60 protein-coding genes, 1 tRNA gene and 1 pseudogene (1 of these 62 running past the window's edge) are annotated in these 53,618 nt (G+C 72.5%); 27 read left to right on the top strand and 35 right to left on the bottom strand.

All coding sequences use genetic code 11. The features are described from left to right. The 4 genes from Q8W71_RS18135 to Q8W71_RS18120 all read left to right on the top strand — a co-directional run. Positions 1-302: the 3' end of an SPL family radical SAM protein gene (locus tag Q8W71_RS18135; RefSeq protein WP_305526790.1), read on the top strand. Its footprint begins 817 nt before the window's first position; 302 of the gene's 1,119 nt are visible here — the last part of the coding sequence; the start codon falls outside the window, past its left edge; it ends in the stop codon at positions 300-302. Positions 303-328: 26 nt separating this feature from the next. Further along, a complete protein-coding gene (locus Q8W71_RS18130) occupies positions 329-847 on the top strand; it encodes a 2'-5' RNA ligase family protein (protein ID WP_305526789.1) in 519 nt (172 codons plus the stop codon). Further along, positions 847-1,614 carry a phosphatase PAP2 family protein gene (locus Q8W71_RS18125; protein ID WP_305526839.1) on the top strand — a complete coding sequence of 256 codons (768 nt, stop codon included), beginning with the start codon at positions 847-849 and terminating at the stop codon, positions 1,612-1,614. Before Q8W71_RS18130 ends, Q8W71_RS18125 begins: the two co-directional genes overlap by 1 nt. A 91-nt stretch (positions 1,615-1,705) precedes the next feature. Further along, positions 1,706-3,007 carry a Gfo/Idh/MocA family protein gene (locus Q8W71_RS18120; RefSeq protein ID WP_305526788.1) on the top strand — a complete coding sequence of 434 codons (1,302 nt, stop codon included), beginning with the start codon at positions 1,706-1,708 and terminating at the stop codon, positions 3,005-3,007. Positions 3,008-3,030: 23 nt separating this feature from the next. Here Q8W71_RS18120 and Q8W71_RS18115 read toward each other — a convergent pair whose 3' ends face one another. The 4 genes from Q8W71_RS18115 to Q8W71_RS18100 all read right to left on the bottom strand — a co-directional run bounded on the left by Q8W71_RS18115 (position 3,031) and on the right by Q8W71_RS18100 (position 6,763). Next, positions 3,031-3,933, bottom strand: a complete 903-nt coding sequence (locus Q8W71_RS18115; RefSeq protein ID WP_305526787.1) for an alpha/beta hydrolase — start codon at positions 3,931-3,933, stop codon at positions 3,031-3,033. Between the two features lie 85 nt (positions 3,934-4,018). Continuing rightward, positions 4,019-4,966, bottom strand: a complete 948-nt coding sequence (locus Q8W71_RS18110; RefSeq protein WP_370875457.1) for a transglycosylase SLT domain-containing protein — start codon at positions 4,964-4,966, stop codon at positions 4,019-4,021. A 141-nt stretch (positions 4,967-5,107) separates the two neighbouring features. Beyond that, positions 5,108-6,406: a WcbI family polysaccharide biosynthesis putative acetyltransferase gene (locus tag Q8W71_RS18105; RefSeq protein ID WP_305526786.1), complete on the bottom strand. Its 1,299-nt coding sequence runs from the start codon at positions 6,404-6,406 to the stop codon at positions 5,108-5,110. Positions 6,407-6,538: 132 nt separating this feature from the next. Continuing rightward, entirely contained in the window at positions 6,539-6,763 is a 225-nt protein-coding gene (locus Q8W71_RS18100) for a hypothetical protein (RefSeq protein ID WP_305526785.1), read from the bottom strand. A gap of 221 nt (positions 6,764-6,984) precedes the next feature. On the opposite strand from Q8W71_RS18100, the gene Q8W71_RS18095 reads away from it, so the two are divergent. The 5 genes from Q8W71_RS18095 to Q8W71_RS18075 all read left to right on the top strand — a co-directional run bounded on the left by Q8W71_RS18095 (position 6,985) and on the right by Q8W71_RS18075 (position 10,492). Then, complete coding sequence (locus Q8W71_RS18095; protein ID WP_305526784.1) at positions 6,985-7,968, top strand: glutathione S-transferase family protein; 984 nt, start codon at positions 6,985-6,987, stop codon at positions 7,966-7,968. A gap of 49 nt (positions 7,969-8,017) precedes the next feature. Then, positions 8,018-8,491: a hypothetical protein gene (locus tag Q8W71_RS18090; RefSeq protein ID WP_305526783.1), complete on the top strand. Its 474-nt coding sequence runs from the start codon at positions 8,018-8,020 to the stop codon at positions 8,489-8,491. 157 nt (positions 8,492-8,648) lie between these two features. Beyond that, positions 8,649-9,560 (top strand): thioredoxin, encoded by a 912-nt coding sequence (trxA, locus tag Q8W71_RS18085; protein ID WP_305526782.1) that lies wholly within the window; start codon positions 8,649-8,651, stop codon positions 9,558-9,560. Positions 9,561-9,608: 48 nt separating this feature from the next. Continuing rightward, positions 9,609-10,274, top strand: coding sequence for an LON peptidase substrate-binding domain-containing protein (locus tag Q8W71_RS18080; RefSeq protein ID WP_305526781.1), 666 nt, complete (start codon positions 9,609-9,611; stop codon positions 10,272-10,274). 11 nt (positions 10,275-10,285) lie between these two features. Continuing rightward, on the top strand, positions 10,286-10,492 hold the full coding sequence (locus Q8W71_RS18075; protein WP_012317840.1) for a Trm112 family protein: 207 nt from the start codon (positions 10,286-10,288) through the stop codon (positions 10,490-10,492). Between the two features lie 17 nt (positions 10,493-10,509). Here Q8W71_RS18075 and Q8W71_RS18070 read toward each other — a convergent pair whose 3' ends face one another. Continuing rightward, on the bottom strand, positions 10,510-10,947 hold the full coding sequence (locus tag Q8W71_RS18070; RefSeq protein WP_305526780.1) for a type II toxin-antitoxin system VapC family toxin: 438 nt from the start codon (positions 10,945-10,947) through the stop codon (positions 10,510-10,512). Beyond that, the gene (locus Q8W71_RS18065; protein WP_305526779.1) at positions 10,944-11,198 is read right to left on the bottom strand and encodes a type II toxin-antitoxin system prevent-host-death family antitoxin; all 255 of its coding nucleotides are present in this window, start codon (positions 11,196-11,198) and stop codon (positions 10,944-10,946) included. The genes Q8W71_RS18070 and Q8W71_RS18065 overlap by 4 nt, the downstream gene beginning before the upstream one ends. Positions 11,199-11,528: 330 nt before the next feature. On the opposite strand from Q8W71_RS18065, the gene Q8W71_RS18060 reads away from it, so the two are divergent. Beyond that, entirely contained in the window at positions 11,529-11,918 is a 390-nt protein-coding gene (locus Q8W71_RS18060; RefSeq protein WP_305526778.1) for a hypothetical protein, read from the top strand. Between the two features lie 9 nt (positions 11,919-11,927). On the opposite strand, the gene Q8W71_RS18055 is transcribed toward Q8W71_RS18060, so the two are convergent. The 6 genes from Q8W71_RS18055 to Q8W71_RS18030 all read right to left on the bottom strand — a co-directional run bounded on the left by Q8W71_RS18055 (position 11,928) and on the right by Q8W71_RS18030 (position 18,045). Then, the gene (locus Q8W71_RS18055; protein WP_305526777.1) at positions 11,928-12,290 is read right to left on the bottom strand and encodes a SpoIIAA family protein; all 363 of its coding nucleotides are present in this window, start codon (positions 12,288-12,290) and stop codon (positions 11,928-11,930) included. A 62-nt stretch (positions 12,291-12,352) separates the two neighbouring features. After that, complete coding sequence (locus Q8W71_RS18050) at positions 12,353-14,524, bottom strand: primosomal protein N' (protein WP_305526776.1); 2,172 nt, start codon at positions 14,522-14,524, stop codon at positions 12,353-12,355. Positions 14,525-14,666: 142 nt separating this feature from the next. Further along, positions 14,667-15,833, bottom strand: a complete 1,167-nt coding sequence (locus Q8W71_RS18045; protein ID WP_370875453.1) for an MFS transporter — start codon at positions 15,831-15,833, stop codon at positions 14,667-14,669. A 99-nt stretch (positions 15,834-15,932) separates the two neighbouring features. Continuing rightward, the gene (locus Q8W71_RS18040; protein ID WP_305526774.1) at positions 15,933-16,190 is read right to left on the bottom strand and encodes a hypothetical protein; all 258 of its coding nucleotides are present in this window, start codon (positions 16,188-16,190) and stop codon (positions 15,933-15,935) included. Between the two features lie 166 nt (positions 16,191-16,356). Then, positions 16,357-17,628, bottom strand: coding sequence for an App1 family protein (locus Q8W71_RS18035; RefSeq protein WP_305526773.1), 1,272 nt, complete (start codon positions 17,626-17,628; stop codon positions 16,357-16,359). Positions 17,629-17,646: 18 nt separating this feature from the next. Continuing rightward, a complete protein-coding gene (locus Q8W71_RS18030) occupies positions 17,647-18,045 on the bottom strand; it encodes a DUF3775 domain-containing protein (RefSeq protein WP_305526772.1) in 399 nt (132 codons plus the stop codon). Between the two features lie 269 nt (positions 18,046-18,314). Between Q8W71_RS18030 and Q8W71_RS18025 the strand changes: the two genes are divergently transcribed. After that, positions 18,315-19,925 (top strand): hypothetical protein, encoded by a 1,611-nt coding sequence (locus Q8W71_RS18025; RefSeq protein ID WP_370875452.1) that lies wholly within the window; start codon positions 18,315-18,317, stop codon positions 19,923-19,925. A 60-nt stretch (positions 19,926-19,985) separates the two neighbouring features. Beyond that, positions 19,986-21,317, top strand: coding sequence for an HlyC/CorC family transporter (locus Q8W71_RS18020; RefSeq protein ID WP_305526771.1), 1,332 nt, complete (start codon positions 19,986-19,988; stop codon positions 21,315-21,317). A gap of 34 nt (positions 21,318-21,351) precedes the next feature. On the opposite strand, the gene Q8W71_RS18015 is transcribed toward Q8W71_RS18020, so the two are convergent. After that, on the bottom strand, positions 21,352-22,635 hold the full coding sequence (locus Q8W71_RS18015) for an MFS transporter (protein WP_305526770.1): 1,284 nt from the start codon (positions 22,633-22,635) through the stop codon (positions 21,352-21,354). 127 nt (positions 22,636-22,762) lie between these two features. Between Q8W71_RS18015 and Q8W71_RS18010 the strand changes: the two genes are divergently transcribed. After that, positions 22,763-23,026 (top strand): cupin domain-containing protein, encoded by a 264-nt coding sequence (locus tag Q8W71_RS18010; RefSeq protein ID WP_305526769.1) that lies wholly within the window; start codon positions 22,763-22,765, stop codon positions 23,024-23,026. 7 nt (positions 23,027-23,033) lie between these two features. Next, complete coding sequence (locus Q8W71_RS18005; protein WP_305526768.1) at positions 23,034-23,408, top strand: helix-turn-helix domain-containing protein; 375 nt, start codon at positions 23,034-23,036, stop codon at positions 23,406-23,408. Positions 23,409-23,453: 45 nt separating this feature from the next. Here the strand turns inward: Q8W71_RS18005 and Q8W71_RS18000 are convergent, their stop codons facing one another. Both Q8W71_RS18000 and Q8W71_RS17995 read right to left on the bottom strand, forming a co-directional pair. Further along, the gene (locus Q8W71_RS18000; RefSeq protein WP_305526767.1) at positions 23,454-23,933 is read right to left on the bottom strand and encodes a hypothetical protein; all 480 of its coding nucleotides are present in this window, start codon (positions 23,931-23,933) and stop codon (positions 23,454-23,456) included. 512 nt (positions 23,934-24,445) lie between these two features. Further along, entirely contained in the window at positions 24,446-25,834 is a 1,389-nt protein-coding gene (locus tag Q8W71_RS17995) for an aminotransferase (RefSeq protein WP_305526766.1), read from the bottom strand. Between the two features lie 120 nt (positions 25,835-25,954). On the opposite strand from Q8W71_RS17995, the gene Q8W71_RS17990 reads away from it, so the two are divergent. Then, complete coding sequence (locus Q8W71_RS17990; protein WP_305526765.1) at positions 25,955-26,491, top strand: hypothetical protein; 537 nt, start codon at positions 25,955-25,957, stop codon at positions 26,489-26,491. A gap of 95 nt (positions 26,492-26,586) precedes the next feature. Further along, on the top strand, positions 26,587-27,114 hold the full coding sequence (locus Q8W71_RS17985) for a glutathione peroxidase (RefSeq protein ID WP_305526764.1): 528 nt from the start codon (positions 26,587-26,589) through the stop codon (positions 27,112-27,114). A gap of 25 nt (positions 27,115-27,139) precedes the next feature. On the opposite strand, the gene Q8W71_RS17980 is transcribed toward Q8W71_RS17985, so the two are convergent. After that, complete coding sequence (locus Q8W71_RS17980; protein ID WP_305526763.1) at positions 27,140-27,469, bottom strand: hypothetical protein; 330 nt, start codon at positions 27,467-27,469, stop codon at positions 27,140-27,142. A gap of 141 nt (positions 27,470-27,610) precedes the next feature. Between Q8W71_RS17980 and Q8W71_RS17975 the strand changes: the two genes are divergently transcribed. Beyond that, complete coding sequence (locus Q8W71_RS17975; protein WP_305526762.1) at positions 27,611-27,763, top strand: hypothetical protein; 153 nt, start codon at positions 27,611-27,613, stop codon at positions 27,761-27,763. A 24-nt stretch (positions 27,764-27,787) separates the two neighbouring features. On the opposite strand, the gene Q8W71_RS17970 is transcribed toward Q8W71_RS17975, so the two are convergent. The 6 genes from Q8W71_RS17970 to Q8W71_RS17945 all read right to left on the bottom strand — a co-directional run bounded on the left by Q8W71_RS17970 (position 27,788) and on the right by Q8W71_RS17945 (position 34,389). Further along, positions 27,788-28,579, bottom strand: a complete 792-nt coding sequence (locus Q8W71_RS17970) for an ATP12 family chaperone protein (RefSeq protein WP_305526761.1) — start codon at positions 28,577-28,579, stop codon at positions 27,788-27,790. An 85-nt stretch (positions 28,580-28,664) separates the two neighbouring features. Continuing rightward, positions 28,665-29,339: an HAD-IA family hydrolase gene (locus tag Q8W71_RS17965; RefSeq protein ID WP_305526760.1), complete on the bottom strand. Its 675-nt coding sequence runs from the start codon at positions 29,337-29,339 to the stop codon at positions 28,665-28,667. 57 nt (positions 29,340-29,396) lie between these two features. Next, complete coding sequence (locus Q8W71_RS17960; RefSeq protein WP_305526759.1) at positions 29,397-29,771, bottom strand: hypothetical protein; 375 nt, start codon at positions 29,769-29,771, stop codon at positions 29,397-29,399. Positions 29,772-29,966: 195 nt separating this feature from the next. Further along, positions 29,967-31,298 carry an RluA family pseudouridine synthase gene (locus Q8W71_RS17955; RefSeq protein ID WP_305526758.1) on the bottom strand — a complete coding sequence of 444 codons (1,332 nt, stop codon included), beginning with the start codon at positions 31,296-31,298 and terminating at the stop codon, positions 29,967-29,969. 160 nt (positions 31,299-31,458) lie between these two features. Then, positions 31,459-32,025: a DUF1993 family protein gene (locus Q8W71_RS17950; protein ID WP_305526757.1), complete on the bottom strand. Its 567-nt coding sequence runs from the start codon at positions 32,023-32,025 to the stop codon at positions 31,459-31,461. A 222-nt stretch (positions 32,026-32,247) separates the two neighbouring features. After that, positions 32,248-34,389, bottom strand: a complete 2,142-nt coding sequence (locus tag Q8W71_RS17945) for a TonB-dependent receptor (protein ID WP_305526756.1) — start codon at positions 34,387-34,389, stop codon at positions 32,248-32,250. A 170-nt stretch (positions 34,390-34,559) separates the two neighbouring features. Here Q8W71_RS17945 and Q8W71_RS17940 point away from each other — a divergent pair, with 170 nt between their 5' ends. Continuing rightward, positions 34,560-35,780, top strand: coding sequence for a GTP-binding protein (locus Q8W71_RS17940; RefSeq protein WP_305526755.1), 1,221 nt, complete (start codon positions 34,560-34,562; stop codon positions 35,778-35,780). Between the two features lie 6 nt (positions 35,781-35,786). Here the strand turns inward: Q8W71_RS17940 and Q8W71_RS17935 are convergent, their stop codons facing one another. From Q8W71_RS17935 to Q8W71_RS17925, 3 genes are all read right to left on the bottom strand, one after another. After that, complete coding sequence (locus Q8W71_RS17935; RefSeq protein WP_305526754.1) at positions 35,787-36,410, bottom strand: MarR family winged helix-turn-helix transcriptional regulator; 624 nt, start codon at positions 36,408-36,410, stop codon at positions 35,787-35,789. 84 nt (positions 36,411-36,494) lie between these two features. Then, entirely contained in the window at positions 36,495-36,881 is a 387-nt protein-coding gene (locus tag Q8W71_RS17930) for a response regulator (protein ID WP_305526753.1), read from the bottom strand. A 126-nt stretch (positions 36,882-37,007) separates the two neighbouring features. Further along, positions 37,008-38,279: an adenosylmethionine--8-amino-7-oxononanoate transaminase gene (locus Q8W71_RS17925; protein ID WP_305526836.1), complete on the bottom strand. Its 1,272-nt coding sequence runs from the start codon at positions 38,277-38,279 to the stop codon at positions 37,008-37,010. A 93-nt stretch (positions 38,280-38,372) separates the two neighbouring features. On the opposite strand from Q8W71_RS17925, the gene Q8W71_RS17920 reads away from it, so the two are divergent. The 3 genes from Q8W71_RS17920 to Q8W71_RS17910 are packed head-to-tail and all read left to right on the top strand — an operon-like array spanning position 38,373 to position 40,943. Beyond that, positions 38,373-39,494, top strand: a complete 1,122-nt coding sequence (locus Q8W71_RS17920) for an aminotransferase class I/II-fold pyridoxal phosphate-dependent enzyme (RefSeq protein ID WP_305526752.1) — start codon at positions 38,373-38,375, stop codon at positions 39,492-39,494. A 53-nt stretch (positions 39,495-39,547) separates the two neighbouring features. Then, positions 39,548-40,057, top strand: a complete 510-nt coding sequence (locus tag Q8W71_RS17915; protein WP_305526751.1) for an OsmC family protein — start codon at positions 39,548-39,550, stop codon at positions 40,055-40,057. Between the two features lie 10 nt (positions 40,058-40,067). After that, a complete protein-coding gene (locus Q8W71_RS17910; protein ID WP_305526750.1) occupies positions 40,068-40,943 on the top strand; it encodes a class I SAM-dependent methyltransferase in 876 nt (291 codons plus the stop codon). A gap of 69 nt (positions 40,944-41,012) precedes the next feature. Here the strand turns inward: Q8W71_RS17910 and ubiB are convergent, their stop codons facing one another. The 3 genes from ubiB to leuB form a co-directional block, all read right to left on the bottom strand. Further along, positions 41,013-42,575, bottom strand: a complete 1,563-nt coding sequence (ubiB, locus tag Q8W71_RS17905; RefSeq protein WP_305526749.1) for a 2-polyprenylphenol 6-hydroxylase — start codon at positions 42,573-42,575, stop codon at positions 41,013-41,015. 28 nt (positions 42,576-42,603) lie between these two features. Then, complete coding sequence (gene ubiE, locus Q8W71_RS17900) at positions 42,604-43,380, bottom strand: bifunctional demethylmenaquinone methyltransferase/2-methoxy-6-polyprenyl-1,4-benzoquinol methylase UbiE (protein ID WP_305526748.1); 777 nt, start codon at positions 43,378-43,380, stop codon at positions 42,604-42,606. An 86-nt stretch (positions 43,381-43,466) separates the two neighbouring features. Continuing rightward, positions 43,467-44,576, bottom strand: coding sequence for a 3-isopropylmalate dehydrogenase (leuB, locus tag Q8W71_RS17895; RefSeq protein ID WP_305526747.1), 1,110 nt, complete (start codon positions 44,574-44,576; stop codon positions 43,467-43,469). Between the two features lie 419 nt (positions 44,577-44,995). Here leuB and Q8W71_RS17890 point away from each other — a divergent pair, with 419 nt between their 5' ends. Both Q8W71_RS17890 and Q8W71_RS17885 read left to right on the top strand, forming a co-directional pair. Further along, the gene (locus Q8W71_RS17890; RefSeq protein ID WP_305526746.1) at positions 44,996-46,573 is read left to right on the top strand and encodes a 2-isopropylmalate synthase; all 1,578 of its coding nucleotides are present in this window, start codon (positions 44,996-44,998) and stop codon (positions 46,571-46,573) included. Between the two features lie 100 nt (positions 46,574-46,673). Beyond that, a tRNA-Lys gene (locus tag Q8W71_RS17885) sits at positions 46,674-46,749 on the top strand. Positions 46,750-46,806: 57 nt separating this feature from the next. On the opposite strand, the gene Q8W71_RS17880 is transcribed toward Q8W71_RS17885, so the two are convergent. Then, entirely contained in the window at positions 46,807-47,979 is a 1,173-nt protein-coding gene (locus Q8W71_RS17880; protein WP_305526745.1) for a tyrosine-type recombinase/integrase, read from the bottom strand. 35 nt (positions 47,980-48,014) lie between these two features. Continuing rightward, positions 48,015-48,185 (bottom strand): hypothetical protein, encoded by a 171-nt coding sequence (locus Q8W71_RS17875; protein WP_305526744.1) that lies wholly within the window; start codon positions 48,183-48,185, stop codon positions 48,015-48,017. A gap of 83 nt (positions 48,186-48,268) precedes the next feature. Here Q8W71_RS17875 and Q8W71_RS17870 point away from each other — a divergent pair, with 83 nt between their 5' ends. Together Q8W71_RS17870 and Q8W71_RS17865 are read left to right on the top strand one after the other, a co-directional pair. Next, on the top strand, positions 48,269-48,643 hold the full coding sequence (locus Q8W71_RS17870; protein ID WP_305526743.1) for a hypothetical protein: 375 nt from the start codon (positions 48,269-48,271) through the stop codon (positions 48,641-48,643). 428 nt (positions 48,644-49,071) lie between these two features. Next, positions 49,072-49,665, top strand: coding sequence for a hypothetical protein (locus Q8W71_RS17865; protein ID WP_305526742.1), 594 nt, complete (start codon positions 49,072-49,074; stop codon positions 49,663-49,665). 26 nt (positions 49,666-49,691) lie between these two features. On the opposite strand, the gene Q8W71_RS17860 is transcribed toward Q8W71_RS17865, so the two are convergent. Next, positions 49,692-50,246, bottom strand: coding sequence for a hypothetical protein (locus Q8W71_RS17860; RefSeq protein WP_305526841.1), 555 nt, complete (start codon positions 50,244-50,246; stop codon positions 49,692-49,694). Between Q8W71_RS17860 and Q8W71_RS17855 the strand changes: the two genes are divergently transcribed. Beyond that, positions 50,167-50,958, top strand: a complete 792-nt coding sequence (locus tag Q8W71_RS17855) for a phage capsid family protein (protein ID WP_305526741.1) — start codon at positions 50,167-50,169, stop codon at positions 50,956-50,958. The two genes, Q8W71_RS17860 and Q8W71_RS17855, sit on opposite strands and share 80 nt — an antisense overlap. An 18-nt stretch (positions 50,959-50,976) precedes the next feature. On the opposite strand, the gene Q8W71_RS17850 is transcribed toward Q8W71_RS17855, so the two are convergent. The 4 genes and pseudogenes from Q8W71_RS17850 to Q8W71_RS32925 all read right to left on the bottom strand — a co-directional run. Further along, positions 50,977-51,375 carry a hypothetical protein gene (locus tag Q8W71_RS17850; protein ID WP_305526740.1) on the bottom strand — a complete coding sequence of 133 codons (399 nt, stop codon included), beginning with the start codon at positions 51,373-51,375 and terminating at the stop codon, positions 50,977-50,979. A 73-nt stretch (positions 51,376-51,448) separates the two neighbouring features. Then, positions 51,449-51,757, bottom strand: coding sequence for a hypothetical protein (locus tag Q8W71_RS17845; protein WP_305526739.1), 309 nt, complete (start codon positions 51,755-51,757; stop codon positions 51,449-51,451). 2 nt (positions 51,758-51,759) lie between these two features. After that, the gene (locus tag Q8W71_RS17840; RefSeq protein WP_305526738.1) at positions 51,760-52,209 is read right to left on the bottom strand and encodes a hypothetical protein; all 450 of its coding nucleotides are present in this window, start codon (positions 52,207-52,209) and stop codon (positions 51,760-51,762) included. 36 nt (positions 52,210-52,245) lie between these two features. Then, positions 52,246-52,356, bottom strand: a pseudogene (locus tag Q8W71_RS32925) (KilA-N domain-containing protein); the annotation flags it as partial. 111 nt (positions 52,357-52,467) lie between these two features. Here Q8W71_RS32925 and Q8W71_RS17835 point away from each other — a divergent pair. Beyond that, the coding region (locus tag Q8W71_RS17835) for an ISAs1 family transposase (protein WP_305525205.1) at positions 52,468-53,618 on the top strand (1,151 nt) is incomplete at its 3' end.

The following is a 53,618-nucleotide window of genomic DNA, read 5'->3' as shown; positions in this document are numbered from 1 at the left end:
GGGCGGCGGCCTATGACGGCCTGATCCGCGATGCGGCCGATGCGCTCACCGGCGTGCCGGATCTCGACCTGACCGCGGAGCTGATCACCCACCGCTTCACGCCGGGCTCGAAGACGGTGCTCCAGGGCTGGTATCCGGGCTCCGACCTGCCGCTCGACGAGGGCGTGCGCGCGCGCAAGCTCACCAAGTTCGGCTCGGTGAAGTTCGTGCTGCGCAAGCCGGTGATGGACGCGATGCGCGCCCACCTCACCGCGTCCATCGCCCGCGACCTGCCGGCGGCGCGCGTCCTGTACTGGACCTGAGCAGGCCGGACGCCATGTCGCCCCGGATGTCGGACCCCGCCCCCCTGATCCTGACGCTGGATTTCGATCCGGCGACCTTCGCGCGCTTCGACGGCGAGCGCCGCCGGCACTTCCCCGAGGCGCTGAACCGGATCCCGGCCCACGCCACCCTGTTCCATCACCTGCCGGGCGATCGGGAGCGGGCGGTGATCGAGACCGTGGCGACGCTCGCGCGCACCCTGTCCCCGCCGGAGGTCGCGGTGACCGGCCTGCGCTTCACCGGCCGCGGCGTCGCCTACGTCCTCGACTCGGAGGCGCTGACGGGATTCCGCGCGCGCCTCGCCCGAAGCTTCTCGGACCATCTCACCCCGCAGGACCGGCAGGGCTGGCGCCCGCACGTGACGGTGCAGAACAAGGTCGCGCCGGAGACCGCCCGGGCGCTGCACGCCGATCTCGAAGGCGCGTTCGCGCCGTTCCGCTTCACCGCGCCGGGCGTGCTGCTGTGGCGCTACCTCGGCGGCCCGTGGGAGCGGGTGGCGCGGGCGGCCTTCGGGGAGAACGCGTGATGCGCTTGGTGCAGCCCCCCGGACGGCTCCGCGGCAACCCGCTGTTCGGGCGGGCGATGGCGGTGTGGCTGCGCCTGCGCCTCAACGAGGTTGGCCCCCTCGTCGCCCTGCTGGCGCTCAGCACCCTGGGCTACGGCTTCTTCGCGCTGGCCCGCGAGGTCGGCGAGGGCTCGACCGCCGCCCTCGACCGGAAGATCCTGCTGGCCCTGCGCAACCCGGCCGACCTCGCCGACCCGATCGGGCCGCCCTGGCTCGAAGAGACGATGCGCGACATCACCGGGCTCGGCAGCGTCTTCACCGTGCTGTTCATCACCTGCGCGGTCGCCGGCTACCTCGCCCTGTCCGGACGGCGGCGGATCGCGGCGTTCGTGGTCGCGGCGGTGGGCGGCGGCGAACTGCTCTCGACCGTGCTGAAGGTGTTCTACCACCGCCCGCGGCCCGATCTGGTACCGCACGGCATGGAGGTGTTCACCGCGAGCTTCCCGTCGGGCCACGCCACCATGTCGGCGATCGCCTACCTGACCCTCGCCACCCTCGCCGCGCGGGTGGAGCGCCGCCGCCGCGTCAAGGCGCTGCTGCTGTTCCTCGGGGTGAGCATGACGCTGCTCGTCGGGGCCAGCCGCGTCTATCTCGGCGTGCACTGGCCGAGCGACGTGCTCGCCGGGTGGTGCGTCGGGGCGGCCTGGGCGTCGCTGTGCTGGTTCCTGGCCCTCCAGTTGCAGCGCCGCGGCGAGGTGGAGGCGCCGGACCCGCCGCCCCCGGCCTGAGCCGGGCGGGTGCGGCCCCGCGACCCGGAACCGCCCCGATCCGCGCCTCGTTCCCGGGGTTCTCGGACCACGGCGAGACCGGCGGAGGCTCATGGCGGACGACGCGAAACTTTCCCGGCGCAACCTGCTGGCCGCGGGCGGCGCGCTCGCCACCGCGGCGGTCGGCGGCGGTGCGCGGGCCGCGGCGCCCCCCGGCCCGACGGTGCCCGCCGACACCGGCGCGGTGCAGGGCGGCCGGGTCGCGTTCCCGAACTGGCGGGGGCCGGGGGACGTGCCGCCCGCCCCGACCCCCGCGCCGCAGCCCCCGGGGCAGCGGGTCGGCTACTGCGTCGTCGGTCTCGGCCGCCTGAGCCTCGACGAGATCCTGCCGGCCTTCGGCGAGACCAAGCGCTCCCGGCTCGTGGCGGTGATGTCCGGCAGCCCGGACAAGGCCCGCCTCGCGGCCCGGCAATACGGCGTGCCCGAGGCGGCGGTTTACGGCTACGGCGACTGGGAGACGCTGAAGGCCAACCCGGAGGTCGGCGCGGTCTACGTGGTGACGCCGAACGCCGTGCACCGGGACAACGTGCTGGCAGCCGCGGGCGCGGGCAAGCACGTGCTCTGCGAGAAGCCGATGGCGGTGGCCTCGGGGGAGTGCCGCGAGATGATCGCCGCCTGCGACCGGGCCGGCGTCAAACTGATGATCGCCTACCGCTGCCAGTACGAGCCCTACAACCGCGCGGTGACGCGGCTCGCCCGCTCCGGCGCCTACGGCCGGCCGCGGCTGATCCAGGCCTTCAACGGCCAGACCACCGGGCTGCCCGAGCAGTGGCGCCTGCGCAAGGCGCTGGCCGGGGGCGGCGCCCTGCCCGACATCGGCCTCTACTGCCTCAACGGGACCCGGGCGCTGCTGGGCGAGGAGCCGGAATCGGTCACGGCGCAGATCTTCTCGCCGCCGGACGACCCGAAGTTCCGCGAGGTCGAGGAGAGCGTCAGCTTCACCCTGCGCTTCCCGTCCGGGGTGATCGCCCAGTGCATGACGAGCTACGGGGTGCACGAGGCGCGCTCCCTGACCGTGCATACGCAGGGCGGCGCGATCGATCTCCAGAACGCCTTCGCCTATCGCGGCCAGCGCCTGTTCGTCGCCCATCCGGACGGGAGGTCGGCGGCGCGCGACGAGAAGGTGCTGGCGCCGAAGAACCAGTTCGCCCTGGAGATCGACCACTTCTCCCGCTGCATCCAGGACAACCTGCGCCCGCGCACCCCCGGCGAGGAGGGTCTCCAGGATCAGGTGCTGATGGAGGCGATCTACGAGGCGGCGCGCACGGGCGCCCCCGTCAAGGTCGGGCCGCCGCCGGGGGCCGGCTCAGGCCTCGACGCGACCCGCGGACCCGAGCCGGAGGAGCCGGCCTGAGCGGGGGCGGGCCCTGAGCCCGCTCAGTGCCGCATCGAGAACTGCGTGCGCCCGCCCGCCTGCCGCATCAGGAAGGCGGACATCTCGGCGAGTTCCGGCGCCTTGGAGCGGAAGGTCACCGACAGCGCCAGCAGCGTGTCCCGGTGATCGAGGCCGGGGTAGATCCGCTCCTGCACCGGCACGTGCGCCGCGCGCAGCTTGGCCGCGAGGCTCACGGTGTGGCGGGGGCGCACCGTGGTGTCGCCGTCGCCGGTCGCCAGGAAGGCCGGGGGCGAGAGCGGACCGGCGAACTGCATCGGCTGCGTCGCCGGAAGGTCCGCGGCCTCGCCGAACACCTTGATCGTCGTGTCCTGGTCGAGCGGCAGGAAGTCGTAGGGCCCGGACAGGCCGGCCACCGCGCGGATCGCCTTCGGGTCGACGCCGGCCGCGGTGAGGTAGCGGGGGTCGAGGCCGAGCATCACCGCGTTGTAGGCCCCGGCCGAGTGGCCCGCGAGCACGATCCGGCGCGGATCGCCGCCGTAGCCGGCGATGTTGTCGCGCACCCACGCGACCGCCGCCGCCCCGTCCTCCAGGAAGCCCGGGAAGCGCACCGCGGGGAAGAGGCGGTAATCGGGCAGCACCGTCACGAAGCCCTGGGCGGCGAGGGCGTGGCCGACGAAGGCGTAGTCGTCCTTCGATCCGCTCTGCCACGACCCGCCGTAGAAGAACACCAGCACCGGCGCACCCTCGGCGCCCGCCGCCGGGACGTAGACGTCGAGGCGCCGCCGCGGGCCCTCGCCGAAGGCGAGGTTGCGGGCCGCGAGCCGGCCGCCGGAATCGCGCGGGCCGATCGCGTCGAACAGGGAAAGCGGCGAGGCGGCGGAGAAGCCCAGGGCCGCGAGGCCGAGGCAGAGGATGCTGGCGAAGGCTGTGAGGAGCCGTGTCATGTCCCGTCCGGTTGCACCGATCCGGCGCATACCGCCCCCGGCTCGGGGCGGATTGATGTCCGGCCCGCGGCGGCGCGGAGAAAAATCAGGTCCGCAGGACGATGCAGGCGCCGCCGACCTGCCGGATCCGGCCGCACAGCGCGTCCGCCGCCTGCCGGGTCTCCGCGGGGATGCGCACGCGGTAGAACGCGCGGGTGCCGCGGCTGCGCAGACGGGTGCCGATGATCATCGGCCGCACCTCGCCGATCACGCCCGCGTAGCTCGCCCGGGCGCGGGAGAAGCTCTGGAGCGCCAAGGCCTTGGAGAAGTTTCCGGCGAGCTGGATGCCCCAGGGCGCGGCCGGGCCCTCGGTGCCGCCCAGGGCGAAGCGATCGCCGCGGCCGGGGATGCGCAGGGCGGCCGTCACCTGGAGGCAGCTCTGGGCCGGCTCCGGCGCCGGCGCGGCACGCTTCTCCGGCGTGGCCTTCTCCGGCGCGCCGCCCTCCGGGAACTCGACCGTGCCGCCGCCCGCCCCGCGCCAATCCTCGGCGGGCGCGCCGGTGATCGCCAGCACATAGGCGCGGGTCTCGGCGGGCAGGCCGCCGGTGCCGGCGAGCCAGCCCGTCACCCGGCCGGCACCGCCGTTGTAGGCCGCGGCGGCCAGCCCGAGATTGCCGAACTGCCGCCGCAGGTCGGCGAGCAGGTGGGCGGCATGCGGGATCGCCTGCTCGGGATCGAACGGGTCGGCGAGGCCGCGCTCGCGGGCGGTGCCCGGCATGAACTGGGCGACACCCTGCGCGCCGGCCCGGCTGACGACGCCCACCCGGAAGCTCGATTCCCGCCAGATCAGCCGGGTCAGGAACGGCACCGGCAGCCCGCGGGCCTTGGCGGAATCCTCGATCAGCCGGCAGAGCGCCTGCTCGACGGTCTCGGTCGCGCCCTCGGAGGGCGCGGCGCGCGCGGGCCCAAGCGGGCCCGGCACGAGGAAGGCGAGGAGGGCGAGGACCGCCAGCGGGCCGCTGGAGCGGAGCCTTCGCGGCGGGGACGGATGCAGGGCTGGCACCGCCCGCTTGTAGCGTCGCGGCAGCACCGATCAATCCGTGCGCGTTCACGGAATTCCGGTCCGCGGGGCTGCGGCCGGATCGTCGCCGCGGACCGAAGCCGTCCGGCGCGGCGGGTCCGTGCCCTCGACCCTCTACGCGTCGATGCCCTGCACGAGCGCGCGGGTGTAGACCTCCGCCCCGGCCACCCTCACGCCGCCGCCCGCGGGCGGATCGACGCGGACGTGGCGCGCGAAGACCGGATCCGCGAACACGGCGGCGACCGGGGCCTCCGGATCGGAGCCGTCCGGCACGAGGCGCAGGGTCGCCACGTCGCGCCACGCGCGCCCGTCGAGGGAGACGCGCAGTTCGAGGTCGACCGGCTCGGCGCGCGCCCCGCCGGTCAGCCGGATGTCCAGGGCGGAGATCCTGCGGAAATCGCGCAGGTCGAGCACCCACGACGCCTCGTCGGCGGCGGCCCGGCGGCGCCCGCCCAGCGCGTCGAGCCACCGGAGCGGCCCGGCTGTGGCCCGCGTCGGGCGGGCCGCCTCGACGCGCCGGCCGAACCCCGTCACGTCGACTTCGCGCACCTCGCGTCCCTTCGCGTAGCGCCACTCGTGGAAGCTGTTGCGCGGGTAGATCCACGGGATGCGGCGGTCGTAGCAAGCCTCGGCGAACTTGAAGTAATCGTACAGGGTCTCCCGATCGAGACAGGTGTCGTGGAACTGGATCAGGCTCTGATCGTAGGTCAGGCCGAGTTCCTCGGTCACGGCATCGAGCACGAGCCGATGGCGGAAGTTGTCGACCCCGTCATCGGGCAGCAATTCGACATCGACCGGAAGCCCGAGTTCGGCGAGGATGTAGCGCGCGACAACAAAGAAGAAAAACGATGTCGGATGCCACTCATCGGTGAAGATCTTATTCGATCTGTAATTGTCGAGGAAGAAAGGCAGCATCTTGATCTCGGAAAATCGCTCTATGTAGGCGAATTTCTCGACCTGCTCCTCGAAGTTGCGGACGATGACCTCCGGCGGCACGCTGTTCTGGGCGTAGCCGCGGAAATCCGGCGACGGGCCGAACTCGTCGGCGACGTACCACATCTGATCGTGAAACCGGGTCGCGGAGACCGGCCAGAAACCGTAGAACCGCCAGAAGCAGAACCGGAAGAAACGGCAATGTTTCGGTATGACTTGCGCGATGGCATCGTTGCGCAGCCAAGCGACGCTGGTCACGTCCTGGGCGATGACGACGTGCGCCGTCGAGAGCGTCGCCAGCGCCGCCTGCTTGGCGCTCTCGTCGTCCTTGAGGACGATACTGGAAATGTAGGTCAGATTGTATTGGCAGGAGATGTTGCGGCTCGACCGAAGATAGCGGATCACCTCCTGGCCCTGACAGTTCATGACCACGACCAGATTCTTTCGGGCTCTGATCCGATCCGCGGCGGCGTCCGTCATCTGATCCTGATACGCGTGGCTCTCCCTCCCGCCGTCTATCGGGCGAAACAGTCGGACGTGCAACCGCTGGCGGCTGGTCGAGATCGGGCACGCCGCCCGGACGGGCGCGACCGGACGGCGACGGGCGGGACGTCAGTAGATCGCCAAGTCGCCGCGGGCGTAATCGATCGCGTTCGCCGCCTGATACTTGGCGAGCGGTTCGGGGGCGCAGGCGATGCCGACCATCAGGACGAGCAGCGTGGCCAGTCCCGCCAGCATCGCCGTGACCGCGTCCGCGTGACGCCGGAGCGCGTGGATCGCCATGCAGCCGAGTGTGAACAGGGCCGCCTCGGCGACGGGCACCAGCGCCAGTGACATCGTAGACCTCTCTCGTCTGCCTCTCGTCCCCGGGCGCGGGGCCCGCGAGCGCGGAGCGTGATGGGCACGATGAACCTTTTTGCTGCGGTGCAACAGAAGCTCGGGCGCAGCCCTGCCCTGCGCGACGCTGGGCGCCCCCTCGCGCGGCGGATCCGGGCGTGCGAGACCTCCCGACGTGGCGGTCTCGCCGCCACGGACTTCTGATCGGGCGGAGTGCGGCCATGGGACTGCTCGTCGACGGCGTCTGGCACGACCGGTGGTACGACACCGCCGCGACCGGGGGGCGCTTCGAGCGCCAGGCCTCTGCCTTCCGCAACTGGGTGACGGCCGACGGCGCGCCGGGGCCATCGGGGACGGGCGGGTTCCGGGCCGAGCCGGGGCGCTACCTCCTCTACGTCTCGCTGGCCTGCCCGTGGGCGCACCGGACGCTGATCGGGCGGGCGCTGAAGGGCCTGGAGGGAGCGATCGGCGTCTCGGTGGTGGACCCCTTGATGGGCGCGCAGGGCTGGGTGTTCGGCGACACGCCCGGCGCGACGCCGGACCCGATCCACGGCGCGGCCCGGCTCTACGAGGTCTACCGCGCCGCCGACCCGCACTACACCGGCCGCGTCACCGTGCCCGCCCTCTGGGATCGGGAGCGGGCGACCATCGTCTCGAACGAGTCGTCCGAGATCCTGCGGATGCTGAACGACGCGTTCGGCGCGTCCGGCCCGGACCTCTACCTAAAGGCGCTACGCTCCGAGATCGACGCCCTGAACGCCCGGGTCTACGACCGGGTCAACAACGGGGTCTACAAAGCCGGCTTCGCCACGGCTCAAGCGCCCTACGAGGAGGCGGTGGCGGCCCTGTTCGATGAGCTCGACGCGCTGGAGGCGCGGCTCGACCGCGGCCGCTACCTGTGCGGGAGCGCCCTGACCGAGGCGGATATCCGCCTGTTCACCACGCTGGTGCGGTTCGACGCGGTCTATGTCGGTCACTTCAAGTGCAACCGTCGCCGGATCGCCGACTATCCCAACCTGTCGCATTACCTGCGCGATCTCTACGCCCTCCCGGGCGTGGCCGGCACGGTGAACCTCGCGCACATCAAGCGGCACTATTACGGGAGCCACGCGACCATCAACCCGACCGGGATCGTGCCGATCGGACCCGACCTCGACTTCGCGGCCCCCAACGACCGGGCCCTCCGCTTCGGGACCTCGACGTGAGGTATCCGGCACCTACATGCCGCCGAATTGGGAGGACACACGCGACACCATGCGCGACACGCTCACGGCCCCGTTCCGCCTCGCCCTCGTCTGCGCGGGCCTCTGCCTGCCCCAGGCGGCCTCGGCCCAGGCGGCGCTCAGGCTCGACGGCACCTGCGAGAAGCTGGTGATCGCCGGCCGCGACGCCTCGGCGGGCTGCGCCGGCACGCTGATGAACGCGGTGAGCCGCAACCGCACGAGCTTCGATTTCACCGCCTCCGATGGCCGGATTCTGAGCTTCTCCGGCAACGGCGCCCAGCAGGAGGCGACCGAGGAGACCGATCCGCTCCAGCCGATCAACGTCGTCTCGGAAGGCGCGGCCGGAGCGCCGACCCTGGCGATCGGCGCCTGCCGCTTCTCGACGCCGGAGCCCGGCAAGACCGCCATCGCCTGCGAGGCCAAGGCCGCGGACGGGCGCGCCTATGCCGGCACCTTCGTCACCGCGGCCAAGTCTGCACCGGGCGCGCCCGCCGGCAAGCCCTGAGGGCCGATCGCCGGCGCGATCGTCCGTTCGGGCGAAGGCCGGGACCGGTGGCCCCGCTCGGCACGTGACCGGGGATGGCCCACCCGGGCGGGCTGGTCAGGAAGGGCGATCGGCCCCATCTACCGGCCATCGCGAAAAAGGTTCCGAAGCCAGACCGATGCTCAACGACTCCCTCGCCGGCACCGCACCGTCCGCTGGCGGCGACCTCATCAAGGACACCACCACCGCGGGCTTCCGCCAGGACGTCGTCGCCGAGTCGATGAACCGGCCGGTGCTGGTCGACTTCTGGGCGCCGTGGTGCGGCCCGTGCAAGCAGCTCACCCCCGTCCTGGAGAAGGCGGTGCACGCCGCGAACGGCAAGGTCGTGCTCGTCAAGATGAACATCGACGAGCACCCCTCGATCGCCGGCCAGCTCGGGATCCAGTCGATCCCGGCGGTGATCGTCTTTCAGAAGGGCCGGCCGGTGGACGGCTTCATGGGCGCTGTGCCCGAGAGCCAGGTCAAGGAACTGATCGAGCGCGTCGCCGGTCCCGGGGGGCCCGACCCGATCGAGGCGGCGATCGCCGAGGCTGCGGGGCTCGTCGAGCAGGGGGATCTCGCGGGCGCCTCCGAACTCTACGCGGCGGTGCTGGAGCAGGATCCCGAGAATGTCGCGGCGCTCGCCGGCCTCGCCAAGCTCCAGCTCGACGCGGGCGAGATCGAGAACGCCAAGCGCGTGCTGGCGATGGTGCCGGAGGACAAGGCCGGCGACCCGGCGCTCGCCGGCATCCGCGCCGCCCTCGATCTGGCCGAGCAGGCGGCCTCGCTCGGCGACCTCGCCGGGCTCCAGCGGGCGGTCGAGGCCGACCCGGACGCTCATCAGGCGCGCTTCGACCTCGCGCTGGGGCTCGCGGCCCGGGGCGACCGGACGCAGGCGGTCGACCACCTGATCGAGATCCGCAAGCGCGACAAGGCGTGGAACGACGACGGCGCGCGCAAGCAGCTCCTGCAATTCTTCGAGGCCTGGGGCGTGATGGATCCGGACACGATCCGCGGGCGCCGCAAGCTCTCGACGCTGCTGTTCTCGTGAGGCGCCGGCCGCCCGCCGTCCCGTGACGGTGCGCCGGAAGGAGGTGCGATGAGCACGCATGCGGTCTACAAGGGACCGTCGGATTGCCCGGCGGTGATCCCGGTCTTCCCGCTGCCGGGAGCGCTGCTGCTGCCGCGCGGGCAGATGCCGCTCAATATCTTCGAGCCGCGCTACCTCGCGATGGTGGACGACGCCATGCGCACCGACCGGATCATCGGCATGATCCAGCCCGATCCGGAGGGGTCGGGCGCGGCGTCGCCGAAGCTCTACCGGGTCGGCTGCGCCGGCCGCATCACCCAGTACGCGGAGACCGGCGACGGCCGCTACCTGATCTCGCTCACCGGTATCAGCCGCTTCCGCTTCGAGGGCGAGCTCGCCACCCCGAGCGCCTACCGCCGCTGCCAGGTCTCCTACGAGACCTTCGCGGTGGACTTCGAGGCGCGGGCGGGCGAGGAGCAGGTCGACCGCGAGGGGGTCCTGAAGGCGCTGCGCGACTTCGTCGAATCGAACGACCTGAAGGTCGACTGGGCGGGGATCGACGAGGCGCCGAACGAGGCGCTCGTCAACGCGCTGTGCATGATGAGCCCGTTCGGGGTCCGCGAGAAGCAGGCGATGCTGGAAGCGCCCGATCTCAAGACCCGGGCGGAGATCCTGATCGCGGTCACGCAGATGGAACTGGTCCGGGGCTCCGGCCCCGAGCCGACGATGCAGTGACGAGAGAGAGCATGTCCAACGACCTCACCGTGCCCGTCGAGGCGACCCGCGTCGATCCGAAGCTCCTGGAGATCCTGGTCTGCCCGCTGACCAAGGGCACGCTGGAATACGATTCCGCCCGGCAGGAGCTGATCAGCCGCTCGGCCAAGCTCGCCTATCCGATCCGCGACGGCATCCCGATCATGCTGCCGGAGGAGGCGCGGCCGCTGATCGACTGAGCGGGCGGCGCGCGGCGCTACGCCGACGCATCGCCTTCCGACCACGAATCGATGACCTGCACGCCGGTGGGCCTGAAATCCGCAATGTTGCGGGTGACGACGACCATCCCGTGCACGAGAGCGGTCGCCGCGATGAAGGCATCCCGCTCGGGCCGTGGATCGGGCACGTGCAGCCCGGCGCAACGCAGGGCCACGGCCGTATCGACGGGCAAGACACGACCCGCGAATTCCGGCATGACGCGCGCTTCCAGCCAAGCGCGCAGGCGTGCGCCTTGCGCGGGATCGCGCCGCTCTGCCAACCGGACGCCGAGCTCCAGTTCCATCAGAGTGATCGCCGACACCTGGAAGGCCGCCGCGTCGGACCCGGATATCCAGCGCACGACGTTGGCATCCGCCCGCCCGTCGCCGACCTTGCGCAGTTCGGATACGACATTCGTATCGAGCAGGAAGGTCACGACAGGTCAGGGGTTCGCGGGAGGCCGCGCAGCTCCGAATGTTCCAGCGGTACCTCGGTGAGCCCGGGCATGGACAGCGCCGCGGCGAGATTGCGCCGCCCGCTCGTGAGCCGTCGGTATTCTTCGATGTTCAGGAGGACCTGGGTCGGCTCGCCGCGCTCGGTGATGAAGACGGGACCGTTCTCCGCCGCCTTCTGAGCCCGGTTGGCATTCTGTCGGAAGTCGCGGCTGGACAGAGTCGTAACGGGCATGCGGATCGGCCCCGTATCGTGCTGTCACGACGTTAGTCGGCCCGTGAGCTGCGAGCAACACGCGCAAGCCCGGCGTCGTGCCATATCCGCGGCCCAACTCTTGGCTGCTCGCGCAATATCCCCGTGATGACAACCGGGGAACGGTCACCGAATAAGCTCGGCCATTGCAGAATATCATGCGAAGCCCCAAAATATCTCCCTTTCGTCGGCGAGGTCATATTCTCGCTGCCTCCGCCGTTCATCGGTGGGTCATTCACCATTGACCATATCGGTCCGGAGCGTCGCACCCGCGGCGACGCGACGAAGACCCACCGCTGAGATATTTCGACGATGAGGACGTTCGTTTCCGCTCTGGCGCTCGTCGCCGGCTTGTCCCTGACCGCCGCCTGCCCGGCCGCCGCCGCGCCGGATGCCCATAACGGCACATGGTCGGTGGAGCTCGTGACCGAGAGCGGGATGTGCAACGCCCGTTACAGCTACGCGGTGGCGATCCGCGAGGGTCAGGTGCGGGCGGTCTCGGCCACCGGCGGCGCCCGGGTCAGCGGCCGCGTCTCGCCGGACGGCACCGTAGGCCTCACGGTCTCGAACGGGATGGCGAGCGGGTCCGGCTCGGGCCGGCTCACCGGCGGCAGCGGCTCCGGCACCTGGGCGGTGTCGTCCCTGTGCGCGGGCCGCTGGACGGCGCGGCGCGGCGACACCCGCACCGCCCAGGCCGAGTGAGACCGGCGGTCAGTTCGCCGCCGCGAGCCAGCTCCGCGCCTCGTCGAGGCGGGTGCGCTCGAAGCACTTGATCTGGTAGGGCGAGACGAAGGCGAAGGTCTCGGCCATCATCCGCAGCCACGGCGCGTCGGTCACGAGCGCCACGTGGCTCACGCCCTTCATCATCGAGATGCCGAAGCGCGGGTCCTTGAAGAACGCCGCCGGCTCCATCCCCTGGAAGGCGCGGATGTCCTCCAGGAGCTTCAGCTTGCCGCCCTTGTCGAGGTCGGCCTTCATCGCGGTGATCGCCGCGTTCATCTCCTCGTCGGAGATCTTTCCGTCGACCACGATCTCGGCCACGTTCGAGTCCGGCGCCTTGGTGTAGGTCAGCACTGAATCGCTCCTCGCTGGATCCGCCCGGGCCCCGAGCCCGCGATCCTCGGGACCGACTCTTCTTACAAAAAGCTCTGCGGGTCGACATCGATCGCGACCCGGAGGTTGCCGCGGGGCTTCGGGCCGCGGGCGAGCCACGCCCGCAGGTAGGCCTGGAGGTCGACGTTGCGCTCGGTCTTCACCAGCAGGCGGAAGCGGTAGCGGCCGCGCACCAGCGCCAGCGGCGCCTCGGCCGGACCGAGCACCATCACCCCCGGGGGCGGGTCGGCGGCCCGGGCCAGCGCCTGCCCGTGCGCCTCCGCAGCCTCGCGCTCGGCCGCCGAGACGATCAGCGCGGCGAGGCGGCCGAACGGCGGCAGTCCCGCCGCCTCGCGGGCGGCGATCTCCTCCGCGTAGAACCGTTCGGCGTCCCCCGAGAGCAGGGCGGCGATCACCGGGTGCTCGGGCTGGTAGGTCTGCACCAGCGCCCGGCCGGGCCTCTCGCCGCGCCCGGCGCGGCCGGTGACCTGCTGGAGGAGCTGGAAGGTGCGCTCGGCCGCGCGCGGGTCGCCCGAGGTGAGGCCGATGTCGGCGTCGAGCACGCCGACCAGGGTGAGCCCGGGGAAGTTGTGCCCCTTGGCCACGAGCTGCGTGCCGACCACGAGGTCGCATTCGCCGGCCGCCACCGCCTCCAGCTCCTGGCGCAGGCGCTCGGCCCCGCCGGGGAAGTCGCTCGACAGGACGATGATCCGCTTGTCCGGAAACAGCTCGACCGCCTCCTCGGCGATGCGCTCGACGCCGGGGCCGCAGGCGGTCAGGTTGTCGAAGGTGCCGCAGGCGGTGCACGCCTCGGGCCGGCGCTCGCTGTAGCCGCACTGGTGGCAGACGAGCGCCCGGCGGAAGCGGTGCTCCACCAGCCAGGTCGAGCAGTTGCGGCACTGGTAGCGGTGCCCGCAGGCGCGGCACAGGGTGAGCGGCGCGTAGCCCCGGCGGTTGAGGAACAGCAGCGCCTGCTCGCCCCGTTCCAGGGTGTGCTTCACCGCGTTGACGAGCGGCGGGCTGAGGAAGCGTCCGCGCTCGGGGGCGTCGCGGCGCATGTCGATCGCGGCGATGTCGGGCAGGCGCCGGCCGCCGAAGCGTTCGGGTAGGGCGACGTGCCGGTAGCGGCCGCGAGCCGCGTTCACCCGGGTCTCGATCGAGGGCGTGGCCGAGGCCAGCACCACGGCGCAGCCTTCGAGCCGCCCGCGCACCACCGCCATGTCGCGGGCGTGGTAGTGGACCCCGTCCTCCTGCTTGTAGGCGGCCTCGTGCTCCTCGTCGACGACGATCAGCCCGAGGCGCGCGAAGGGCAGGAACAGGGCCGAGCGGGCGCCGACCACCACCAGCGCCTCGCCCGCCGCCACCGCCGCGCGCAGCCGCTCCCGGCGCTTGCCGCCGATCCCCGAATGCCACGCCGCCGGCCGCGCGCCGAAGCGGGCGGCGAAGCGGTCGAGGAACTGGGCGGTCAGCGCGATCTCGGGCATCAGGATCAGCGCTTGCTCGCCCCGGCGGACGCATTCGGCGACCGCCTCGAAATAGACCTCGGTCTTGCCGGAGCCGGTGACGCCTTCGAGGAGGACCGGGCGAATCCCTCCCTCCTCCGCGGGGGCGGGAGCGGAGAGTTGCATCACGGCCGCCGCCTGCGCGTCCGAGAGCGGCGTGCGCGGGTGATCCGGATCGGGCCGCGGCGCCACCGGCTCGGGCTCGACCGCCAGGGCCTCCAGGGCGCCGTCGTCGATCAGGCCGTCGACCACGGAGAGCGAGACGCCGGCCTCCTTGGCGAGCGCGCTCTTGCCGCGCAGGGCCCGGTCGGCGGCCACCGCCAGCACCTTGGCCCGGGCGGCGGTCGGCCGGGTCGGCGGCTTGTCGGTGATGCGCACGGCGACCCGGGCGGTCTCGACGGCGGCGGCCTCGTCGGGCAGGCGCAGCACCATCGCCAGCGCCGAGCCCTTCGGCGCCAGGGTGTAGCGGGCGATCCAGTCGACGAGTTCCCGCAACGGCCGCGACAGGGGCGCCACGCCGACCCGCCCGGTGACCGGGCGCAGGTTCGAGCCGCCGGCGCTCTCGGCGACGCCCCAGACCACGCCGATCGTCTCGCGGGGACCGAGCGGCACCTGCACCACGTCGCCCGCTTCCAGGTCCAGGCCGGCGGGCACGACGTAGCTGTAGGGGGTATCGAGGGCCAGCGGGATCAGGATGTCGGCGATGTGGGGCATTCGGCGACGGGGCTGTGCGGCACGAGCGGGAACGCGTTCCGGTTCCGTACCATAGCGGCGGGGGAAAGCATCCGTTCCGGAACCGCGGCGCACAGGGGCCGACGCGCCCGCGCGGTCGCCGAACGAAGCCCGAGAAACGGATTCAGCGGGTGCGCAGACCCGGGACCAGCGGCAAGGCCGCGAGGCTGAGGACCGCCATCGCCCAGAAGGCGCCGGCCCCGAACCGGCCGTAGAGCCAGCCGGAGGCCAGCGTCGCCAGGACGCCCGCGAGGCCGAGGCCGAAGGTCCCGTAGACGGCGAGCGCCGTGGCGCGCAGGTCGCGGGGCACCGAGGCCTCGATTAGCCCGAGGCACGCGAGGTGGAGGAGGGCGAAGCTCAGGCCGTGGAGCGCCTCGGCGGCGGCGAGCCAGGGAAGCGCCGTGGTGAGAGCCAGCACCGACCAGCGCAGGCCGCCCGCCGCGGCCGCCAGCGCGACGCCGCCGGGCAGGCCGATCCGGCGCAGCAGCGGCGGCCCGACGAGGAGGAACACGACGATCTCGGAGGCGACCGCGCCGGACCAGAGCAGTCCGGCGACGCCCGGGCCGATCCCCGAGGCGCGCCACAGCAGAACCGCGAAGCCGTCGTGCAGGGCGTGCGCGCCGATCACCAGCGCGGCGGCGAGGACGGTGCGCCGGAACCGCGCCGAGCCGACGAGGGCCCGCACCCCGTCCCAGGACGCCCGATCCCCGCCGCCGGCCGCCTCCGCCGGGACGGTCCGGGCGGCTGCGGCGGTCGTCAGGAACAGCAGTCCCGAGGCGGCGACGGCGGCGGCGAGCCCCGCGGCGCCGATCAGCGCACCCGCGGCGGCGGTGGCGGCGATGAAGGCGGCCGAGCCGGCCGCGCGGACCCATCCGTACTGGAACGCCTGCCCCCCGCGCGCGGCGGCGAGCGCCAGCGCATCGGCGACGGGCGCGGGCGCGGCCGTGCCGAGCGCGTAGGCGAGGCTGGCGGCGAGCAGCGGCGCGAAGCTGTGGCCGAGGAGATGCGCGAGGGTCGCGAGACCGGCGAGCGCCGCGGAGCCGGCGAGCACGGTGCGGGCCGCGCCGCTCCGGTCGGCGATCCGCCCGGCGAGCGGACCGGCGACGATGCGCAGCGCCCCGGCCGCGGCGAGGAGGATCCCGATCTCCGACGCGGACAGGCCGCGGGCGGCGAGGAAGCTCGGCAGGATCGGCGACAGGGCGCCGTAGGCCCCGTAGAGGAGCGCGTAGAGGGCGAGGACGCGCGCGAGGCCGCCCCGCCAGAGCCCGTCGCCAGTCCGGTCCATCCCCATGGGCCGGAGGTTATCACCGACCGAGCGCGCGGCGAGATGGGCAGGACGGTCCGCGGCGACGAACCCGGCCGTACCGTCCAAGAAACTCAGGCAAGAAACTCAGGAATGGCGGCGGACCGCGTAGCGGTAGGGGCGTCCTTCGACGTCGAGCAGCTCGCTGTCCGGGGTCTCCTGCCAGACGACCTCGTCGTCCGGATCGGCGGCGTCGGTGAGCGTCGTGCCGCGGACGATGTCGAGGGAGAGGCCGAAGCCGTAACTCACGGCGGCCGCCTCGGCGACCGCGGCGGCGATGTCGGCGCCGTCGGGCAGGCAGGCGAACAGGATGCCGTCGGCGATGGCGAGGGTGTAGGTTTGCACAGGGCGGCTCCACGAGCGAGGACCGGCGTGGGAGCGGGCAAACCTAGGTATCCAGGCGCCGAAGAGAAGCGCGTTCTCCGAAATGCTGCATTGCAGCATACCGGCGGGCATACATCGTTCCGCCACGGTTCGCCGAAGCCCCGCGGCCCGGTCGACCCGTGATCGCTCAGGCGTCCCGCGGAAGCAGCGCGGCGGGATGCTCCGGCGCGACGACCACGGTGGGCGGGACGGCCGCGTCCGCCGCCAGCGCCTCCGCCAGCGCATCCGGGGCCAGCGTCGCGGCCGCGTCCTCGCCGGGGGCCGCGGGCTCCGGCACGATCTGCACCGTCTCGCTGCGAGGCGGCGCCTCGTTCCCGGCATGCTCGGCGGCCACGCCCGCCACGGCCTCGGGCGCGATCAGGCCGATGCCGGCCGCGTGGTCGGCCATGGCCACGCTGTCGGCGGCGAGCACGAGGCTGGACCCTGCCGCCGCGACGGCGGCCGCGAGCCGAACGATCTCCTCGACCCGCGCGGCGTCGTGCGAGACGTTGCGGATGTAGACCGCCAGCACCCGGCCGGGATGGGCGGCGACGATCTGCGCGTAGACCTCCGGGTCGTGCTGCCCGCTATCGCCGATCAGCACGAACGGCAGGTCCCGGTAGATGCCGAGCATGTGCTCGATCAGCGCGCGCTTGTGGTCGGTGGCCCGGCGCGGCAGCGGGTGCGTCCAGGACAGACCCCATTCCCGCAGGAACAGCACCGGCCCCGCCGGGATGCCGTGGCGCTGGAAGAACTCCGAGAGCATCTCGTAGAGCCCCCAGGGCGCGCGCGAGACGTAGAGCATGGGGTTGCCCTCGGCCCCGCCGGCGCCCGCGTGCAGCGCCCGGTAGAGGGCGGCGACGCCGGGGAAGGCGACGCGGCTCGCGGCATCCTCGACGAACAGCCGCCAGAGCATCTTCAGCTTGTTGGCGACGCCGGTGCGCATCACCGTGTCGTCGATGTCGCTGATCACCACGCAGCGGCTGTCGGGGGGCGGGATGAACACGTCGCCCGCGGCGGGGATCGGCGGGTCTGCCTCCAGCAGGAGGTCGACGCTGCGCCAAGCGCCGTCGCCGGCAGGAACCGCCTGCGGGCGCAGGTGGACGCGGAAGTAGCCGTCCCGATCGGTGACGACCCGGGTCTCGGCCCCGCCGAACCGGGCGGTGATGGCGGCGTCGGCGACCTTGCGGCGGGCGATCCGGCGGCGCACGTCGCGCCACTGCGCGCGCAGCGAGTCCGGATCCTCGCCGGGGATGTCCGGGGATTGACGGAAGACCCGGCCGATCAGGAAGATCTCGTCGCAGGAGCCGTAGCCGCGATAGGGCTCGACCACGAGGCCGCCGCGCCCCTGGGCGCGCCGGACCGGGCGGGTGACGACCCGCAGCGCCTTGCGCGCACCCCTGCCGAGCCGCGTGGCCATGCCCCGGGTCCGCCGGCCTCAGGCCTGCGGGAGGTCTGGGGACAGGCCCATGGCGTCGAGCCCCTCTTCCAGCAGGTCGCCCGCGTCGGGCGAGCCGAGCAGCTCGCGCACCGCACCCTCGCCGGCCGCCTCGCGCTCGCGGGCGAAGCGCACCGCCTCGCCCCACTCGGCCGGGTCCATGTCGCCGCGCCCGACGTAGAGCAGGGCCAGGAGCTCCGCCCGGGCGTCGTCGTCGAGGCCGCGGATCAGGCCGCGCACCTCCTCCTCGGTGGCGTCGTCGGTGCCGGAGACGAGGACGTCGGTGGACCCGTCGTCGATCGGGTTCGAGCCCGAATCCGGGTCGGTGTTGCCCTCCTTCACCTCGATGGCCCGCAGGCGCAGGACGATGTCGGTGACGGTGTCGACGGCGAGGTCCATGCGGTGATCTCCTGGTGACGCGCGACGCTGGCGGAGGTCCGGCGCGCGGCGCGGACATCCCAGCCGCGACAACGGACGAGCGGGCGGCGGGTTCTCGGCCGCGGGCCGTATCGGAGACGGCGCCGGAACCATGCGTGGTCCTCGCGCTTCCTGAGGGGCCGGGGCTCGGCTAGAGCCGAACGATCGTCGTGAGAGCCGGGACGACTGTGGCAGTAGACGCGTTTGCTTCGGGAACAGCCGCGACGTGGGAGATCGGTCCGGCCGATACAGTGGAAGGCGAGCGCCGACCGGCCGGGACGTGCGCGACCCGCCCCGTTCCGATCCCCCGACCGGCGCCGCGCAGCCTCTCGCGCCTCGGCGGCCTCTCGCGCCTCGGCGGCCTCCTGGCGCTCGCCGGCGGGCTCGCCATCGTGCCGGGACTCGCCGGACCCGCCTCCGCGCAGGCCCGGGCACAGGGTTATTCCGGCGGCGCGCCGACCTGCTACCGCACCGGGGGCGGCACCCTGGAGATCTGCCGGGACGGCTCGGAGGCCGAGGGCGTCCTGATCGCCCCCGCGCCCTGCGCCTTCGTGCGCGGGGTGCAGATCCTGCGGCTCACGCGCGGCGAGCCGGCGGGCGCGCTCCAGGCGGTGTTCCAGGGCCAGAGCCCGCTGGCCGAGCGGCGGCGGGAGGATCCCTGCCCGGCGCGCCGCGCCACCGACCCCCGGGACGGCGGCGCCCTGCGCACGGGCAGCAGCCCGGACCAGCTCGCCACGACCCTGCCGCCCAGCGCCGACCGGTTCTGGGTGGACCTGCCCGCGGCGCGCGAGCGCCGCCGCGGTCGCCGCGACCCCGAGCCGGCGACATCCGCGCCCGAGGGCATCGGTCCGCGCGACCCGATCGCCGTCGCCGGCCGCGACTGGGCCGGGGAGGCCTACGCCTACGTCTTCCTGCTGGGGCAGGAGGCCGCCGGCGGCGCGGAGGCCCGGGAGGAGCCGCCCGGGGAGCCCCGCAGGACGCGGCGCGGGCGTCGTCGGGCCGCGCGGGAGACCGCCCCGGAACCGGCGGTGCCGGCCCAGCGCCGGCGCGTGCAGATCGAGGCCCGAACCCTCGACTTCGCGCGGTTCGAGATCCGCACGCGCGGACCGGGGGGCTACGGCCTCGCATGGACCCCGTTCGAGCCCGGCGGCCGCCGGTCCGAGGCACCGAGCCCCGCCCCCGTGCTCGACGAGGCGGGCAAGCCCGTCGCCGGCGCCTGCGCGGCGCCCGCCTTCGAGACGCAGGGGCTCGCCGGCTCGATCAGCGTGGTCGAGCGCACCTACCACTACTTCTACACCGACGTGCTGCCCGAGGATTGCGGCCTGCCGCCGGAGAAGCGCCGCACCGCCCTCTACCTGCGCACCGCCACGGACCTCGCCGCGCCGAAGGTCTGGTCGAGCGCCCGCAAGCTGCTGGACCCGCTGCCGCCCAACACCCTGGTGCGGGTCGCCCGCGCCAAGGGCCTTCAGCGCTGGGCGGTGTCCTATACCTGCCAGCGGCCGGCCAACGCCCCGGGCGGTCCCGTCGCCGACATCTGCCTGCAATACACCGCCGACCTCAGCCTCGACGGCATCGGCGCGCTGAAGCTCTACGCCGAGCCCGTCGAGGCCGGGCGCTCGCCGGCCTATCTCGGCCTGCGCTCGGGCGGCGACGGACGCGGGCGGTTCGACCGCAGCGCGCATTTCTGGATGACCGACGCCTACGGCAACCTCGACGCGCCGGGGATCTACGCCGGCAAGGGCGGGATGCTGACGTGGCTCGACCAGCTCGCCCCGGCGGCGACCGGCGGCGGCGGGTCGAGCCTCTACGGGCGGCCGGTCTACTGGGGTACGTGGAGCGTGCGTCAGGTGAGCGCGCCATAGGACGCCACGGGCGCTATATGAGCGCCCGAACCGCCCCGCGGGGCACCCCGAACGCGCCCGATGGACAGCCACATCGACCTCTGGTTCGCCGCGAGCATCGTGGTGATCTCGCTGCTGCTCTCGGCCTTCTTCGCCGGCGCCGAGACGGCCTTCACCGCCGCCTCGCGGGCGCGGATGCACGCGCTGGAGCAGGCGGGCGACCCGCGCGCGGCCATCGTCAACCGCATCCTCGCCATCCGCGAACGCTTCATCGGCGCGATGCTGATCGGCTACAACATCGTGGCCATCGGCGCCTCGGCCTTCACCACCAGCGTGCTCACCGCCCTGTTCGGCAAGAGCGGCGTGCTCTACGCGACAGTGGGCATGTCGGTGCTGGTGATCGTCTTCGCCGAGGTGCTGCCGAAGACGCTCGCCATCTCGAAGCCGGACCGGGCGGCGCTGCTCACCGCCCGTCCGGTCGCTTTCGCGGTGGCGATCCTGGGGCCGCTCGCCATCGCCATCGAGCACGTGGTGCGGCTGATGCTGCGGCCGTTCGGCGTCAGCATCGGCGAGCACCGGTCGATCCTCACCGCCGCCGAGGAGATCCGGGGCCAAGTGGCGCTGCTGCACCGGGAGGGCGGCGTGGCCAAGGCCGAGCGCGACATGCTCGGCGGCCTGCTCGACCTGTCGGACCTCACCGTCTCCGAGGTGATGGTCCACCGCACCAAGATGCGAGCGATCGACGCCGATCAATCCTCCGAGGACATCGTCCGCGCCGTGCTCGCCTCGCCCTACACTCGCATGCCCCTGTGGCGGGGCACGCCGGAGAACATCGTCGGCGTCCTCCACGCCAAGGACCTGCTGCGGGCGCTCGACGCGGCGGGCGGCGACCCGTCCGGGCTCAAGGTCGAGGCGCTGGCGCTGGAGACGTGGTTCGTGCCGGGCACCACCTCCCTGCGCGCCCAGCTCAAGGCGTTCCTCGCGAAGAAGACCCACTTCGCGATGGTGGTGGACGAGTACGGCGAGGTGATGGGCCTCGTCACCCTGGAGGACATCCTGGAGGAGATCGTCGGCGAGATCGCCGACGAGCACGACGTGGCGGTCTCCGGCGTGCGGCCCCAGGGCGACGGCTCGGTCAACGTCGACGGCGGCGTGCCGATCCGCGACCTCAACCGGGCGATGGACTGGAACCTGCCCGACGCGGAGGCGACCACCATCGCCGGCCTCGTCATCCACGAGGCCCGCACCATCCCCGACCAGGGCACCGCCTTCAACTTCCACGGCTTCCGGTTCCACGTGGTGCGCAAGGCCAAGAACCGGATCACCACGCTGCGGATCACGCCGCTCGGCGCCGGCGGGCAGGTCGCGCAGGCGGCCGGGCCGCCGCCGGAGGCCTCGGGCGGCCGTCCCTGAGGGCTCGGGTCGTCCGCCCCCGACGCGCGTCGCCTCACAGGCCCGGCGCGCGGCGCGCGCGGCCCGAGAGGGCGAGGGCGGCGACCGCCAGCGCCAGCGGCACGAAGGAGACCCAGAGGACCGTGTTCCAGCCGTAGCCCGTCAGCAGACCCCCGGACGAGAACGAGCCGAGGGCGACCGTGCCGAACACGATGAAGTCGTTGACCGACTGCACGCGCGTGCGCTCCTCCGGCCGGTGGCACTCCAGCACCAGGGCCGAGGCGCCGACGAAGCCGAAGTTCCAGCCGAGGCCGAGCAGGATCAGCGACAGCCAGAAATGGGCGACGTCGATGCCCCCCAGGCCGACGAGCGCGGATGCGCCGATCAGGACGAGGCCGGCCGCCACCACCCGCGGGGCACCGAAGCGGGTGATCAGACGCCCGGTGACGAAGCTCGGGGCGTACATGGCGATGACGTGCCATTGCAGGCCGAGATTGGCGTCCTCCTGCGCGTGGCCGCACAGCCGCATCGCCAGCGGGGCGGCGGTCATCACGAAGTTCATCAGCAGGTAGGACACCGCCCCGCAGATCACGGCGACGACGAAGCGCGGCTGGCGCAGGATCTCGGACATCGGGCGCCCCTCGGAGCACCCCTCCGTGCGCCCCTCCGTGCGTCCTTGGGGGCGTCCGCCCAGGGCGCTCTCCGCCGGGGGCCGGGGCAGTCGGACGCCCGACAGGACCGCGGCGGCCAGGGTCGCGACCGCCGCCTGCGCCAGGAAGCTCGCCGCGAACAGGTAGGGCGTCCACAGGTTCATCGTGTGGGTGACGAGCTGCGGGCCGATCACGCCGCCGAAGACCCCGCCGGCCATCACCGCGGACAGGGCCCGCGGCCGCCGCGCCGCGGGCACGCAATCGGCCGCGGCGAAGCGGAACGTGAAGACCACCGCGGCGTAGGCGCCGCCGAAGACCATCGCCGCGCAGAACAGCCAGAAGTTCGCCGCCACGATCGCCCAGGCCGAGAGCAGCCCGACGAGCACGCCGCACCCGGTGCCGGCCATGAACGCGGCGCCGCGGCCGTGGCGCCGGGCGATGGCGCCGGCGGGCAGGGTGCAGGCCGACATGCCGACGACGAAGATCGAGATCGGCAGCGTCGCCAGGGTCTTGCTCGGCGCGAGCATGTCCCCGACGACCGCGCCCGTGGCGAACACCACGGTCGAGTTCGCGCCGCCGAGCGCCTGCGCGACGGCGAGCCGCACCACGTTGCCGGCCCCGGAACGGGCACCGGACCCGGCGGCGCGGCCTGTGGCGGCGGGCGGCGGACTGTCTGCGACGTCGGACATCGGGTCTCTCCGGCGGGGGCGGTCGTGTCGTGTGGCGGATCGGCCCATTCGGACATACCGGAACGATCGCTGTCCGTATCTCGACGAGGCGCCAGAGGATGTAGAACTCCGGACACGGGAGACCGGGATGACCTGGGAGCCCCTCGCGGTGCCGCCCGACGCGGCGGCGCCGCACCCGATCACCGCGCGGGCGCAACCGATCCCGGTGCGGCGCACCTTCGCGGAGCACGCCCACCGCCGGCACCAGATCGTCTACGCGGTCTCCGGGGTGCTGACGGTCGCGGAGGAGGGCCGCTCCCTGGCGATCTCGGCGGAGGAGGCGGTCTGGCTGCCGACCGGGGCGCAGCACCGGGTAGGGTCGCTGCTCGGCGCCGCGTTCCGCAGCCTGTGAATCGCCGATGTCCCTGGGCCGCGGCCTCGCCGAGCAGCCGACGGTGTTCGCCGTGTCGCCGCTGCTGCGCGCGCTGATCCTGGAAGCGGTCGCCGTCGCCGGGGAACCGGATCCCGACGGCTATACCGAGCGGGTGACCGCCCTGATCCTCGACCAGGTGCGGCGTGCGCAGCCCCTGCCGGGCGCGCTGACCTGGCCGCGCGGCGGCCCCCTGGTCGGCCTGTGCGAGGCGGTCTACGCCGATCCCGCCGACCCGCGGGGCCTTGAGGATTGGGGCCTCGCCCTCGGCCTGTCCGGGCGAACGCTCGCGCGACGCTTCGCGGACGAGGTCGGGATGAGCCTGCGCGCGTGGCGGCGCCGGGCAGGCCGGACCGATCGATGATCCGCCCGCGCGCCGCGACGGCTGGCCCCCGTCAGGGGCTTCGCCTCACGGAATCTGCCACTTGGCCTTGTGTGGCACGATGAACATGCGGTTGACCCCTTCGGGGCTCTTCACCGGCCGGAAGGTGTAGGTCGCGGTCCCCGTGATGCCCTTGTACTTGCCGGTGCCGCCGAGGAACGTATGCGTGCCGCCCTTGGCGTCCGCCTCGTAGTCCGAGAAGACCTGATCCCCGTCGCCGTCCACGTCCACGCAGGTGCCGCGGCTGCGGACCTCGCTGCCCGTGGCGTCGCGCGTCCCGAGGCAGCGCGTGCCCATGTTGTTGAACATGGGGCCGCCCTCGTCGTTCGTGGTGATGCCGGTGAGATCCTGGGTGGCCACGGTCCTGTCGCCGAGCTTCATCGTGGTCACCGCGGCGGCGGTGTAGGCCGTCGTGTAGGCGGTCTCCCCGGATTTCGGCATCTCGGCGCCCTGCGCGCCGGCGGCGAGACAGCAGCCGAACAGAGCGGGCAGAAATCGATTGCTCACGGGTCGCTCCTCCCTGGTTTCGTCGGAATGCCGCCGGACGACAGCTCTATTCGCCGCGCCACGACCGGAAGAACCGTCATCCGACTCGGGAGTACATGACATCCTGCTTCCGCGAAAATTTCAATCGTTTTCCGAACCGCGCGATCACAGCATTGATAGAAGACATTCGATAGACAATTATGCCACGATGCTGGGTACGCAACGCATTATCTTCGAATTTTATATATTTTATATCCCGATCATCGAAATGATTGAATTTATAAATCTCGATTTGGATTAGTATTATTGCGCGCAAAATCTGCCGACGATCTCTCCTCGACAGGATGTACGACGACATCGACAGCACATCGCCGAACCACGCGAGCCGAGGCAGGGGCGAGCGGTCGCGACACGATGCACGCCGCGGACGACGAATCCGACCGTGCCTCGCTCCGAAGGATCGAGGACACCGCCGTCCGGCACCGGCTTCCGGGAACGGCGGTCGCCGCGCGCGGCGCCTCCCGGCGTAGCCGTCAGGCCGGCATCGCCTCGAGGCCCTGGGCCCGGATCCAGTCGCGGGTCCGGTCGAGGGCGCGGGTCAGCCGGTCGAACAGGGCGTCGATCTCGTCGGGGGCGATGATCAGCGGCGGGCAGACCGCGACCCGGTCCCCCGCCAGAGGGCGCACGATCAGGCCCTCGCCCTGCGCGAACGCCACGCAGCGGGCGGCCACCCCGGCCTTCGGGTCGTACTGGCGCTTGCTCGCCTTGTCGGCGACGATCTCCAGGCCGCCGATCAGGCCGATGCCCCGCGCCTCGCCGACGATCGCGTGGTCGGCGAGCGCCGCGAGCCGGGCCTGGAACTGCGGGGCTTTGGACGCCGCACCCTCGACGATCCGGTCGCGGCGGTAGATCTCGATCGTCTTCAGCGCCACCGCGCTGGCCACCGGATGCCCGGAATAGGTGGTGCCGTGGCCGAAGGTGCCGAGCTTCTCGCTCTGGGCCACCAGCACGTCGTAGAGGGCCGGATCGACGCTGAGGCCGCCGAGGGGCACGTAGCCCGAGGTCACCGCCTTGGCAAACGACAGGCTGTCGGCGCGCATGCCGAGAGCCTGCCCCCCGAACCACGTGCCGAGCCGGCCGAAGCCGCAGATCACCTCGTCGGCGATCAGCCGCACCTCGTATCGCGCCAGCACCGCCTGGATCGCCTCGAAATAGCCCCGCGGCGGCACGATCGCGCCGCCCGCACCCATCACCGGCTCGGCGATGAAGGCGGCCACGGTCTCCGGTCCCTCGCGCAGGATCGTCTCTTCGAGGTCGGCCGCGAGGCGGGCGGAGTAGGCCTCCTCGCTCTCGCCGGGCTCGGCCCCGCGGTAATGGTGCGGCGTCGCCACGTGCAGGAAGCCCGGCAGCGGCAGGTCCCAGTCGGCGTGGTTGGCCGTCAGCCCGGTCATCGAGGCGCTGGCGACCGTCACACCGTGATACCCCTTCAGCCGCCCGATGATTTTTTTCTTATTGGGCCGACCGAGCGCGTTGTTGTAGTACCATGCCAGCTTGACCTGCGTGTCGTTCGCCTCCGAACCCGAAGAACAGAAAAAGATCTTCGAGGTCGGGATCGGCATCAGCTCCTTCAGCGTCTCCGCGAGCTCGATCGCCGGGTCGTGGCTGCGGCCGGAGAACAGGTGGCCGAAGGGCAGGCGGCCCATCTGCGCGCGGGCGGCCTCGGCGAGTTCGGCGTTTGAGTAGCCGAGCGCCGTGCACCACAGCCCGGCCATCCCCTCGATGTAGGGCCGCCCCTCGGTGTCGTAGACGTGGACGCCGTCGCCGCGCTCCAGCACCAGCGGGCCGGTTCCGCGGTGCGCCGACAGGTTGGTGTAGGGGTGGAGCAGGGTTTCGACGTCGCGGGTCGCGAGATTCGAGAGCATGCGGGGGCTCGGCGCGCGAGGAGGGACGCCGCCACACTACCGACCCGATGGCCCCGCAGATAGGCCGGCGCACCCGCCTCCGGCCGCCGCCGGACGCATGCCGGACCCGTGACGCCCCGCATGATCGCCCCCGAGACCATCGTCGCCCACCCGGCCGCCGGCCGCGCCTGCGGCGCCTGCACCCTGTGCTGCAAGGTCTACGACGTGCCCGCCGTCGACAGCGTCGCCGGGCAGTGGTGCCGCCACACGCGGGCGGGGCAGGGCTGCGCCATCCACGCTACCCGGCCCGACCATTGCCGGGCCTTCCACTGCCTGTGGATGACCGAGACTTGGCTCGGGCCGGAATGGAAGCCCGACCGGTCCAAGATGGTGCTCAGCCTGGACCCGCTCAGCCGCAACATGAACGTGCAGGTCGATCCCGGGCAGTCGGGGGTGTGGCGGCGCGAGCCCTATTACGGGCAGCTCAAGCGCTGGGCCGCGGCCTCGGCGCCGCTGCGCCGGCACGTGCTGATCCACGTCAACAAGACCACCACCGTGGTGCTGCCCGACCGCGACGTGGCCCTCGGAATCGTGGCGCCGGACGAGCGCATCGTCACCCGCGAGCGGATGACGCCGCAGGGACCGAGCTTCGAGGTGGAGAAGGTCCGCGCCGCCTGATTTTTTCGGGACTCATGCCGGGGGTGCAACCGGATGCGCGGGTTCGGTAGCGCGGCCGTCTTGCGGCGGTGCCGGCTTTGGCGGAAGGGTCGGCCATGACCTCCGCCGCGCAGCCCGGGACCACGGTCCACGACTTCACCGTCCGCGCCGCGGACGGCAGCCCCTACCCGCTGGCCCAGCATCGCGGCCGGGTGCTCCTGATCGTCAACACCGCCTCGCGCTGCGGCTTCACCCCGCAATATGCCGGGCTGGAGTCCCTCTGGCGGTCCCACGGCGACGCCGGGCTCACCGTGCTCGCCTTCCCCTGCAACCAGTTCGGCGCGCAGGAGCCGGGCGATGCCCGCGCCATCGGCGAGTTCTGCTCGCTGACCTACGACGTCACCTTCCCGGTGCTCGCCAAGGTGGCGGTGAACGGCGCCGACGCCGAGCCGCTCTACGACCATCTCACCCGCGCGCGCCGCGGGCTGCTCGGCACGCGCGCGATCAAGTGGAATTTCACGAAGTTCCTCGTCGGCCGCGACGGGCGGGTGATCGCCCGGTTCGGATCCTCGACGCGCCCGGCCGGACTGGAAGACAGGGTCCGCGCGGCCCTGTCCGAGCCGCGAGGCTCGGGCGCGCCCTGATCGCCGGGCGCTGAGCGCTCCGAGCTCAGGCCCGCGGGCCGAACGCCTCGATCCGTCGACGCGTCGCGCAGCGCGGCGGCGGCCGCACCGCGTCTCGCGCGCGGAGCAGGCCGCGCAGCCCGCCGGTACGGGTCGCCCGCACCGCATCCCGCAAGATCCCGGTCAGGAACCGCGTCTCCGCGATGTCGCGCAGGATCCTGTCCGAGGCTCCACCGATCAGCGCGCGTCTCTCCAGGTTCGACAACGCCTCGAACAGATCTTGGCGCGCGTCGAATCCCGCCGAATACCGCGCGCGGCCGACGATCGAGGCGAGTTCTGCTCGGAAAAGGCCCTCTCTGGACTGATCGGCGGACATCGTATAGAGTTCTCGGCTGACATCACGGTTCTAATACAATCACGACAGGAAAGGCCAGCCGGCAATGACGCGGGGGTGCAGCGAGTCCGGGAATGTTGCGCAATTGCATCTGCGCACTTCGCCCGTGCGCGGGGACCGGGCGTGAACGGCATCGCGCTGGCCGCGATGCTCGCGATGGCCGGCCTGTGGCTCGGGCTGCTGGCGGCCGCCATCTTCGCCGGAGGTCCGATCCTGACGGGCCTGTTCGCGCTCACGAGCGCGGCGATGGTCGTGCGCCGCGACTGGTTCGCCTGAGGCGCCCGCTCGAGAGACGCCCGCTCAGGCGCAGGCGGCGATCATCCCGGCGGCGGCCTCGAACTCGGCCCGGCGGGCGGCGAGCCGCGCCTCCGCCTCGGCGTCGCGTCCCCAGACCGCCGCCTGGTAGGTCTCGTCGACGTGGGCGGCCTCCCACGCCTCGGCGGGGTCGAGCCGCCCGTGCAGGACGGCCAGGGCGAGGAGCAGCGATCCGGACAGGGTGGTGAGGGTGTGCAGGGCCGCGAGCCGGAACGGGTCCTCGACCGCGGCGACCGCCTCCGACAGGGCGCGCACCGTCTCCGGGGGCTGGGTCACGTGCATCACGCCCTCGCTGAGGATGAGGCGGGCGCCGAGCGCGTCCCGCGCCCAGGCCAGCACCGGGTCCCAGGCCGCCGCCTGCGCCGCCACCAGCCGCTCGGGCTCGCCCGCCCGGTAGGCGAGGAGATCCGTGCCCGCGTAGGCCGCGAGGTCGGCCGCCACCGCCGCGCGGCGCGGCGCGACGCCGTCGATGGCGGTGTTGGCGAGGCGGGTGAGCGGCATCGTCGCCGGGTCGATCGCCTCGACCTGCCGGCCCCACTCCGCCGCCACCCGCTCGGCGAGCGCCGGCGTCGGCAGGACCAGAGGATGGCGCGCCGGGGTGTTGGCCGGCCGGCCGTCGAGGGTCAGGCGAAAACCGCCCGGGTCCGGCGCAAAGCCGGCCTCGGTGTAGAAGCGGCGGGGCAGGGCGGGGCGCGCGTGGCCGCGGGCCGCCCGGACGGGGTCGGGGCGGCTCCCGTCGCCCGAGTCTCCCAGCCAGTCTCGCGTCGCGTCGCTCATGCCCCGCAGATAGGCGCTCGCGCGGCGGCGCGCGAGTCCCGCGGGCTTCGCGGCGACGCACCGAGCGTACCGCGCCCTCCGGCGGTCAGCCGCGCTGCGGGGCCGGGCCGACGCCGGCCGGGAACAGCCCGTCCAGGGCGCCGGCCGTCTCCACCACGGTGACCGCGCCCGCGCCGTAGAGGGCGCCCGGCGGGTGGTAGCCCCAGGCGACGCCGATCGCCACGGCGCCGGCCGACACGGCCATGGCCATGTCGAAGGTGGTGTCGCCGACCATAACCGTCGCGTCGGGCGTCGCGCCCGCCTCGGCCATCGCCTGGAGCAGCATGGCCGGGTCGGGCTTCGAGGGCGCGTCGTCGGCCGATTGGGTGGTGACGAACCAGTTCTCCCAGCCGTAATGCTCCACCAGCCGGTCGACGCCCCGGCGCGACTTGCCGGTGGCGAGGCCCATCAGGACGTCGTCGCGGGCGCGCAGGCGATCGAGCAACTCGGCCATCCCCGGGAACAGCGGCTCCTCGTAGCTGGGATCGACCCGAAGCCGATTGTAGGCGCGCTTGTAGCTCTCCGACAGCGCCTCAATCGGCCCGTCCTCGCCCACGAGGCGCCGGAACGCCTGCGGCAGCGACAGGCCGACGACCGACAGCGCCTCGCGCCGGCCGGGGGCGGGCAGGCCGTTCTCGGCGAAGGCCTCGCCCTGGGCGGCGACGATGAGGTGCTGGCTGTCGACGAGGGTACCGTCGACGTCGAAGACGACGAGCTTCATGGGACGACAGGTTTCATGTGCCGTGCGGCGCGGGCCGCCGAGCCGCCGGGCGGCGCCTCACGGCCGGCGTCCCGGGTGCGGGGCCGCGGCGCCCGGCACCTGAGCCGGGGGCAACCGGGTTCGCTCGTAGCCGAGCCGGCAGCGGATCAGGAAGCGGCGCCGCCGGCCGCCGTAATAGCCCCGCTGGTGCGAGGCGCGGTTGCAGGCGGCGTAGGAGCGCCGCCGCCGCGTGCCCGTGCCGGCCGCCGCGGGCTTGGCCGGATCCGCCTTGGCCGGATCCGGCCGCGGCGGCTCCGGCCGGGCAGGCGCCTCCTTCGACGCTTCCTTGGAAGGCGATGCCTTCTCCGGCCGCGGCGCGTCGCCCGGCGCGGCGTGCGCGTCGAGCCCGGTCAGGCACAGGGCGGCGAGACAGGCCAGCGTCGCGAGCTTCATGCGTCAGGGTCTCGACCGTCGGATGGCGCCCCTCGGTATCCGGCGAGGACGAAGGGACGGACCAGCATATGAGGCGACCGCCGCCGTTGCCAAGGCGCCGGCCCCCCGAGCCGGTTGCGGCGCGGGGCGGCCATCGGCCCGATCCGGCCGTCGACGGCGCGCGCGTGCCGCCGCCCGCCCCGTCGACGCCCGTCCTCAATCCTCCGGCGCGTCGACCACGGGATCGTAGCGGGCCGCGTCGAAGCCCAGCAGGTTCCAGCTCTGGGCCATGTGCGGCGGCAGCGGCGCGCTCACGTCCACCGGCCGGCCGGTGCGGGGGTGCGGGATCACGATGCGGCGAGCGAGCAGGTGCAGCCGGTTCTGGATCCCCCCCGGCAGTTCCCAGTTCTCGACGGAAAAGTATTTGGGATCGCCGACGATCGGGTGGCCGATATGGGCGGCGTGGGCGCGGAGCTGGTGCGTTCGACCGGTGACCGGCTTGAACGACAGCCAGGACAGCTTCTGCGCCGCCTGATCGACCATCGCGTAGTAGGTCAGCGCGTGGCTCGCGCCCTCGTCGCCGTGCCGGGCGACCCGCATGCGGGCATCGGCATCGGTCGGCTCCTCCTTGGCGAGGTAGGTCGAGACCCGGCCCTGGCGCACCCGCGGCACGCCCGCCGTCAGCGCCCAGTAGATCTTGCGCGCGGCCCGCGAGCGGAAGCTCTTGGCCAGCGTCGCCGCCGCGAGACGCGTCTTGGCGACGATCAGGCAGCCGGCGGTGTCCTTGTCGAGGCGGTGGACGAGGCGCGGCTTCTGCCCGTCCGGCCCGGTGAGCGCCGCGAGCAGCCCGTCGACGTGGCGCACGGTGCCCGATCCGCCCTGGACCGCGAGGCCGAACGGCTTGTTCAGCACCATCATCTCCGCGTCCTCGTAGAGGATCAGCGAGCGGAGGAAGGCCGCGTCGTCGGCCTCGCGGGCCGCGCTGCGCGGGCGCTCGGACGGCTGGTCGAGGCGCAAGGGGGGCACGCGCACGCTCATGCCCGGCTCGAGCCGATCGTTCGGCTTGGCGCGCTTGCCGTCCACGCGCAGCTCGCCCTTGCGGACGATGCTCTGAACGCGCGTGAACGGAAGCTGCGGGAACCGGGCGGTGAGGAAGCGGTCGATGCGCATCCCCGCCTCGTCCGCCTCGACCGTCAGGGTCTGCACCCCGGAGGCCAGGGTCTCGGAGGCCGCGGCGCGCTGCTCCCGCCGGGTCGGGCCGGCGGGTTGTGCGGGCTTCTTGGGGGTCCTGGCGGGTTTGCCGGCGGCGGGCTTCGATTGGGCGGCCTTGGCCGGTCGGGAAGGGCGCTCTCCATCCTCGACCGCTCGCGGGATCCACGGCGCGCGCTCGCCCGCATCCGCGCCGCGGACCTTGGCGGCGCGCTCGGCAGCGTCGCGGGCGCTGGTGCGCGGGCCGGTGCGCGGCCGTCCGGCGGTGGGGGCGCCGGGCCGCGGGCCGGGGCGGCCCTTGGGCCCGTTCGGGCCGCGGGGAGGGGGGCGTGTGGTCATCGCTGCTGCTGCCGGGGGTCGCCCGGCCTCTAGCACCGGGCGCCGCGAGCGGCAAAGGCGCGGGCCGGGATCGACCTCTTCGACTGAGTTGCGTCCCACCGTCTACGCCGTGGTCCGCTCAACGATCGTGTCCGGGCAGCGCGTGCTGCGAAACCGGCCTCTACGGCGCGGGCAGCGTGCCGGGGCGCAGATGGGCGAGCATGTGCGCGACGTAATCCGCCTTGCCCAGCTCGACACCCTGCGCCCGCAAGATCGTGTAGGCGGCCATCACGTGGAAGTAGAACTGCGGCAGAGCCCAGTCGCGCGCGTACTGCTCGGCCGTCAGGTCGAACACCATGCCTTGCGGCAGCGCGTGCGCGATCGGCGTCGCGGGGTCGACCGCGGGCATGTCGGCGGCGGCTTCCTCGACCGCGGCCACGGTCTCGGCGATCCTGGCCCGCGCCTCGGCGATCGAGCCGGGACGGTCGGCCCCGTTGCGACCTTCCTCCAGCAGGACGGCCACCGGGGGCGGAAACGCTTCCCCGCGCAACCGATACACGCCTTCCAGCGCCTGCACGCACGCGAACCGGATCTGGGTGGACAACGGGAACATGTCGGGGGCCAGGCGCGCGGCGAGAAGGGCCTCCGCCACGCCGTCCGGCCTCTGCGCGTCGGCTTTGCCGAGCCAGGACGACAACGCTCCCAGCATCTGCAGGTAGGTGGGTACGAGGACGTCGGACAGGGTCATGGCTTCATCGTCGCCGTTGATAGGCCGAGCCGGCCTTCGCGACCCGGTCTATGTCGACCTGAGCGCCTGCGCCATCCCGCATGCGATGAGGCAAAAGCGATCTGCTGGCGTGATCGCCCTTGGGCGTGCCGAAACGCTTGTTGGCCGTCCCTTCAGGACGGAAAGCTGCCGTCGAGCCACCGCATCGTTTGAACCGAGAAACGACCGAGCCGCCGCAGCACCTCAGAACCGCGCCGTCAGAAACAGACGCACGTTGCGCCCCGGCAGCAGGATCTCGTCCTTCTTGAACGAGGCCGAGTTGCGGATGTCGTCGTTCAGCAGGTTGCGGCCCTGGACGCCGAGGGTGATCGCGCTCGCCCCGTAGACCTTCGGATCGACGGGCTTGGTGTAGCTCAGCTCCGCGCGCAGGTCGTCGTAGCCCGCGGTCGGCGTCTCGAACACGGCCGTGGCCTGGTGCGCGAAGGCGTGGAGCAGGTTCACCCGGGCGAACCAGCCGTCGGCGCGCAGGTAGACGCCGCCGCCGAGGCGGTAGGGCGGGATGCGGGGCACGTTGGTGCCGTTGTCGAACTGGGCGCGCACGAAGTCGAACTGCGCCTCGACGCCCGCGAAGCCGTTGCCCACCGGCACGAGATCGTACTGGCCGATGATCTCGGCGCCGTAGAAGGTCGCGTTCTGCTGCTGGTAGACCACCTGCCGCAGCTCGTCGCCGCTCCCGCACGTGGCGAAGTCGTCGTCACACAGGAGACCGGTATAGTTCCGGTAGATGAAGCCTGTGTAGCGGGTGTAGTAGCCGGTGGCGTCGAAGCGGAACGGGCCATCGGCGCGGCGGATGCTGGCCTCGACGGTGCGGGCGCGCTCCTTCTTGAGGTTCGGGTTGCCGATCTCGAAGGTGGCGGTGGCGTCGTGCGGACCCTGCGAGAACAGCTCGTAGCCGGTCGGCCCGCGCTCGACGTAGGAGCCGTTGAGGCTCGCCACGAAGCCGTAGGGCAGGTCCTGGAGCGCGCCGATGCTGGCGCTCTTCGGGGCGAAGCGGCGGGTGCGGGGGTAGAGGAACGGCTCGTCCTGGCCCTCCACCGGGGCGTAGCCGGCCGGGAACTGCGCGGCGGTGCTCGACAGGCGGTCGACCTCGTAGCGCCCGGCCGCTTGCAGGCGGGTGCCGGGGCGGACCTCCAGCTCCTCGAACAGGTACACGGCATTGGCCCGCGACTCGGTCTTGGGCAGGAACGATTCGAGCTGGCTGTTGATCACCCGTCGATCGGACTGGAAGCCGAGCGCGCCGGTGAGCCGGCCGAACTCCGTGACGACCGGCACGTGCTGGAACTCCAGCCGACCCTCGGCCTCGCGGTTCTTGAAGATCGCCTGGACGCCCTCGACCCCGTCCTCGCCGATGCCGACCTCGTTGTGGCGGTAGACCGAGTAGCCGGCCCAGTAGCGGATCACCTCGATCGGCCCATCGAGCGGCCGGTACTCGCCGCGGGACAGGACCCGGTCCTGGTTCGGGGTGAGGCGGGTGCGGTCCCGCTCGGCGACGCCGCCGGGGATCGCGTAGATTGCGTCGTAGTGGCTGAACGAGATGCCGACGAAGCCGCGATCACCGATCGCCGAGATGCCGACCGCGCCGCCCTGCGATTCGGTGTAGGAGTTGCGCTGGATGCCGCCGGGGATGGCGTAGCTGTCGGTGGCGGTCTTGAACCCGTCGGCGTGGACGGCGAACCCGTCGTGGCCGGCATCCACCGTGGCCGCGCCCAGGCGGCCGTTGTCGACGCTGGTGAAGCCGGTCGTGACCTGCCCCTGCACGCCGTTCCGGGGAATGAAGGTCGGCACCCGGTTGTTGTCGGCCGAGACCACGCCGCCGATCGCGCCCGAGCCGTAGCGCAGGGTGGCGGGGCCGCGGATCACCTCGATCCGGTCCGCGACCAGCGGGTTGACCGGCACCGCGTGATCCTCGCCGAGATCCGAGACGCCGCCGTTGACGATGCCGTTCTCCTGGATGCGCACCCGGGCGTTGTCGAGGCCGCGGATGATCGGCCGCGAGGCCGCCCCCGGGGCGTAGGTCGTCGCCGAGATGCCGGGGCGGTCGGACAGGGCGTCGCCGAGCGTCCGCGGCTGGTCGCGGGCGATCTGCTCCTGGGTCACCACCGTCACGGGGGAGAAGGTGTTGGTCGCCACCGGTAGGACGCCGAACGGAAACGTCGCGTCGGCGGCGACCGCGGGGCGGCTCGGCTGGATCGGGCTCGGCGAGGTCACGCTGATCTCGTCGAGCGTGACCGTCTGCTGCGCCCGCGCCGGGGCGGTGAACCCGAGGCTGACGAGAGCCGGCACGGCGGTGCCTGCGAGGAAGCCGATACGGCGGGAGCGGGTCATCGGGGCACCAGTGTTATAACGTTTCAATGCGCGTCCTCGTCCCTCCCGGCAAGGCGGAAGCCGCGTTCCCGCCGACGCCGCCGCGTGACGTTACATTGTTGCAACAGCGCGCGGGCTGCCCGCGACTGCCTGGGGTTGACGGCGCAACACTATAGCGTTTCATTTCCGAAATGACCCAGACAGACCGCCGCCTCCCCGTCACCGTCCTCTCCGGCTTCCTCGGGGCCGGAAAGACGACGCTCTTGAATTACGTGCTGAACAACCGTGCCGGGCGCCGCGTCGCGGTGATCGTGAACGACATGAGCGAGGTGAACATCGACGCCGACCTCGTGCGGGACGGCGGCGCCGACCTGTCGCGCACCGACGAGCGGCTCGTGGAACTCACCAACGGCTGCATCTGCTGCACCCTGCGCGACGACCTGCTCGCCGAGGTGCGCCGCCTCGCCGAGGCCGGCCGATTCGACTACCTGCTGATCGAGGGCACCGGCATCGCCGAGCCGCTGCCGGTCGCCTCGACCTTCTCATTCCGCGACGCGGACGGCCGCGCGCTCGCCGACGTGGCGCGGCTCGACACGATGGTGACGGTGGTCGACGCCGTGAACCTCCTGAAGGATTACGGCTCGAACGCCTTCCTGCGCGACCGCGGCGAGACCGCCGGTGCCGAGGACACCCGCACCCTGGTCGACCTCCTCGTCGAGCAGATCGAGTTCGCGGACGTGGTGGTGATCAACAAGGCCGGGGATGTCTCCGCCGAGCACCGCGCCCTGGTGCGGGCGGTGGTCCGCGGCCTCAACGGCGACGCCCGGATCGTCGAGGCGTCGCACGCCCGCGTCGACCCCGGCGCCGTGCTCGACACCGGGCTCTACAGCGAGGCGCGGGCGCAGCAGCACCCGCTGTGGTTCAAGGAACTCTACGGCGCTGCCGAGCACGTGCCCGAGACCGAGGAGTACGGGATCGGCTCCTTCGTCTACCGGGCGCGCCGCCCCTTCGACCCCGCCCGGTTCGACGCCTTCACCCGGGCGACGTGGCCGGGGCTGATCCGGGCCAAGGGCCATTTCTGGCTGGCGACCCGGCCGGACTGGGTCGGGGAGTTCTCGCTGGCGGGGGCCGTCGCGCGGGTCTCGGCGATGGGCTTCTGGTGGTCCGCGGTGCCGCGCCGGCGCTGGCCGGAGGCCACCGAGTTCCGGGAGCGGCTGCACGCGGTGTGGAGCGAGGTCTGGGGCGACCGCCGCCAGGAACTCGTCTTCATCGGCACCGGCATGGACCGGGCGGCCATCACCGCGGCGCTGGACGGCTGCCTCGTCGACACGGGCGCCGACCGGGCACCGTTCGACCCGCTTCCCTACCGCGGCCTGCCGGACCCGTTCCCGGACTGGCGCACCGCGGCCTGAGCCGCCTCAGGCCGGCTCCGCCTCGTCCTCGGCCTCGATCTCGGCATCCGCCTCGGCCATCGTGCCGGACGCGCCCGCCGCCTCCGCGAGCCCGCGGGCGGCCCTGCGCAGGAGCTTGCGCAGGCGGCGCCGGTCGCCCTTGTCGAGGTGGTCGAGCAGCTCGGCCTCGACCTCCTCCTGAATCCGCTCGATCGCCGCCGCCTTGGCGAGACCGACCTCGGTGAGGCGTACGCGCACGATGCGGCCGTCGCCGGCCTCGGCACGGCGCTCGACGATGCCGAGCGCGGCGAGCCGGGTGACGGTCTTCGAGGCGGTGGGCGGGCGCACCCGCAGCAGCGCGGCGAGGTCGCCCATCGTCATGGTGCCGGCCGCGGCCAGCGCCTGCACCACCTGTTCCTGGCCGGCGAACAGGCCGATCTTGGCGAGCCGGTCCCCCGTCCGCGCCCGGTGCAGGCGGGCGGCCTGCACCAGGGCCCAGCCGACGCTGCGCGCGCCCGGCGGCCGCAGCTTCTTCGCCCCATCGAAGCCCGGCGCTGCGGCCTCGACGGGATGCTCGCGTTTGCCCCTGTCGCCCACCGGCAGCCCCGCACCCGAACCGGCGTCCGCCGCCGGAAGATCCAGTCCCTGCACCCGAAACGCTCCCGCCGCACCCGGTCCCGGCTCTGTGGGGACGGCCGGTGACGCTGGGATGACAGGCCGGGTTCGCTCAGGCGGTCAGCACCGCATGAGCCGCTGCAACCGGTCCAGGATGTCCTCGCCGGTGCAGGGCCGGGCGATGAAGTCGGCGCCCTCCGGCATCCGGTCCGGGTCCGGCGAGGCGCGGCCCGAGACGATCAGGATCGGCAATTGCGGCCGCGCCTCGGACACCGAGTTGGCGAGGTCGAACCCGTCGGTCTTGCCGGAGAGCTGCACGTCGGTCACGAGCCCGCAGATGTCCGGCCGGGCCTGAAGGATGCTCAGCGCCCGCTCGGCGGACGCGCATTGCACGGTGTCGTAGCCCCCCTCTTCCAGCACGTCGCCGAGATCCATGATCGTCAGGGCCTCGTCCTCGACGAGGAGGATCACCGGCCGCGCCTCCGTACTCGTCTGCTCGCTCGTCACGTGACACTCCCTTCGGCGTGGCGTTCGGCCGTTCGGGCCGCCGCACGCTTCTCCAGCCGTGAGCCCAACTTCAGAAACGGACCTAAGTTGCAGATCGTGCCTCGCGGGGACGTGAAGCGAATCGGGTCAACCGTCCTGCCCTGCGACGACGCCGGCCACCGCCCCGATCAGCCGGTCGAGATCGGCCGCCTCGATGGTCAGGGCGGGGGTCAGGTAGACGATGTCCCCGAACGGCCGGACCCAGACGCCGTGGTCGAGGAGGCGCGCCTTGAGGGCGGCGAGGTCGGGGGCGCGGGCGAACTGCACGGCGCCGATCGCCCCGAGCACCCGCACGTCCGCTACGCCGAGCGCGCCCCGCAGCGGCTCCAGACCCGCGGCGAGGCGCCGGCCGATCGCGCGCGCCTGATCCAGGCGGGGCTCCCGGGCGAACAGGTCGAGGCTCGCCTCGGCGGCCGCGCAGGCGAGCGGATTGGCCATGAAGGTCGGGCCGTGCATCAGGGCGGCGGCCGGGTCGTCCGACCAGAAGCCCTCGAACACCTCGGTCCGGGCGACGGTGGCGGCGAGCGTCATCGTTCCGCCGGTCAGCGCCTTCGACAGGCAGAGGATGTCGGGGGTGACGCCCGCCTGCTCGCAGGCGAACAGGGTGCCGGTGCGGCCGAAGCCGGTGAACACCTCGTCGGCGATGAGCGGCAGGCCGTGGGCGCGGGAGAGGCGGGCGACGGTCGCCAGGGTCTCGGGCGGGTGCATCCGCATGCCGCCCGCGCCCTGCACCAGCGGCTCGACGATCACCGCCGCGAGGCCGTCGCGGTGCGCCCTGAGCGTCTCGTCGAGCGCGTCGGCTTCGGCCCGCGTCCCCGGCAGATCGCAAAACACCTGGGCGGGGAGCCACGCGCCGAAGCGGCGGTGCATGCCCTCCTCGGGGTCGCAGACCGACATCGCCCCCATCGTGTCGCCGTGATAGCCGCCGCGGAAGGCGAGCACCCGCGTGCGGCCGGCGACGCCGCGGTTGAGCCAGAGCTGCGCGGCCATCTTCAGGGCCACCTCGACGGCGACCGAGCCGGAATCGCTGAAGAACACGTGGTCGAGGTCGCCCGGCAGCAGGGCGGCGAGCCGTGCGGCCAGCCGCTCCGCCGGGGCGTGCGTGAGCCCGCCGAACATCACGTGCGGCATCGCGGCGAGCTGCGCCGCGACGGCGGTGGCGATGTGGGGGTGATTGTAGCCGTGCACGGCCGTCCACCACGAGGCGATGCCGTCGACGAGTTCGCGCCCGTCCGCGAGCCGGATGCGCGTGCCCTGCGTCGCCACCGCCTCCAGCGGCGGGGCGGCGGTCTTCATCTGCGTGTAGGGCCGCCAGAGATGGTTTCGGGAGGACGGGGCGGGGGTCGTGGTGGGGGTCATGGCGGCGGCATGGGCAGGGGACGGGTTCGGGTCAAGGATCGGCGCGCGCAGCATCCTTGACTTCCCCGCATTCCGGGAGACTGTCCGGCGCCGATGGACAGCCTCGACGCCTTCGCCCGGGACAAGCTCGCCGCCCTCGAAGCCGGCGCCCTGCGCCGTCGGCTGACGGCGACGGAGCGGGGGCCCGAGGCCGCGGCGGAGCGCGGCGGGCGCCGGCTCGTCTCGTTCTCCTGCAACGACTATCTCGGCCTCTCGCACCACCCCCGGGTGATCGCCGCCGGGCAGGCGGCGCTCGCGGGCTTCGGGGCGGGGTCGGGCGGCTCGCGGCTGGTGACCGGCAACCACCCGATCCTCGACGCGCTCGAAGCGCGGCTCGCCCGGCACAAGGGCGCGGAAGCCGCCCTCGTGTTCGGCAGCGGCTACCTCGCCAATCTCGGGATCACCCCGGCGCTCGCCGGGCGGGGCGACCTCGTGCTGCTCGACGAGTTGTCCCACGCCTGCATGTGGGCCGGGGCCCGGCTCTCGGGCGCGCGGGTGCTCGCCTTCCGCCACAACGACGCGGGCCACCTCGCGGCCCTGCTCGCCGAGCACCGGGCGGCGCACCGCCACGCCGTCCTCATGACGGAGCGGGTGTTCTCCATGGACGGCGACCGGGCTCCGATGGCCGACATCCTCGGCGTCGCGGCCGCCTACGACGCCTGGACGCTGGTCGACGATGCCCACGGCCTCGGGATCGTCGAGGACGGCCCCCGCGCGCCGCTGGAGATGGGCACGCTGTCGAAGGCGCTCGGCTCCTACGGCGGCTACCTCTGCGCCTCGCGGGCTCTGGTCGACCTGCTGACGAGCCGCGCCCGGAGCTTCGTCTACACCACCGGCCTGCCGCCGGCCTCGGCGGCCTCCGCCCTGGAGGCGCTGACGATCCTGGAAGCGGAGCCGGAGCGATGCGCGCGGCCGCTGACCCTGGCCCGGCGCTTCACCGCCCGGCTCGGGTTGCCCGAGGCCGAGAGCGCGGTGGTGCCGGTGCTGGTGGGCGAGGCCGAGGCGGCGCTCACCCTCTCGGCGGCGCTGGAGGCGGCGGGTTTCCTCGTCGTGGCGATCCGGCCGCCGACCGTGCCGGCCGGGACCGCGCGGCTGCGGGTCGCCTTCTCCGCCGCCCACCGCGAGGATCAGGTCGACGCCCTCGCCGAGGCGGTGGCACGGCTCACGGGCGGTTGAGCCCGTCGCGGCTTGCCGCTACGCCGTGTGAAACCGGAGGAGACAAGACGATCATGGACGCCACCGCGCTGAGGAGCCTGCAGGCACCGCTCAAGGACAGCTACCGCGCGAACCCGGACGCGGCGGTGGTCACCCTGAAGGCCAAGGGGTCGCTCGACGACACGAGCATCGCCTGCAAGGTCGAGACCGGCCGGGCGCTCGCCGTAGCGGGCTTGCACCCGGCGACCGGCGGATCAGGCGCCGAGCTGTGCTCGGGCGACATGCTGCTGGAGGCGCTCGTCGCCTGCGCCGGGGTGACGGTGAAGGCGGTGGCGACCGCCCTGGAGATCCCGCTGCGGGCCGGCACGGTCAGCGCCGAGGGCGACCTCGACTTCCGCGGCACGCTCGGCGTCGACAAGGAGGCACCGGTGGGCTTCCGCGCCATCCGCCTGTCGTTCGCCCTCGACACCGACGCCACGGAGGAGCAGATCGCCCAGCTCCTGAAGCTCACCGAGCGCTACTGCGTCGTGTTTCAGACCCTCAACCACCGCCCCGCGCTGTCGGCGGCGGTGACCACCGCCTGAGGCCGAACCGATGGCCGGCGGTCCCACCCAGGCGGAGTACTGGAACGGGCCCGTCGGCGCGCGCTGGGCCAGCAACCAGCCGATCCTCGACGCGGTGTTCGCGCCGCTGACCGAGGCGCTGTTCGCCCGGGCCGACCTCGCGCCCGGAGCCCGGGTCCTCGATATCGGCTGCGGCGCGGGGGCGACGACGCTCGAAGCGGCCGCGCGCGTCGGCGCCGGCGGGGCGGTGACCGGGGCCGACATCTCCGCACCCCTGCTGGCGGCGGCCCGCGCCCGCGCCGCGGCCGATCTCGGGCATGCGGGCCGGGAGGGGGCCGCGATCAGGTGGATCGAGGCCGATGTCGAGACGGCCGACCTCGGGGCCGGCGCCTTCACCGCGGCGATCTCCCGGTTCGGCGCGATGTTCTTCGCCGATTCCACACGGGCCTTCGCCAATGTCCGCCGGATGCTCGGCCCCGGCGGACGGCTGACGCTCCTGTGCTGGCGGGCGATGGCGGACAACGCCTGGGTGCGCGTGCCGCGCGAGGCGGTCCTGCCCCTCCTGCCGGAGGCGCCGCCCCCACCCCCGCCGGACGCGCCGGGCCCGTTCCGCTTCGCCGAGGTCGACGGGCTGAAGGCGGCGCTGCGCGCGGCGGGGTTCGCCGCGATCACCTGCGAGCCCGTGGACCGCGCGGTGATCCTCGGCGGGGGTGCCGACGACGCGGCGGCGGCGCTCGCGGCGGCGCGGGTGGCGGTGGGTCTCGGCCCGGCCTCGCACCTCCTGCGCGAGGCCGAGCCCGCGCTGGCCGAGCGCGCCCTGGCAGCCGTGGCCGACGCCCTGCGGCCGCACGCCGCCGCGGGCGCTGTCCGCCTCGGCGCGGCGTGCTGGCTTGTGCAGGCGGCCTGAGCCGTTCGACGCCGCCCGTCGGACCGGCGGGATCGTCCCGCGCGGGCCTCGCCGAGGCGATCCGGTGGCTCAGAATCCCCGGAACGCCAGCCCGAGCGCGCCGATCGCGATGGCCCACAGGGCCAGCGTCGACCACACCGCCCGCAGGCGCTCGTTGCGGGCGAAGCGCTCCAGGCGCCGCGCGTCGCCGGTGCCGGACTCGTCGAGGCGGACCAGCACGCGCTTGAGCCGCACCGCGAGGTCGGGGATGTCGCCGACCACGTCGGACAGGACCCGCACGGCCTCGGCGCCGCTCTGGAGCCGCCCCACGGGTCCGAGATTGTGGGTGATCCAGCTCCGCACCACCGGCTCGGCGGTGGTCCACATGTCCAGCCGCGGGTCGAGGGAGCGGGCCACGCCCTCCACCACCACCATGGTCTTCTGGAGCATCACCAGCTCGGTGCGGGTGCTCATGTCGAACAGGGCGGTGATGTCGAACAGGAGCGTCAGCACCTTCGCCATCGAGATCTCGTCGGCCCGGCGCTGGTGGATCGGCTCGCCGATCGCCCGGATCGCCTGGGCGAAGTCCTCGACCGAGTGGTGGGCGGGCACGTAGCCCGCCTCGAAATGCACCTTCGCCACCCGGCGGTAGTCGCGCATGATGAAGCCGAGCAGGATCTCGGCGAGGAACCGGCGCTCGTGCGGGCCGAGCCGACCCATGATGCCGAAATCGACCGCCACCAGCCGGCCGTCGGCGTCCACGAACAGGTTCCCCTGGTGCATGTCGGCGTGGAAGAAGCCGTCGCGGATCGCCTGCCGCAGGAAGCTCTGGATGACCTCGCGGCCGATCGCCTGCGGATCGTGGCCGGCGGCGACGAGATCGGCGGCGCTGTGCAGACGGGTGCCGTCGATCCACTCGGACGACAGCACGTCCCGGGCGGTCAGCTCCCACTGGGGCTTTGGCACCCGGAATCCCGCGTCGTCGGCGGTGTTCTGGGCGAGTTCCGAGGCGGCCGCCGCTTCGAGGCGGAAATCCATCTCCATCATCACCGAGCGGGCCAGGATCTCGACCACGTCGCGCGGGCGCAGGCGCTCGGCCTGGGGCGAGAGCGCGTGGACGACGCGCGCCATGAAGCGCATCACTTCGAGGTCGCGCTGGAAGCGCTCGCGCACCCCCGGCCGCATCACCTTCACGGCGAGCGTGCGCTGCGTGCCGTCGGGCTCCTGCACCACCGCCTTGTGGACCTGGGCGATCGAGGCGGCGGCGATCGGCGCGCTGAAGGTCACGAAGATCTGCGCCAGCGGCTTGCCGAAGGCCGCCTCGACCACGCGCACCGCGGTCTCCTGCGGGAAGGGCGGCACCCGGTCCTGGAGCCGCTCCAGGTCGGAGGCGGCGCGCATGCCGACGATGTCGGGGCGCGTCGCCAGGAACTGGCCGAACTTGACGTAGGACGGCCCGAGCCGGGTCATCGCCGCCGAGAGCCGCGCCGCGCCGTCGCCGAGGCCCGGCCGCTCCAGCGAGCGCCCGATCCGCAGGACGAAGCGCAGATGCGCCGGGAGTTCCGAGGGATCGACCAGGGCGAGCGCGCCCTCGCGCGCCAGCACGAAGCCGACATGGACGCCGCGGACGAGGTTGACGGCCGCGCCGATCATCGGGCCGCCACGCTTCGGACCGCCACGCTCAGGAGACCTTCCAGCCGGAATGGATCGCGACGATGCCGCCCGACAGCGGCCGGTCGGTGACGTGGCGGAAGCCGGCGCGCTCGATCATCCCCGAGAACGCGCCGCGGGTCGGGAACTTGCGGATCGACTCGACGAGGTAGCGATAGGATTCCGCGTCGCCGGCCACCCGCGCCCCGATCCGCGGGATCACGTGGAACGAGTACGCGTCGTAGATCCGGTCGAGCAACGGCACGTCCACCATCGAGAATTCGAGGCACAGGAAGCGCCCGCCCGGCCGCAGCACCCGCCGGGCCTCCGCCAGCGCCGTCTCGATCCGCGGCACGTTCCGGATGCCGAAGGCGATGGTGTACGCGTCGAAGCTCGCGTCCGGCAGCGGCAGGCTCTCGGCGTTGCCGGTGACGAAGACGGCGCGGTCGTCGAGACGCTTCTTGGCGGCGCGCTCGGCGCCGACCCGCAGCATCGATTCGTTGATGTCGAGCACCGTCACCCGCGTGGCCGGACCGCCGGCCTCCAGCACCCGGAACGCCACGTCGCCGGTGCCGCCGGCCACGTCGAGATGCGCGAACGGCCGGCCCTTGGGCGGGCGCAGCATCGCCACGAGCTGCGCCTTCCAGGCCCGGTGCAGGCCCGCCGACATCAGGTCGTTCATCACGTCGTAGCGGCGGGCGACCGAGTGGAACACGTCGTCGACGCGCCCCTGCTTCTCGGCGAGCGCCACCCGCTCGAAGCCGAAATCCGCGGTCTCCCCGCTCGACGCCCTGTCCCCGGCCTTCATGACGCTCCCGCCGCTCGTGTCGGCGCCTCTTAGCGGGTGTGGCGCGCGACCGCCATGCGCCCGGGGTCGCGGGGCTGGGATGCCTGTCAGCCCACCCGGACGCGCAGGGCGTCGGCGATGGTGCCCGCCATGGCGCGGGTGCCCATCGGGTTCGCGCCCTCAGGGGCGATGTCGGCGGTGCGGGCGCCGCCGGCGAGCGCGTCGGTGATCGCCCCGTCCAGCGCGTCGGCCGCCTCGCCGAGGCCGAAGGAGTAGCGCAGGCACATGGCGAGCGAGCCGATCATCGCGATCGGGTTGGCCCGGTCCTGGCCGGCAATATCGGGAGCCGAGCCGTGGACCGGCTCGTAGAGCGCGCGCCGCAGGCCGCTGTCGTCGACGGCGCCGAGCGAGGCGGAGGGCAGCATCCCGAGCGAGCCGGTCAGCATCGCCGCGATGTCGGAGAGCACGTCGCCGAACAGGTTGTCGGTCACCAGCACGTCGAACTGCTTCGGGCGCCGCACGAGCTGCATGGCGCAGTTGTCGGCCAGCACGTGCTCCAACTCTACGCTCGGGTAGTGCTCGGCATGGACGCGGGTGACGACCTCCTTCCACAGGACGCCGGTCTTCATCACGTTGTGCTTCTCGGCCGACGCCACCCGGCCCGAGCGCTTGCCCGCCAGATCGAAGGCGACGTGGGTGATGCGCTCGATCTCGGCGCTGGTGTAGACCTGGGTGTCGACGGCGCGCTTGGACCCGTCGTCGAGCGTCGTGATCTCCTTCGGCTCGCCGAAATACACGCCGCCGGTCAGCTCCCGCACGATCATGATGTCGAGCCCTTCGACCAGATCGCGCTTGAGGGCCGAGGCGTCGGCGAGCGCCGGGTAGCAGATCGCCGGGCGGAGGTTGGCGAACAGGTCGAGGTCCTTGCGCAGGCGCAGCAGGCCGGCCTCGGGGCGCGACTCGTAGGGAACGCCCGCCCATTTCGGGCCGCCGACCGCCCCGAGCAGGATCGCGTCCGCGGCCCGCGCCCGGGCCAGGGTCTCCTCGGCGAGCGGTGTGCCGTGCGCGTCGATCGCGCAGCCGCCGACGAGGTCGGTCTCGGTCTCGAAAGTCGCGAGACCGGTCTCGCGCAGGGCGTCGAGCACGGTCCCCATCCCCGCCGCCACCTCCGGGCCGATGCCGTCGCCGGGCAGGAGCAGGAGCTTGTAGCTGGCCATGACGGGTCTCGCGGGCTGGTCGTCGAACGCTGCGGCGGCTTTAGCGACGGGGCTCGGAGATTGGCAAGGCGCCCGGGATGGTTTCCGGCCCCCGCGACCCTTGTCTTTGTGCGGCCGCGGCGATACCTCTGCGGCCCCGATGCGCGCGGGAGGCCCCGAGCGGCCCCGCGCGAGCGCCAGGAGAGACGAGCCTTGGCCAGAGCCGGCTCAGCGCCCGAAACCGCCCGCGCCGTGTCCACGGCGCCGCGGTCGCGCGCGTCCGGCCTCCTTCTCGCCCTGCTGCTTACCCGCCCCTGAGGGCCGTCCGGGCGCGCGCCTGGGCCTTCAGGGGATTTCTTTCGGATTTCGCGACATCGCCCGATCGGGCATCCCGCCGTCCCCGAGCCCCGTGCCGGACGGCCCGCGACAGGGTTAGCACCATGACCGACACGACGACCGCTTCTCCGACGTCCTCGTCCCGCGACCGCGTCCTGATCTTCGACACCACCCTGCGCGACGGCGAGCAGTGCCCCGGCGCGACGATGACCTTCGACGAGAAGCTCGCGGTCGCCGAACTCCTCGACACGATGGGCGTCGACATCATCGAGGCGGGCTTCCCGATCGCCTCGAACGGCGACTTCGAGGCGGTGAGCGAGATCGCCCGGCGCACCAAGCGCGCGACGATCGCGGGCCTCGCCCGCGCCATCCCCGCCGACATCGCCCGCGCCGGCGAGGCGGTGCGCCACGCCGGGCGCGGGCGCATCCACACCTTCGTCTCGACCTCGCCGATCCACCTCGCGCACCAGATGCGCAAGACCGAGGACGAGGTGGTCGAGATCATCCTCAAGACGGTCGCACAGGCCCGCGACCTCGTCGAGGACGTGGAGTGGTCGGCGATGGACGCCACCCGCACGCCGCTCGACTACCTGTGCCGCTGCGTCGAGGCGGCGATCAAGGCCGGCGCCACCACGATCAACCTGCCGGACACGGTGGGCTACGCCACGCCCGGCGAGTACCGCGACATGTTCCGCGCTGTGCGCGAGCGCGTGCCGAACGCCGACAGGGCGGTGTTCTCGGTCCACTGCCACAACGACCTCGGGCTCGCCATCGCCAACTCGCTGGCCGGCCTGGAGGGCGGGGCGCGGCAGGTCGAGTGCACGATCAACGGCATCGGCGAGCGGGCCGGCAACGCCGCGCTGGAGGAGATCGTCATGGCGATCCGCACCCGCGGCGACGTGATGCCCTACGAGACCGGCATCGAGAGCCAGATGCTGACCCGGGCCTCGAAGCTCGTGAGCCACGCCACGAATTTCCCCGTACAGTTCAACAAGGCGATCGTCGGCCGCAACGCCTTCGCCCACGAGAGCGGCATCCACCAGGACGGCATGCTCAAGCACGCCGAGACCTACGAGATCATGACCCCCGCCTCGGTCGGGCTCGCCAAGACCTCGCTGGTGATGGGCAAGCATTCCGGCCGCGCCGCCTTCCGCTCGAAGCTCGACGAGCTCGGCCTGAACCTCACCGACAACCAGTTCCAGGACGCGTTCGAGCGCTTCAAGGCTCTGGCCGACCGCAAGAAGCACGTCTACGACGAGGACATCGAGGCGCTGGTCGACGAGAACCTCGCCACCGCGCAGGACCGCATCCGTCTCGTCTCGCTCTCGATCATCGCCGGCACCCGCGGCCCGCAGCGCGCCACCCTGCGGCTCGCCGACGACGCGGGTACGCGGATCGAGGAGGCGGAGGGCAACGGCCCGGTCGACGCGGTGTTCAACGCGATCCGCGCCCTGGTGCCGCACGAGGCGCAGCTCGAACTCTACGACGTCCACGCGGTCACCGGCGGCACCGACGCGCAGGCGGAGGTGACCGTGCGCCTGCGCGACGGCGAGCGCAGCGTCACCGCCCGCGGTGCAGACCCGGACACGCTCGTCGCCTCGGCCAAGGCCTACCTGTCGGCGCTCAACAAGCTCGCGGCCCACGCGGTGCGCCTGCACGCCCAGCACGCGGCGGCCGAGTGAGAAAAGTGCGGCGCCGGGGGTGGACAGCCCCCGGCGCCCTTGCTATCAGCCCGCCACCCCGACGGACTTGGTGGCCGTCGGACGGATCGCGACAGCGATCGGGCGCATAGCTCAGTTGGTAGAGCAGCTGACTCTTAATCAGCGGGTCCTAGGTTCGAACCCTAGTGCGCCCACCAATAACTTCAACGACTTAGCCGAATACTTCCGCGTCATTCCGACAACGCGTCAGCAGCTCATTCCGACAGGTCCTCCCTTTTCGTTCTCGCCGCGAGCCTCTTGCGGGCGCCCTCGCGGCGTTGATGCGGCGTCGCCTGGGCGTACCTGAGCAGGGCCGCCGTGGTCAGGTGGCCGCTCAGCGCGCGGAGTTGCGCATCGGTCAGGCCGGCGTTCGCGCCCTCGACGTTACCGCCGTGGCGCAGGCCCATGAATTTCACCTCGGGGTCGATCCCGGCCGCCGCGCGGGTCTCGGCGACGCGGTGCCGGAAATAGTCGATCTGCCAGGGCATGTGCTGCTTGGTCCAGCGGTCGGGCTGCTCCCGGATGACGATGAGTGTTCCACGGCGCGTGGCCCCGTCCAACCTGTCCATGATTTCCGGCCAGAGCGCGGTGCCGTCCGTGTCGAACAGGGGCACCTCGACCAACTCGCCGGTCTTGTGGTGGAACACGCGCACGATCCCCGGCGCGTTGGCAGGGCGGTAGTGCCCCCAGGTCAGCCGGGACAGGATGTCCTCCTGACGCTGAAGCCAGAAGAACGCGATCATCGCAGCCGTGCCGAGCGAGGGCTCGCCGGCCGCGTCGGCAGCGGCCACGAAACGCGTCAACTCGTCGTGCGTGACGGGACGGGTCGCCTTGGCCTTGTGGGACAGGCCCATCTTGGCGAAAGGGTTTGCCGACGGCACGATATCGGCGCGGCTGCGGTGCGCTACGTTCCAGGCGCGCTTGGCGACCGTCATGGACAGGATAGCACTGCGCGTGCGCAACGTCCCGTCCGGCTTCACTCGCAGCTTGTCGTAGAGCCTGTCTGCGAGCCCCGGTGTGATGCTGGCCACTGCTGCCGCGCCGAGACGCCGGCAGTCCTTGAGTACGTAGCCCGCCACATCCCGCAGGGCGGCGTCGTAGCTTCTACGGGTGCGCTCGGGGCGACCACTGTACTGCGGCGCCGACTTGTAGAGAGCGACGAGCCAATCGAAGGTGCCGATACGGACCCGATCGGTGGGCTCAGGGGCGACGCCCTCGCTGCGCCACGCCTCGAACTGCGGGTTGAGCACGTCGTCGCATCGCGCCTTCGCGACGGCGTAGTCTGTGCCGAGCGCTTCCGGGGCGAGGGCGCAACCCCGCGCGAGGGCGTGCGTCGGCGGTCGCCAGTAATAGGCCGTCTGGCCGCTCGCGAGCCGCTTGGCGACCATCAGCTTGGGCCATCCGAGGGGCTTGCCGCGAGGCATCAGATCAGATGCTCCAGGTTCTCGGCAATCGGCAGCGATTGCCCCCGAAAGCCGTGCCGCTGGGCGATGTCCTGATCCAGCCGCGTGCGGAACCACTTCGGCAAGCACCCGCGCTCGCGCTTGGGCTGCGAGTAGATCCCCCGCTCGACCTTCGACATGAACGCCTGCACGCTGGGCTCACCGGGGCGAATGGTGACAGCGACACGACCGGCATCGGGGCCGGCGATGTCACGGGCTTCCTGGGCTACCAGTGATGCGCGCTCTTCTCGCCCTCCTGCTGCTGGCCGCGCCCGCGCTCGCGGCCGACACCACGCCCTTCTACCGGATGGGCGACCCGTTCCTGATGCAGGCAGGCCCGACCGCACAGCAGTACCAGATCGCGCAGCCGCCGGGCTCGACGTCCTACCGCTTCGTCAACCCGTGCAACGTCGACATTCGGATCAAGACCGTGGCGACGGCGTCCCAGGTCGTGACCGCGAGCACCGGCACGCGCTTCCTCGCCCGCACCGCCGAGACGGTGGCGAGCACGGTGGCGCCGACGACCCCGCGCATCGTCTCGATTATGACGTTAGGTGATCCCGGGTCCGCGGGTTGCGCGGGCGAGCTTCAGTACGGGACCGGCCAGTGATCGGGCGCGCCCTTTTCGCGCTGCTGCTGACGCTCTCCCCGGCTCTGGCCCGCGGCGTCGGCTCGCCGGGTGTCGGGTTGCCTGGGCCGCAGGGCGATCCGGGCCCGGCCGGCCCAACTGGGGCGACGGGCTCCGCGGGAGCGAAGGGCGATGCTGGGCCCAAGGGCGATACCGGCCTCACAGGTGCGACAGGCCCTGCTGGATCTGCGGGACCTCAGGGGCCGCAGGGCGCAACCGGTGCCACTGGCGCGGTAGGCGCACAAGGCCAGAAAGGCGACACTGGCCCGGCCGGCATCGTCCCAATCTACGGCCCCACGGGCCTGCGCACCGGCGTCAAGGCGTGGATGGGGGCGGCCACGAGCGCCAACGGCCTGTGGTCGGCCTCTATCGCTCCCGCGGGCTGCTCCGCGGCGCCCTGGAACGTGCAGGTGCAGGCTCTCGGCGTCGACAGCACCGCGGCCGGCGTGCGGGTCGCCAACGTGTCCTCGGCCTCGGCCACGACGATCAGCGGCACCGTCACCCAGCCCGCCACCGTCACGCTACATGAGGACGTGATGAACGCCGTCTCGGCGATGATCAACCAGGGGCTGCTCTCGGGCCCCCAGGCGCTGAAAGCGACGCTGGAGCTATCGAACCTCTCGCCGGCCGTGAAGCAGGCGATCGTCACCGCGGGTGCATCGCCCCAGCCCTCGCCCGAGCAGGCACAGCTTCAGCAAGCGGCGGTCGATCTGCAACTGCGCGGCGCGGCGTCCAAGATCGCGAAGACCGAGGCCGAGACCGACAAGCTGCGCGCCGAGACGGGGCACACCGCGGCACGCACCGACGCCGTCGGCATTGAGGCCGAGCAACACGCCGTGAATACGGCTGCCACCATCGCCGACATCGCCCAGAAGACGGCGCGGACACGCCAAATCGGTACCGAGACTGCGCAAGCGCACATGGACGCGCTCGGCATGCCCGCCCTTGCGGCGGCCTTCGCCCCGCGCCCGCTGGTGCGCCCGCTCCAGGGTCTGCCGGCCTGATCTCAGTTCCCGTTCCCGCGCGCGGGTTATCGCGCGGGTCCCGGCCCTCCGTCCGACCCAACGGAGCAACGGCGCTCGCTCGGCCGCAACGGGGCGCATCCTCTAGCCCAGGCATAGGCTGACACATGGACAGGAACGCTGACGCGGAAGCCGAGATCTACTCGGCGGCCTCCGAACCCGCGCGCGACGACCAAGGCCGGTTTGCCCAGGCCGAGCGCGAGCCCGCCCCGCAGGAGACGATCCCCGCGGAGCAGGAGCGGCCCACGCCGAACCTCGGGCAACTGCCCGACCAAGGCGCGCCGCAGGGTGACCAGCCGCAGCCGGAAGGCCAGCAGGCGACGCAGCAGGATCCGCGTCAGGCGGGGATGCTGCGCGACCTTCAGGAGACCCGGAAGCGGGCCCAGGAGCGGGAACAGGCCCTCGCTGAGAGGGACCGGGAGAATGCCGAACTTCGCGGCATGATCCGGGCGATGCAGGCGCAGTTCGGCCAGCAGCAGGGACGTGGGCAGCAGCCCCAGGCCCCGCAGCAGCCGCAGCCGGCTCCGGATCCCTTCGAGGATCCGCAGGGCTTCGCCGCGCATCAGGCCCGACAGGTCCCCAATCCGTATCGACTGGGCCCGCCACGCGATCCTGCTCAACAAGAAGGAGATGCGGAAGTCGGCGGCGGATCAGCTCGCCAGCGTCCGGCCGCTCCTGACCATGTGGGCCGGCTCCAAGCTGCGCGACGACATCTGCCGCGCCACCGCCACCATCTACCCGGCGGGCACCGCGCCGACGCCGATCGGCAACGTGCAGGGCATCCCCTTCATGTCGGCCACGGCCTCGCAGCTCAACGCGTGGCTCACGGGCAACGACGACCGCGTGCAGTTCGGCAACGGCCAGTCCACGAAAGTGGCCGGCAACTTCGCCGCCTCGCTCGCCAACGTCGATGCCACCAACGACCTCGCCAGCGTGTCGGCGTTCAACCGGGTCAAGCGGATCGCCAAGCAGGCCGACCCGCACATCCGCCCGGTCCGCGTCGACGGCGGTCGCGAGTACTTCGTGACGTTCCTGCCGTCGCCGCTGTTCAACGAGCCCCAGCAGCCCGTTGTCGTCACGTCCGAGCGGCAGGAGCGCCGACCGCTGCCGGATCTCGCCCGTCGGCGCAGAGGTGATCACCGGCAGGCCCGTCAGGTCGTCGAGGACCGAGCGGCGCAGGCCGGTGTAGGAGCCGCCCAGAGGCGGCAGCGGATCGGGCATTCAATCTACCCATGGGTTCGCGCGCCGGCAGGGTGTCCCGCCGACGCGCCGTAATCGGTGATGCGACGCCGCCTACGCGGCCAGAGACACGATTTCGTTGAGGATCACGGAGGCGAGCCGTCCAACTTGGCTGCCCTTCTCCAGTTCTCCGCTTCGCTCAAGATCGCCCAGCAGCAGCCGGGCCTTCGCGACGACATCGCCGATGGATGCCGAGCCCTCGGTGATCGCCCTCTCGTAGATGCCGAACGTGTCGTCGTAGAGCCTGTCCCATCGCTCGTCGGTCCAATTCTGAACCTCGGGACTGTCGAGAAGCGCCCGCTGAGTCGCGGCGCGAGTGCATGCGAGGGCGAGACCGGAGGCGCCGGCCACGAGGAAGATCGGGGGTTGCGCCGCCGCGACACCCGAGGCGACGGCGTGGGCGAAGAATGCTCGGCGAGAAGGCGTGCGTGTGCTATCGAGGGCATCAGCCATCGTGGTCTCTCCAGAAGATCGCGAGTGGACAGGCCCGGCGTGGAGGTGATGGCTCCTGCCGGGCCGCTTCGTTTCAGGCTTCGTCGTCGTCCGGCTCTGGCGGGTGCTCGTCGTAGAGGTGCCCCATCAGGAGATGCGACACCTTCAGTCGCGTTTCAGCCGCCAGCGTGTCGGGCGTGTTCGTGGTGTAGAGACCGCACCTGACCATGAAGAACATGGTCGCGTAGATGTCGCCTCCGCACTCTTCCTCGGGAACGCCCGCCCACGTTATCAGGTGCGCGTGCAGGGCGTGCGTATCGATCTCGCCAGCCACGTGAGCGGTGTGCCGGATAGCTTCGGCGAGCATCGCGGAGCGGCGTTCGGCCCGATCCTCGGCGCCCATAATCAGGACGCCTTCTTCATGTGCTCGCGCAGCACGTCCACGATGGCGGACGGCCACTTGAGCTGCTGGGCCTGCCCGGTCCCGTTGCTGCGCTCGACATCGCAAAGGGTGCCGCCGAATTCCTCGCCGGCCGGTGTCAGCTTCCAGAACGGGCGATCCTTGTGGTCGCGGTCGCCGATCTGAAAACCGATCTCTTGGAGAAGGTGATTGACCCGCACCGCGGAGATGCCGAGGTCCGCACCGATCTTGGACGGGATGATGAGCGGATCCTGGACCGGGGCGACGAGGTGGCCCATGCCCATGCTCTCCAGCATGTCGAAGCCGACGGCCTTCTTGGTCGAACGGCTCGCGGCGATGAGAAGCTGATTCCCGGCGAGCCCGGCGAGCTTCCCGATCGCAAGTGCCTGCTTCAGGAACAGGCGCGCCTCTCGGGCCGAGAGGGCGAGGTTCATATTCGCAGCTGCTGGGCGACCCTCCATGTGCGCGCGGACCACCGCGTTGCACCAAGCGTGGAACTCAGGGCTCAAGTATTTTGCGTAGGCCATCGCGACCTGCCAGTGCGCCCAGGTCCCTCCGCCCTTGCCTTGGCGCGTGCCCATAACCTGGGAAATTCCCAGGTTATGGGCAGGGCGATTGCATATGGGTTGTTTGGGGTTCGATCTGGGCTGAAGGCGATGCGTTGACGCCTCCTGAGACGCAGGAGGCGATCGATGCTGGCCGTGCAAGGATTGTTCGCGGCGGTGCCGGACCCGCGGGCGGCCAACGCCCGCCATCGGCTCGACGAGGTTCTGCTGGTCGCCCTGGCCGCCACGCTGTGCGGCGCCCAGACCTGCGTCGACATCGCCACCTTCGCCCGGGCCAAGCTGCCGCTGCTGCGCCGCTTCGTCCGCCTCGCCCACGGCGCGCCCAGCCACGACACCTTCAGCCGCCTGTTCCAGGCGCTCGACCCGCTCGCCTTCGAGGCCGCGTTCCGCGCCTTCATGGCCGCCTTCGCCAAAGCCCTGGACCAAGCGGCGCAGGACCAAGCGGCGCAGGACGAGCCCGACGGCACCGGCCGCCCGCGCATCGTCGCCCTCGACGGCAAGTCCCTGCGCGGCGCCATCCAGAGCGCCGGGCGCTCGACCCCGCTGCACCTCGTCACCGCCTGGGCCGCCGAGCAGCGCCTCGTCCTGGCCCAGCGCCACGCCCGCAACCGCAGCGAGGTCACCGCCGCGCGCGAGGTCATCGCCCTGCTCGACCTGCGCGATGCCGTCGTCACGCCCGACGCCCTGCACGGCAACCGCGCCACGGCCGCCGCCATCCTGGAACGGGGCGGAGCCTACGCCCTGATCCTCAAGGGCAACCGCGGCCCGCTGCACGCGGCCGCCCAGGCGCTGCTGGGCGAGGCCGATGCCGAGACGGCCGTCCGCACCAGCCACACCGCCCACGGCCGCTACGAGGAGCGCCGCGCCTGGGTCCGGGCCGTGCCGGGCTGGGCCGAACGCTACGGCTTCGCCGGCCTGTGCGCCATCGCCCGGGTCGACGGCCTGCGCCGCAGCACGCACGTGGACGCCCCTGCCGAGGCCGAGCCGCCCCAGACCCGCTACGTCGCCCTCTCGCAGCGGCTCGACCCCGCCGAGGTCCTGCGCGTGGTGCGCGCCCACTGGTCGATCGAGAACCACCAGCACTGGCTGCTCGACGTCGCCTTCCGCGAGGACGCCATCCTCACCCGCAACGCCGTCACCGCCCAGAACCTCGCCCTGCTGCGCCGCCTCGCCCTCGGCCTGATCCGCCAGGACGCCACGAAGGGCTCCCTGCACACCAAACGACAGTTGGCCGGATGGAACGACGACTACCTCGCCGACCTCATCAGCCAAATGCG

It is taken from the genome of Methylobacterium amylolyticum (genome assembly GCF_030700245.1).
Taxonomy (GTDB): domain Bacteria; phylum Pseudomonadota; class Alphaproteobacteria; order Rhizobiales; family Beijerinckiaceae; genus Methylobacterium.
This window is presented reverse-complemented; position numbering and strand designations above follow the sequence as displayed.

What these genes read in the sequence shown, in the direction of transcription:
- Q8W71_RS18100 (WP_305526785.1), bottom strand. Translation starts at nt 6,763, where the DNA reads ATGTCACTGGCGCTGGTGCCCGTCGCCGAGGCGGCCCTGTTCACACTC.
- Q8W71_RS17880 (WP_305526745.1), bottom strand. Translation starts at nt 47,979, where the DNA reads ATGGTCGCCAAGCGGCTCGCGAGCGGCCAGACGGCCTATTACTGGCGA.
- Q8W71_RS17995 (WP_305526766.1), bottom strand. Translation starts at nt 25,834, where the DNA reads ATGCTCTCGAATCTCGCGACCCGCGACGTCGAAACCCTGCTCCACCCC.
- Q8W71_RS17965 (WP_305526760.1), bottom strand. Translation starts at nt 29,339, where the DNA reads ATGAAGCTCGTCGTCTTCGACGTCGACGGTACCCTCGTCGACAGCCAG.
- Q8W71_RS17840 (WP_305526738.1), bottom strand. Translation starts at nt 52,209, where the DNA reads ATGAACCTCGCCCTCTCGGCCCGAGAGGCGCGCCTGTTCCTGAAGCAG.
- Q8W71_RS17850 (WP_305526740.1), bottom strand. Translation starts at nt 51,375, where the DNA reads ATGGCTGATGCCCTCGATAGCACACGCACGCCTTCTCGCCGAGCATTC.
- Q8W71_RS17925 (WP_305526836.1), bottom strand. Translation starts at nt 38,279, where the DNA reads ATGACCCCCACCACGACCCCCGCCCCGTCCTCCCGAAACCATCTCTGG.
- Q8W71_RS17920 (WP_305526752.1), top strand. Translation starts at nt 38,373, where the DNA reads ATGGACAGCCTCGACGCCTTCGCCCGGGACAAGCTCGCCGCCCTCGAA.
- Q8W71_RS18005 (WP_305526768.1), top strand. Translation starts at nt 23,034, where the DNA reads ATGTCCCTGGGCCGCGGCCTCGCCGAGCAGCCGACGGTGTTCGCCGTG.
- trxA (WP_305526782.1), top strand. Translation starts at nt 8,649, where the DNA reads ATGCTCAACGACTCCCTCGCCGGCACCGCACCGTCCGCTGGCGGCGAC.
- leuB (WP_305526747.1), bottom strand. Translation starts at nt 44,576, where the DNA reads ATGGCCAGCTACAAGCTCCTGCTCCTGCCCGGCGACGGCATCGGCCCG.
- Q8W71_RS17955 (WP_305526758.1), bottom strand. Translation starts at nt 31,298, where the DNA reads ATGACCACACGCCCCCCTCCCCGCGGCCCGAACGGGCCCAAGGGCCGC.
- Q8W71_RS18130 (WP_305526789.1), top strand. Translation starts at nt 329, where the DNA reads ATGTCGGACCCCGCCCCCCTGATCCTGACGCTGGATTTCGATCCGGCG.
- Q8W71_RS17970 (WP_305526761.1), bottom strand. Translation starts at nt 28,579, where the DNA reads ATGAGCGACGCGACGCGAGACTGGCTGGGAGACTCGGGCGACGGGAGC.
- Q8W71_RS18050 (WP_305526776.1), bottom strand. Translation starts at nt 14,524, where the DNA reads ATGCCCCACATCGCCGACATCCTGATCCCGCTGGCCCTCGATACCCCC.
- Q8W71_RS17990 (WP_305526765.1), top strand. Translation starts at nt 25,955, where the DNA reads ATGATCGCCCCCGAGACCATCGTCGCCCACCCGGCCGCCGGCCGCGCC.
- Q8W71_RS18010 (WP_305526769.1), top strand. Translation starts at nt 22,763, where the DNA reads ATGACCTGGGAGCCCCTCGCGGTGCCGCCCGACGCGGCGGCGCCGCAC.
- Q8W71_RS17985 (WP_305526764.1), top strand. Translation starts at nt 26,587, where the DNA reads ATGACCTCCGCCGCGCAGCCCGGGACCACGGTCCACGACTTCACCGTC.
- Q8W71_RS18090 (WP_305526783.1), top strand. Translation starts at nt 8,018, where the DNA reads ATGCGCGACACGCTCACGGCCCCGTTCCGCCTCGCCCTCGTCTGCGCG.
- Q8W71_RS18045 (WP_370875453.1), bottom strand. Translation starts at nt 15,833, where the DNA reads ATGGGGATGGACCGGACTGGCGACGGGCTCTGGCGGGGCGGCCTCGCG.
- Q8W71_RS18065 (WP_305526779.1), bottom strand. Translation starts at nt 11,198, where the DNA reads ATGCCCGTTACGACTCTGTCCAGCCGCGACTTCCGACAGAATGCCAAC.
- Q8W71_RS17960 (WP_305526759.1), bottom strand. Translation starts at nt 29,771, where the DNA reads ATGAAGCTCGCGACGCTGGCCTGTCTCGCCGCCCTGTGCCTGACCGGG.
- Q8W71_RS17910 (WP_305526750.1), top strand. Translation starts at nt 40,068, where the DNA reads ATGGCCGGCGGTCCCACCCAGGCGGAGTACTGGAACGGGCCCGTCGGC.
- Q8W71_RS17940 (WP_305526755.1), top strand. Translation starts at nt 34,560, where the DNA reads ATGACCCAGACAGACCGCCGCCTCCCCGTCACCGTCCTCTCCGGCTTC.
- Q8W71_RS17945 (WP_305526756.1), bottom strand. Translation starts at nt 34,389, where the DNA reads ATGACCCGCTCCCGCCGTATCGGCTTCCTCGCAGGCACCGCCGTGCCG.
- Q8W71_RS18125 (WP_305526839.1), top strand. Translation starts at nt 847, where the DNA reads ATGCGCTTGGTGCAGCCCCCCGGACGGCTCCGCGGCAACCCGCTGTTC.
- Q8W71_RS18095 (WP_305526784.1), top strand. Translation starts at nt 6,985, where the DNA reads ATGGGACTGCTCGTCGACGGCGTCTGGCACGACCGGTGGTACGACACC.
- Q8W71_RS18015 (WP_305526770.1), bottom strand. Translation starts at nt 22,635, where the DNA reads ATGTCCGACGTCGCAGACAGTCCGCCGCCCGCCGCCACAGGCCGCGCC.
- Q8W71_RS17870 (WP_305526743.1), top strand. Translation starts at nt 48,269, where the DNA reads ATGCGCGCTCTTCTCGCCCTCCTGCTGCTGGCCGCGCCCGCGCTCGCG.
- Q8W71_RS18030 (WP_305526772.1), bottom strand. Translation starts at nt 18,045, where the DNA reads ATGGACCTCGCCGTCGACACCGTCACCGACATCGTCCTGCGCCTGCGG.
- Q8W71_RS18075 (WP_012317840.1), top strand. Translation starts at nt 10,286, where the DNA reads ATGTCCAACGACCTCACCGTGCCCGTCGAGGCGACCCGCGTCGATCCG.
- ubiE (WP_305526748.1), bottom strand. Translation starts at nt 43,380, where the DNA reads ATGAAGGCCGGGGACAGGGCGTCGAGCGGGGAGACCGCGGATTTCGGC.
- Q8W71_RS17950 (WP_305526757.1), bottom strand. Translation starts at nt 32,025, where the DNA reads ATGACCCTGTCCGACGTCCTCGTACCCACCTACCTGCAGATGCTGGGA.
- ubiB (WP_305526749.1), bottom strand. Translation starts at nt 42,575, where the DNA reads ATGATCGGCGCGGCCGTCAACCTCGTCCGCGGCGTCCATGTCGGCTTC.
- Q8W71_RS18020 (WP_305526771.1), top strand. Translation starts at nt 19,986, where the DNA reads ATGGACAGCCACATCGACCTCTGGTTCGCCGCGAGCATCGTGGTGATC.
- Q8W71_RS18120 (WP_305526788.1), top strand. Translation starts at nt 1,706, where the DNA reads ATGGCGGACGACGCGAAACTTTCCCGGCGCAACCTGCTGGCCGCGGGC.
- Q8W71_RS18115 (WP_305526787.1), bottom strand. Translation starts at nt 3,933, where the DNA reads ATGACACGGCTCCTCACAGCCTTCGCCAGCATCCTCTGCCTCGGCCTC.
- Q8W71_RS17890 (WP_305526746.1), top strand. Translation starts at nt 44,996, where the DNA reads ATGACCGACACGACGACCGCTTCTCCGACGTCCTCGTCCCGCGACCGC.
- Q8W71_RS17915 (WP_305526751.1), top strand. Translation starts at nt 39,548, where the DNA reads ATGGACGCCACCGCGCTGAGGAGCCTGCAGGCACCGCTCAAGGACAGC.
- Q8W71_RS18035 (WP_305526773.1), bottom strand. Translation starts at nt 17,628, where the DNA reads ATGGCCACGCGGCTCGGCAGGGGTGCGCGCAAGGCGCTGCGGGTCGTC.
- Q8W71_RS18105 (WP_305526786.1), bottom strand. Translation starts at nt 6,406, where the DNA reads ATGACGGACGCCGCCGCGGATCGGATCAGAGCCCGAAAGAATCTGGTC.
- Q8W71_RS18080 (WP_305526781.1), top strand. Translation starts at nt 9,609, where the DNA reads ATGAGCACGCATGCGGTCTACAAGGGACCGTCGGATTGCCCGGCGGTG.
- Q8W71_RS17845 (WP_305526739.1), bottom strand. Translation starts at nt 51,757, where the DNA reads ATGGGCGCCGAGGATCGGGCCGAACGCCGCTCCGCGATGCTCGCCGAA.
- Q8W71_RS17980 (WP_305526763.1), bottom strand. Translation starts at nt 27,469, where the DNA reads ATGTCCGCCGATCAGTCCAGAGAGGGCCTTTTCCGAGCAGAACTCGCC.
- Q8W71_RS17860 (WP_305526841.1), bottom strand. Translation starts at nt 50,246, where the DNA reads ATGCGCGGCGAAGCCCTGCGGATCCTCGAAGGGATCCGGAGCCGGCTG.
- Q8W71_RS18060 (WP_305526778.1), top strand. Translation starts at nt 11,529, where the DNA reads ATGAGGACGTTCGTTTCCGCTCTGGCGCTCGTCGCCGGCTTGTCCCTG.